Below are 40,756 nucleotides of genomic sequence, written 5' to 3' on the forward strand. Positions count from 1 at the left end.
TGATACTCAGCTACGGGGACGAGATCCTGCTGATAAATTCGAGCGATGGCCGCGTCCTGACGCCTTCCGAACTCGCAGACAGCTTTGTATTCACAACACACCTGTCGTCGGAGCCCATTCCGACACTGCCAACGCCGGTGGACCCCGTGCCAGAACCCAAAGTGGTTTTCGAAGGCTCCGAGGGTCGCGACACGCTCACTGGAAATGCGCTCGACAACATCATTCGAGGGTTTGATGGCGACGACGTCCTTGCCGGTCTGGACGGTCACGACCGTTTGTTCGGCGGCAAACACTCGGACACACTGAAAGGGGGAAACGGTGACGATAAACTGATCGGAAACGCAGGTGCCGACGTGCTGATCGGCGGCAGCGGGGCGGATACGATCAAGGGCGGTGGCGGTGCGGACCTGGTTAAGGGCGGGGGTCAAAGTGACACGCTTTTCGGCCAGAAAGGAAACGATGTTCTACGTGGGCTGACCTGCCCCCAAGAAACTGGGCCATTCAAAAGGAGAGTTTGTTCTCGTAACGTTCGAAGCAACGAGGAGAACAAAGAATGCGTAAATCACGTTTCACGGAAGAACAGATTGTCCGGATTTTGCAGGAATATACGGCCGGGGCGAAGGTCGCGGAGCTGTGTCGCAAGCATGGCATGTCGGATGCGACGCTCTACAAGTGGAAGAGCCGGTATGGGGGCATGCAGGTTTCCGAACTGCGCCGCCTGAAAGATCTGGAAGCCGAGAACGCTGAACTCAAGCGGCTTCTGGCGGATGCCATGCTCGACAATTCGGGTCTGAAAGGGCTGCTGGCAAAAAACTCCTGACGCCTGCACACCGCCGGGATGCCGTGAAGACGCTGATGGCGGATCATCAGTTCACGGAGCGGCGGGCGTGCAGGCTGGTCGGGATTTCGCGGTCGAGCCTGGCCTATCGGGCACGGCCAGACCGCCATGTGCGACTTCGAGAACGCCTGATCACTCTTTCAGGCAAACACAGGAGGTATGGTTATCGCATGCTGCATGCCAAGCTTGTCCGCGAGGACTTCAAGGTGAACGTGAAGGTCGTCGAGCGCCTCTATCGGGAGGAGCGCCTATGGCTGCGCCGGACGAAGCGCAAGAAGATCCCGCGCGAGGCGCGTGAGGGCAGTTGGTGCCCGATCGCTGCCAACCAGCGTTGGTCGCTCGACTTCACCAGCGATGCGTTGGCCAATGGCCGGAAGTTCCGCACCGCCAATCTCAAGGACGATTGCACCCGCGAATGCCCGGTGATCGAGGTGGACTTTTCTCTGCCTGGTGAGCGGGTTGTGGAAATGCTGGAGCGGGTTGCCCGGGAGCGAGGATACCCCGATATCCTGGTCGTTGATAACGGCCCGGAACTTCGTGGTCGGGCCATGGACAGATGGGCCGATGATCACGGCGTGCAGCTGTATTTCATCGACCCGGGGAAACCTACGCAGAATGCTTACATCGAGAGCTTCAACGGGCGGTTCCGCGAGGAATGCCTGAACCAGCACTGGTTCACGAGCATCGGTGAAGCCCGAGAGATTATCGAAGAATGGAGGGCCGATTACAATACGGAACGCCCGCACAGCAGCTTGAAGTATCAGACGCCGGAGGAGTTCGCCGCAGCGCGGCCCTTCGACAAAACGCAATGGGCACCGACGCTTGAGCTACCTGATGGCTCCGCGCCTGCGCCCATTGCTCACGCAGCCGAATGATGGCACACAAAAGGGGAACAGGCTCTTCTCACAAGTGGCCCTGAGAAAAGGGGCAGGTCAGGGCAAGGCGGCGACGATACGATCTCCGGCGGGGCGGGCGACGACCGTCTGTTTGGCAACAAAGGCAACGACATGCTTGACGGGAATAAAGGAGCGGACCGCGTCTTCGGCAACGGCGGCGATGATGTGATCATCCTCGGGACCGGCGATATCGCGACCGGCGGTACGGGCAGCGACACCTTTATTTTCACTAAAGGGCAAGCCGAAATCACTGATTTCAATCCGCGGTTCGATCATCTTGAGCTCGTCGGCTACGATCTCGGCGATCTGTCATTCCACACTACAGACGCAGGCATTTCCATAGATTTCGACGGTCAAAACGAATTGACGCTCGACGGGGTGTCGAGCGTCAACGCATTGATTTCATCAATAGATTTCGTCTGATCAGACGATAGAAATATTGGCCTCGAGTACCGATAGATCGGTCACACCGACAACTTCGAGCGAGTGATCGCCGAGGTCGATCCAAGCGCTTCCGCCATTGATGTAGGCTTGATCCATCACGTCGTCGACGGTCGCACCTTTGATGCCGAGGTTGCGCGCAACCAGTTCGATGCTGTCGTCGCCATCCTTGAAGTCGAGGATTTTATCGTTGCCGGAGCGGAACACGAATGTGTCGTTGCCCGCGCCACCTTTGTAGAAATCGCGGCCTGCCTGACCGTCGAGGCGATCATTGCCACCATTACCAAACAGACGGTCGGTGCCGCTGCCGCCTTCGATTTCGTCACGTCCCTTGCCGCCGCGCAGCTTATCCTTGCCGTCGCCGCCATCGATGAAATCGTTGCCGTTCATACCAGCGATAAGATTTTTTCCGCTATTGCCATAAAGATCCTCGCCAGTGCGACCACCTGTCAGGTTCAGGTCTGCAACACCAAGCAGGTGCGCTTCGTCGATACCGCTGTGAAGGTTGGCGGATGCCGAAAGGTGAACGACCGAATTATCGTAGATATCGGTGACGTAGTCGAGCTTGCCGTTACCGTCGCGCAGATCCATCGTCAGGCGGCCGATCTGGCCATTGCCGTCACCGAAGCGGACATCGACTGCACGGGACGGGTCGACCTCAATGGCATAACCGCCAGCATTCTCCGCGCCTTGACGGGTATCATCAGCGCGCACCCAATATTTCCCCTGACCTTCGCCGATCGAGTAGAAACCGTCTTCATCGAGGTCGAGGTAAAACACGCCAGTCACGAAGTAGGTATCCGCGCTGCTATCGGCGAAGTCCTCAGTCAACATGGCCGCGTCATAGCCGCGAAATTCACCGTCGACATAGGCGAGACCGATTTCAGTGAAATTACCGTTCATCGTACCGACACGGTGCGAAGAGCTAGCCCAGAGCGAGTCGTAAAGTGCGTCGGCCAGAGCAGTTTCGCTCATCGAGCCGGTAAACTGCTGAAGTGCGATATTTTCACCCCAGCGGCCGAGGTTCTCATAGCCAGCATCCTCCATACGGTCACCGGGCGTGTTGCCTCCAGGACCGGAGTGATCGCCATTGAACGTGTCGTTCGTCAGCGACCAGACGGCGTAGTCATAAGCCGCATCGTGAAGCAGGTCGTCGCTTGCCAGCACCTGCTTCGCCTCGCTGCTAATCGTGCCCGCAGCGAGGCCTTCGTTGACCTCAATGCCCAAGCGTTTGGCCTCTGCCTCGGGATCAAGGCGGGCACGGTTGATCAGTTCAAGGATGTACTGTTCGACTGCTGTGAGCATGCTTTTCTCCTCTGGAATGCAGAGATAGATAACAACTCAAGCAATATATTTAAACTGAGGTTCTACTTACCCGACAAAAAGTGATCAGAGTCTACTTGCTATACCGATGGCAGAACCGAGAATTCCCATGATTGTACGTGCGGAATTGACGGGGCTTTCGGTCGCGTAGATCAAATCACCTGGTTGGATGTGGAATTGACCGGCGCTGAACAGACCGTCCGCAGTGGTCAAATCGATAGTAAAAACAACGCGGTTGCGATTCGGGCCGGTTCCGTTGGCGCGGATCGCACTATCGGGATACTCGCGCAGAATCAGAATGCCCTTCGGGTTCGCACGGTCATCGGCAACACCGCCCACGATTGCGAGAGCTTCGAGCGCGTTGAGATCATCGGTCGGGAATTCGTGAAGCGCTTCGCTGCCCGCAGCACCGAGCGACAGGAAGGTGCGCGAATCTTTTTCAACGATAACGCGATCTCCACCGCGCACGATCGTATCGAGCGACGGGTCAGCGTAGAGCTTTTCGAGCGAGATCGTGTAGCGGTTCGAGCCGCGGAACAACTTTACCTGCGGGTTGTTCAGGCCCGGCGGCACGCCGCCGCCCAGCGCGATCAGCGACAGGACAGATACGTTGCGGTCTTGCAGCGGATACGATCCAGGAGCGCTGACGCCGCCAACGAGGTCCGCAGTGTTCGCACGGCCTGGAACGACGTCGATTTGCACCTGCGCTGACGGAATGGAGTAGTTGTATTCTTCTTCGATGCGCGAACGTGCGGTCTGCGGGGACATGCCCGACACCTTCATCTCGCCCACGAACGGCAGGAAAATGCGACCTTCGGAGTTCACGCGCATCCGTTCAAGCGATGCCACCTGTTGCCCCGGACCGGTCAGGAGCGAGTTTTCCTCGGCATCCCAGACGGCGATCGACAGAAGATCACCCGGCTCGATGATGATGGAAGCGGGCTGTTCTACACGGCTGGGCCAGTGATAGGCGCGACCGTTGGACGACGGCCAGCGGGACACAAGCGCTTGGGTCTCGCGCGTGATATCAATGACTTCAAAGGGGTATGCGACGACTTCGCCTGCTTGCTGGTCATCTTTGACGGCGAGAACTTCGCCTTCGAAACCTGCGCCGCGCGGCACATCACAGGCAGCAACGGAAAGACATAGCAGCAGTGCGCTGGAGCGCTTGAGGACAGACGACATGGACCCCCCGGTCATTTCAGGAGCGGGTAACGTCCCGCGGCAGCCTCGTCAAAATACTGAACTTCGCAGGTCGGTCAATGATCCGCTTGCACGCCACAGCATGTCACAGGCGGCCCGAAGGCCGCCCCGTCATGGTATGGTCAGTAGTAGAAATCATCAACGACGATGTGACCTTCGAGGTCGGACAAATCACTCACGCCATTGAAGGTGATGCTGTCGCCAGCGCCGAAATCGAGAACCACATAATCGCCCATGTCGACACCATTAATGTCGATCAGCGAAGCAACGTCATAGTTATAGGCGGTAACGTTGCCATTCAGGTGCAGTATATCGTCACCCTTTTTGCCGAAGTCGCGGATGTAGTCGGCACCATCGCCCAGCGCAAAGAAGAAGTCGTCGGCGCCAGCGCCACCAGCGAGGTAATCGTCACCTTCGCCACCGAAAATCCAGTCTTCCTGAGCGCCGCCGATGATGCGGTCTTTGCCCTCTTCGCCGAACAGATCGTCGTCACCGCCGCCACCGAGGATTTTGTCGTTACCCTCTTCACCAAACAGAACGTCGTTACCGCCGCGCCCCTTCAGTGTGTCTTTACCCTCGCTGGCGCTGAACGAATTCGACTGGTTGTCACCGTTGTACGTGATGCTGGATTTGGCAGTACCAAGGTCATTCATATCGCCCTTGATCTGCAGGATTTTCTTGCCGCCATCCTTTACCATGACACGGATGTCATCGGCGCCATTTGCAGCACCAAGATAGCCAGCGTCGATCGTATCGCTGTTTACGTTGTACGAGTCCAAAAGCTCGAACATCTCAAAGAAATCGAGGTTGTGAGCAGCGCCGAACTTCACCGACGTTGTAAAGTCACCCTGCTTGAGGAAAAACCCGTTATCACTGAGCTGGACGCTGTTCAGCACTTCGCCGTCGTCGACAATCTTGATGCCCTGCACGGAGTAATTTGTACCGAAATCGCCGGCACCACGGCTATCGCCGCCGCGGATAACTTCCCAGTATTCTTGAGCTGTTGCGGGCAGGTCGCCGGTGATGATGACTTGCACATCGCCACTGGATTCAACAATGCGATCAACCGCGCCCTCGAACCCTTCGACGCGCATGATTTCGGTGCCGGTGGTGTTCTTCTTTACCGTGTAGAAGGTGGAGCCTTCGTCATACATATTTGCGGTGTACGAGACGTTGCGAAGCTCGGTGCCCCACCATTTCTGATTGGTGACGAACGAGTACGTGTTGTACTGCAGCTGCCAAGTAAATTGCTCAATGTCTTGAGCATATTGCATCGTAGGTTCGATAGCCTCATCGAACGAAAAGTCCGCAATCGCGGCGTCCACCTTGATCTTCAGCACGGCGCCAATTCCTCTTAAACGTGTCCCGCAGCGGTTCTCCGCAAAAGGCAAACGCTTAACAAGAAGTTAATGCGTAAAGCACAACTAAATACTGAAATTCCCTACCCTTGTTGCCGCAGGGTGACTGATGAACTACACCGCTACGAAACGCCAATAACGGAGCGGAATATGGGCAAGCGTATCGTGATGGTTGGAGCCGGTTTGTCCGGCGCCGTGATTGGCCGGATGCTGGCCGAAGCTGGCCACGAGATTACCGTCATCGATAGCCGCGATCATGTTGGCGGCAACTGCCACACCCAGCGCGATGAAGATACCGGCGTGATGGTTCACGTCTACGGCCCGCATATTTTCCACACCGATGACGAAGAGGTCTGGAACTACGTCAACAGCTTCACGACGTTTATGCCGTACAAGAACCGCGTAAAGTCGACCGTGGACGGACAGGTCTATTCGCTGCCCGTGAACCTGCACACGATTAACCAGTTCTTCGGTCAGGCACTGCGCCCAGACGAGGCGCGCGAGTTCATCAAGGACAAGGCCGAGGACATCGCGGAGCCGCAGAACTTTGAAGAGCAGGCGCTCGCGTTTGTAGGAAGCGACCTCTACAAAGCGTTCTTCAAGGGCTACACCGAAAAGCAGTGGGGCTGTTCACCGACGGAGCTGCCCGCGTCGATCCTCAAGCGCCTGCCGCTGCGCTTTAACTACGACGACAACTACTTCTTCCACAAATTCCAAGGGATGCCGGAGAACGGCTACACCCCGATGATCGCCGCGATCCTCGACCACCCTGGCATCACCGTGAAGCTGGGCGAGATGTTCGATCCAGCAAACGCTGACGAATGGGACCATGTGTTCTGGTCCGGTCCGCTGGACGGTTTCTTTGGTTATGAGCTGGGCCGCCTTGGTTACCGCACGCTGGACTTCAAAGAATTCCGCTACGACGGCGACTATCAGGGCTGCGCTGTGATGAACTACGGCAATGCAGACGTGCCCTACACCCGCATCACCGAACACAAGCACTTCGCCCCGTGGGAAAGCCACGAGGGTTCGGTCCTCTATGAGGAATACAGCCGCGCCTGCGAGCCTGACGACATCCCCTACTACCCGATCCGCATGGTCGACGAAAAAGCGATGCTGTCGGATTACGTGGTCAAGGCGAACGAAACCTCGGGCGTGACCTTCGTCGGTCGCCTCGGCACCTACCGTTACCTCGACATGGACGTCACGATCCGCGAGGCACTCGACACCGGCCGCGCATTCCTTGCAGCCGAAGAAAAGGGCGAAGCGCTCGGCGCGTTTCTGAAGTCCCCCGTCTGATGCGCGTCGGCGCAGTCATCGTCACGTTCAACCGCGCCGCCAAACTGGCGGAGACGTTGACGCACGTCACCAGCGAACCGTTTGACCGCATCTGGGTGATCGACAACGCCTCGACCGATAATACGGCAGAGGTGCTGGCTGCGCAGACCGACCCGCGCCTCGTCGTGATCAGCCTGCCCGACAATACCGGCGGTGCAGGTGGTTTCCATGCGGGGATCGAAGCCGCGCTGAAAGAGAACAACACCGACTGGCTCGCGCTCTTCGACGATGACTCCTGGCCCGAGGCCGGATGCGTGGACAAATTCCGCGAAGTCGCCTCGACCCTGCCCGCCGACATCGGCGCCGTTTCGACCGCTGTGCATTATCCGAACGGCAAAATCTGCGAGATGAACCGTCAGGGATATAACCCCTTCTGGCACCTCAACGTGTTTATCGCAGCACTGACCAAGCGCAGCAACGGGCGCGGTGGGTTCAAGATTCGCAACGCCGAACTGGAGCCCAGCGCCCTCCCCCGCGAGATCGACAACGCGTCCTTTGTGGGGTTCATGCTCCGCACCGAGGCTGCGCGCCGTGATGGCCTGCCCGAGGCTGGTCTGTTCATCTACGGCGACGACGTGCTCTACAGCCTGCACCTGCGGCGGAAGGGCTGGAAAATCCTGCTGCACCCCGCACTGCGGTTTGTACACGACTGCGGCACGATGGGCGAAGGGTTCGTCTACCGGCCGCTCTGGAAAATCTACTACCACTGCCGCAACGGCGTCGCGATTGCGCGCATGGCTGCGGGTCCGGTCGTGTTTCCGATCGCGCTGGCCTACTACACGTTGCTGTGGTGGCGTCGCGGGCGGTCATGCCCCGAAGACATCCGCCCGACTTACTATCATCTGATGTGGGAGGGGGTGAAGGATGGCCTCAAAGGAAAGCGGGGCCGACACGACCCCGCCCACCAGTTAGCTGCCGAAAAGAGCCGCTGATTATTCGCCGTATGGCACCCAGATATTCTTGACCTGAGTAGCGCGGGATAGGAACTCCTTGCCCTGCCCTTGCGCGGACGTCCAATCGCGCGCGCCGCCGTCTTCGGTCCACGTCTGCTTAAGGTTGCCTGCGCTTTCACGCTCGACCATCGCTGCGCCTTCCGCAGTACCGAAGTACCACATGCCGGCTACGTCATCGTGCTGCGCCAGCGTCTTGGCCAGATCATCACGCGGACCGGTGATGATGTTAACCACACCCGCAGGCACGTCCGACGTTTCGAGCACCTGATAGAAGTCGGTCGCGGCCAACGGGTGGTCCTGCGACGGCACGACGATCACGGCGTTCCCCATCGCAATTGCGGGCATGACCAGCGACACCATTGCGGCCAGCGGGCTGCCGTTCGGACAGGCGACGCCCATCACGCCCAGCGGCTCGTGCATCGCGATGCTGACGTTGTTGGTCTTGGTCTGATGGACCATGCCGTCAAATTTGTCAGCCTGCGCGGCGTACCAGAAACACCGACGGATCGCGGTTTCGACCTCGGCCTTTGCAGCGCCGTTGTTTATGCCGAAGCTGACCAAACGCTCGGTGAATTCCTTGGCGCGAGCCGACAGGTTTTCCGCGATATAGTAGAGCACCTGCGCACGGTTATGACCGGTCGCCTTGCCCCATCCGGCAGCCTTGTGCGCAGCCTCGACGGCATTGCGGACATCTTTGCGGCTACCGAGGCCAGCGTGACCGACGGTCTTTTTGCCGCCGTTCACAGCGTAGACGTAACCGCTGTCCGGACGTGCCTGCTTGCCGCCGATGTAGAGCTTTGCGGTACGGTCGATCATGCCGATTTCGGCACCGTCCACAGGAACCGCATTCGGCGCGGCAGGAGCAACCTCGGGCTTTTTCACCTTCAGCTTCGGCTGCTTGAGGTAAGCGGCCATCCCCTCGCGGCCACCCTCGCGGCCAAAGCCGCTTTCACGGTAGCCACCGAAACCTGCGCCCGCGTCAAAGACGTTCGTGCAGTTGATCCAGACGACGCCCGCTTTGACCTGTGCCGCGATATCGAGGCAGAGGTTCACGTTCTCCGACCAGATCGAGGCGGCGAGGCCGTAGCGGCTGTTATTCGCGAGCGCGATGGCGTCCTTCGGCGTACGGAAAGTGGTCAGCGTGACGACGGGGCCGAAGATTTCTTCGTTCCACAGGACCGAGGCGGGCGACACACCGGTCGCCAACGTCGGCGGGTAGAAACAGCCTTCCGGCGCGGTGCCTTGGCAGAGGTCGAGGCCTTCGCTCGCGCCTTTGTTGACCAACTCCGCGATGCGTTCACGCTGGACAGGATGCACGATGGCGCCAATGTCGGTGTTCTTGTCGAGCGGATCGCCAACGCGAATGGTTTCCATCCGTTTGCGGAGCATCTTTTCGAACTTCGCGGCGACAGCCTCGGCGACGAGGATACGCGAACCGGCGCAGCAGACTTGGCCCTGGTTAAACCAGATCGCATCGACAACACCTTCGACAGCCGCATCGAGGTCGGCATCGGCAAAGACGATGAACGGCGACTTGCCACCAAGTTCCAGCGTCAGCGACTTGCCCGAACCGGCGGTCTGCTGGCGGATGATGCGGCCCACGTCGGTCGAGCCGGTAAAGGCGACCTTGTCGATATCCTTGTGGCCGACAACCGCAGCGCCGGTTTCGCCATCGCCGGTGACAATGTTCAAAACGCCCTTCGGCAGGCCGCATTCAGCGGCGATCTCAGCAAAGGCCAGCGCGGTGAGCGGAGTATACTCGGCAGGCTTTAGAACCACGGTGTTACCCGCAGCCAGAGCGGGCGCGACTTTCCACGCGAGCATCAGCAGCGGGAAGTTCCACGGGATCACCTGACCGCAGACACCTACGGCCTCGGCACCGGGGAATTCGTCTTCGGCCAGCTCGGCCCAGCCTGCGTGGTGGTAGAAGTGACGCGCGACCAGCGGGATGTCACCGTCACGGCTTTCGCGGATCGGCTTGCCGTTGTCGATGGACTCCAGCACGGCGAGGAAACGCGAATGCTGCTGGATGTGACGCGCCAGCGCGTAGAGGTACTTGGCGCGCTCATGTCCCGACAGACCGGCCCATTTCGGCTGGGCAGCGCGGGCGGCTTTTACCGCGTCATCGACGTCGCCAGCGGTGCCTTGTGTCGCACGAGCGATGACATCGCCGGTCGCAGGGTTCTGCACGTCGAAGGTCTCTCCGACCTTGGTGAACGCGCCGTTGATGAAGTGACCGAAGCCGTCTTCGTGTTTGGTCAGCCACTCACGGACGATTTTGCTGTCTTCGGGGGCAGTGCCGTAGTCCATGGTGTTCAGGATCTCTTGGATATTGGTCATTGGAGGCTCCGATCAGGACATTGCGTGGCGGGAGGACGATGCGTAGCGTCCGGTGACATGGTGTTCGAGCTGGCGTTCGATATCGCCGAGCATCGACGACGCGCCAAAGCGGAAGAGGTGCGGCTCCAGCCATTCGCGGCCCATTTCCTCTTTCATGAGGACCTGCCAAGCGATGGCTTCTTTCGCGGCCTTGATGCCGCCTGCCGGTTTGAAGCCGATCTGGTAGCCGGTCGCGTCGCCATAGTCGCGCAGCGCACGGACCATCGTCAGGCTGACGGGCAGCGTCGCGTTGACGCCTTCCTTGCCAGTGGAGGTCTTGATGAAATCGGCCCCCGCCTGCATGGCCACCATCGAAGCGGCGTAGACATTGCGGAGCGTTTCCAGCTCGCCCGTCGCAAGGATCGCCTTTAGGTGCGCCTCACCGCAGGCTTCGCGCATTGCGGCGATTTCGTCGTAAAGCTGGTTCCATTCCTGCTTCAGCGCCATTTCGCGGTTGATGACGATGTCGATCTCGCCCGCACCTTCACCGACAGCATACTTGATCTCTTCGAGACGCAGGTTCAGCGGAATGAGGCCAGCGGGGAAACCCGTGGCGACCGAAGCAACCGGAATGCTGGTGCCCTTCAGCGCCTTTACAGCGTGCGGCACCATCGTCGGGTAAACGCAAACCGCGCCAACTGTCAGATCCATCTCCGAAAGGCCGAGGCCGTCCATGATGTAAGGTGCGATCGGCTGGCGGGCCTTGGCGCAAAGGCGCTGGACCTTTCCTTCGGTATCGTCGCCCGACAGCGTGGTGAGGTCTATCATCCGCACGGCATTCACGAGCCACGCCGCCTGATAGACCTTCTTCACCGAACGGCGCGCGCTCAGGGTCGAGGCACGACGCTCCGCCGCGCTACGGTTCACGGCGTGGCCTTCGAACATGGAAAGGTCGAGCGGCATAGCGGGATTGCGGACATGCTCTGCCGCGTGGGTCGCGACCATATCGGTCGAAACCGCGGGTTCCAGAGCGGTGCTCTGCGTATCAACGGTCATGGAAGTGCTCCATTACATAGGTTGCAGTTTCCTCGTCCGTGACGAGGACATTGACGATACCGGCACGCAAAGCGCCCAGTACCACGTTCTGTTTTTCCGCACCGCTCGACACGCCGATGGCACGATCGCGGCTGCGCAGGTCGTCGAAAGTCAGGCCGATTGTCCGAGCATCTAGCCCGTCATCCACGATCTGCCCGTCTGTATTGATGAAACGCCCGAGGACATCGCCCACCGCACCTTCGCGGCAAAGGCGGTCGTGTTCGTCGGGCAGGATGTGACCCGAGGCTAGCAGGGCCGAGGTTTCGACGGCACCGAACGAGAAGCAGACTGTTTGCGCTGTGCGAGACAGCGACAGCACATCCGCCACGATCCGGTCCTGTTCGAGCACATCGCGGGTCACGGCAGAGCCGACGATTGCCGGCACTGGCAGTGGTACGAACTGGCCGTCGCCTTTGCGGGCAAAGGTTTCGGCGACGTTGAGGTGCCAGTCCTGCGGCTTCGGCGCAACGGTGCCGTTGATCTGCACGACCTGAACGCCCTTGGCCCACCCTTGCGGCAGCCAGCGCGCGACCTGAGACATCGTGCGGCCCCAAGACACGCCCACCACTCCCGACAGATTGCAGGACGCAAGGTACTGGCCCGCAGCTTTGGCGACACCTTCGGTCGAGACGACAACGGCGTCGCGTAGACCGCAAACTTCGCGCAGCGCGGCTTCGAGGTCAGGGCGGCGACGGGACGGCGGGTTGATCTCGATCCGGACCACGCCTTGCTCTTTGGCGTCGGCCAGCAGCTTGCGCACCTGCCAGCGGTTCAGACCGGTGTGCGATGCGATCTCGGTCTGGCTGCGGTCTTCGATGAACGCCATGCGCGCAGCGGTGACCATCAGGTGCATCCGCAATTCGTCATCGGCAGGGAGGCGTGCCCCCCGCTCTGAATCGGTTTTTGCTGACTGGTTCTGACGCGGCATCTAAATTCACATTTGTGTCTTTTAATCACAACTGGCGGCATTGAGGTGAGTCTGTCAAGGGAGACGCGGCGTTCGGAGCATTTCTCTCCAACTGGTAAGAAATGAAAGCCTCGCTTTTCGCGCTAATTCCAGCGTCTGCAGGACACAAAAAACCGCGCATCCCCAACGGAATGCGCGGCGTGGAAAGTCTGCCGATATCGAAAGAAGCCTAGGCCGCCGTGCCCCAATAGCGAACGCGACCAGAATCGATGTGAACGAACGTGGAGTAACCCCCGACACCGCCAATCCCAAGTTCCTTGGCCATCGCAATCGTAGGGCCGATCCCGACGCCAGGAAGACTGAAGTCCACCGCCTTCGCCTCGATATGCAGAGAATTTCTGGCCGCCTGCGCGCCACCCGACCGCAATGCATCGTTGGTCGCGCGGCTCCGATAGCCGGAGAGGAACCGGATCTGATCGTTGAACCCGTTGCGCCGTGCGGCCTGCTGGATTTGCAAAAGGCCCAGCACAGTGTCTTCTGAAATCGGCTTCACCTCGTTGCGGCGCCAATCGCGCATGAAGTGGTTCACCTGCCGCAGGGCATTCTGATCAACGCCATTCGCGCTCATTGGACGGACGGCGATGCTTTCTTCGGTGTGCACATTATACATTGTCAGCTGGGGCGTCCCGACGGCGAAGTCGAAACTGGGGCGCACACGGGGGATATCGATCCTAAAGTGGTCGGGCTCGGGCTCCGCATCATAGCGCTCATACATGCTCGCCCCGCTCCCGAGGTCGATCAGTGCGCCATTGCCGCGCGCGAGCAGTCCCGCAGCGCCAGCGTTCGCGCCCCATCCGCCGCAAGTCGCGGCCATCAAACCCGTGATGAATTTGCGTCGATGCACCCATTGCCCTCCTTTTGCGAAGGCGTGATTGCAAGTGTTGGGCCAAATGTAATGGACGGTCTGTTCTTTCCGTTTGTTGCGCGATATGACTGCGGCTGCGCAACAGATGGATAGCCAGATGCCTTATTATCGTTCCCGCCAATCTACACACGGTCGCAACATGGCCGGTGCTCGCGGCCTTTGGCGCGCGACCGGCATGACCGACGGTGACTTCGGCAAGCCGATTATCGCGGTCGTCAACTCGTTTACCCAGTTCGTGCCCGGTCACGTGCACCTGAAAGACCTTGGTCAGATGGTTGCCCGCGAGATCGAAAAGGCCGGCGGTGTCGCAAAAGAATTCAACACCATCGCTGTCGACGACGGCATCGCGATGGGTCATGACGGTATGCTCTATTCGCTCCCGAGCCGCGAGATTATCGCCGACTCGGTCGAGTACATGGTGAATGCCCACTGCGCCGACGCGATGGTCTGCATCTCGAACTGTGACAAGATCACTCCGGGCATGATGATGGCTGCAATGCGCCTCAACATTCCGGTCGTCTTCGTTTCGGGCGGCCCGATGGAAGCGGGCAAGGTCACGATCGACGACCTCGAGCACTCGCTCGACCTCGTGGACGCCATGGTTGCCGCAGCCGACGACAAGTACACCGACGAAGAAGTCGACGCCATTGAGAAGGCCGCCTGCCCGACCTGTGGTTCGTGCTCGGGCATGTTCACCGCGAACTCGATGAACTGTCTGGCCGAAGCGCTCGGCCTCGCGCTCCCGGGCAACGGTTCGATGCTGGCGACCCACGCCGACCGCAAGGAACTGTTCCTCGAAGCGGGCCGCAAGATCGTCGAGATCACGAAAGCGCACTACGAAGGCGAACAGCCGGGTCTGCTGCCGCGCGACATCGCAACATTCGAGGCATTCGAGAACGCCATGTCGCTCGACATCGCGATGGGCGGCTCGACCAATACCGTTCTGCACCTTCTGGCGATCGCTCACGAAGGCAAAGTCGACTTCACCATGGCCGACATGGACCGCCTGTCGCGCAAGGTGCCGTGCCTGTCCAAAGTCGCACCGGCCAAGGCCGACGTGCACATGGAAGACGTCCACCGCGCTGGCGGCATCATGGGCATCCTTGGTGAACTTCACCGCGGCGGCCTGCTGCACGGCGATGTCAGCACCATCCACTCGAACAGCATGTCGGAAGCGATTGCGAAGTGGGACATCATGTCGGCCAACGACGCCGACGTGGACAGCTTCTATCGCGCGGCTCCGGGCGGTGTTCGCACCACTGAGGCTTTCTCAACCCAGAACCGCTATAAGGAACTGGACCGCGACCGCGAAGGCGGCGTGATCCGCTCGGTCGAGCACGCGTTCTCGAAAGACGGCGGCCTCGCTGTTCTCTACGGCAACATCGCTATTGATGGCTGCATCGTGAAAACAGCAGGTGTCGATGACTCGATCCTGAAGTTCACCGGTCCGGCCAAGGTCTTCGAAAGTCAGGACGACGCTGTGAACGGCATTCTGACCAACAAGGTCGAAGCTGGCGAAGTCGTCATCATTCGCTACGAAGGTCCGCGCGGCGGTCCGGGTATGCAGGAAATGCTCTACCCAACCTCATACCTCAAATCGAAGGGCCTCGGTAAATCCTGTGCGCTTCTGACCGACGGTCGCTTCTCGGGCGGCACCTCGGGTCTGTCGATTGGTCACGTCTCGCCGGAAGCCGAAGAAGGCGGTCTGATCGGCCTCGTCGAAACCGGCGACACCATTGAGATCGACATCCCGAACCGCACTATTAACCTTGCCGTTGACGAGGCTACCTTGGCTGCCCGCCGTGAAGCCAAAGGCCCGCTGCCGTGGAAACCCGCTGCACCGCGCAAGCGTGCCGTGTCCACCGCCCTCAAAGCCTACGCGCTACTGGCGTCGTCGGCTGCCAAAGGCGGCGTGCGCATTCTGCCTGAATAATCCGGATCAAATGCGAAAATCTGGCCGCCCTTCGGGGCGGCCTTTTTCGTTTATAAGGCCCTGAAAAACGAAGCCCCTGCGTCGGTCTAGGAACCGAGCAGGGGCTTAGTGGTCAAAAGGTGTCCTCCTCCAAAAACACCGATCGACCGGACTATCAGGAGTTGCAGCGGGCTTGTTCAGCCGCACGCTACGGTGCCTGCGAGTCGTCATGGGAGGAAGCTTCCCCTAGGTCAAAACGAATGTCAAAGACCTGACGCAGAAACTATACGAAAGAATACAACCTATAGGCAAACAGGTAAGAAAATTAAGGAATAAATCAGAGATTTCAAAACCTTGGGTAGTGCGCGGTTTAACGCTTACCCACCAAACCGCCGCGCAATGAAATTGCGTGGGCGATTCGGCCGCGTTCTTGCAACCCTGACGAAACAAACGTCAGGGTTGCAGATTTCTTATACTGCGAGCGGCATCGCTTCGGCGCTGCGCGCATGGAACGGGCAAGCCACCTCGTGTTGAGAACCGATATGCTCCTTGGCCGGAACCTCACGGGCACAGCTTTCCTGCGCCATCGGGCAACGGGTGCGGAAAACACAGCCCGACGGCGGCGACAGCGGCGACGGAAGTTCGCCTTCGATTACCATACGCGGACGCGCTTTTTCGAGCTTGGGATCCGGAACCGGAACTGCCGAAATCAGTGCGCGGGTGTAGGGGTGCGCAGGGTGCGAAACCAGCTCGGCCGATGGTGCTTCTTCCATCATCTTGCCGAGGTACATCACCGCGATACGGTCCGAGATGTGCTTCACCACGCTCAGGTCGTGAGCAATGAAGATCATCGACAGGCCGAGGTCGCGCTGGAGTTCCTTGAGCAGGTTCACCACCTGCGCCTGAACCGACACGTCGAGCGCCGAAACAGGTTCGTCGCAGATCAGCAGACGCGGCTTCACGATCAGCGCGCGGGCAATGCCGATGCGCTGACACTGACCACCCGAAAATTCGTGCGGGTAGCGGTTCACGAGGTTCGGCAGAAGGCCGACGCGCTCCATCATCGCTTGGACGCGCTTGAGCACTTCCTTGCGGGACAGCGAACTGTCGTGTGTGACGAGCGGCTCGGCGATGATGTCACCGACGGTCATGCGCGGGTTCAGAGCGGCCAGCGGGTCTTGGAAGACCATCTGGATTTCGCTGCCAAGCTTACGGCGTTGACCGCCAGCGAGCCCTGCGAGCTCCTGCCCTTCGAACTTCACCGAACCGCCCGAAATCGGCGCAAGGCCGATGATCGCGCGGGCAGCGGTCGACTTACCCGAACCGGACTCGCCAACGAGGCCGAGGCACTCGCCTTCCATGACGTCGAAGCTCATGCCGCCAACGGCGTGCAGCTTGCGCGGCGGCGTCCACGGCCATGCGCCCGGTTTCGGGACGTCGAAGGTGACGCGTAGATCGCTAACGTTCAGAATAGCTTTGGACATTATGCTACCTCCTGAAGGTCTGCGTGGCAGGCACGGCAATGGCCGATCTCTTCGCGCAGTACCGGACGGTCGGTCCAGCAACGCTCTTTGACGATCGAACAACGCGGGCTGAACGGGCATCCGGCGGGAAGGCGCGACATGTCTGGCGGCTCCCCTGCGATGGTCTGAAGGACTTCTTCTTCACGGTCGAAGCGCGGAACGGCCTTGAGCAGTCCCTTGGTGTAGGGGTGCGTCGGGCGTTCGAACAGATCGGAGGTCGTCGCCTGCTCCATGACCTGACCGCCGTACATGACGAGGGTGCGGTCACAGAAACCGGCCACTACGCCGAGGTCGTGCGTGATGAGGATCACACCGGTCCCGAAGTCGCGGCGGATGTCACCGAACAGGTCCATGATCTGCGCCTGAACCGTCACGTCGAGAGCCGTAGTTGGCTCGTCGGCGATGAGCAGCTGCGGACGGCAAAGCAGCGCCATCGCGATCATGATACGCTGACGCATACCGCCCGAAAACTCGTGCGGGTACATCGTCACGCGGGCCTTCGCATCGGGGATGCGAACGGCGTCGAGCATACGCGCGGCCTCGGCCACGGCTTCCTTCTTGGACATGCCTTCGTGCAGGGTCAGCACTTCGGCCATCTGGTCCGAAATCCGCATGTACGGATTGAGCGAGGTCATCGGATCCTGGAAAATCATGGCGATCTCGCGGCTGCGGATCTGGTTGAGCTCGCTCGGACGCATGGTCAGAAGGTTCTTGCCCTTGTAGAGCGCTTCACCTTCGGCCGAACCGTTACGGGCCAGAAGGCCCATTGCGGCGAATGCGGTCTGGCTTTTGCCGGAACCGGACTCGCCTACGATCGCCAGCGTTTCGCCTTCGTTGACCGAGAACGAAACACCGTTGACCGCGTTGACGATACCGTCGCCTGTGCGGAACTTGACCTTGAGGTCATTGACTTGAAGTAGGGTCATGTCAGCGATCCTTCGGGTCGAGAGCGTCACGCAGGCCATCGCCTACAAAGAAGAAGGCGTAGAGCGTAATCAGGAAGAAGAAGAGCGGGAACGCGAGCATCCAGTATGTGCCGTAGTTCAGCTGGCTCGCACCATCCGAAATCAGAGCACCAAGCGACGTCTGGGGTTCCTGCACACCAAGACCGAGGAAGCTGATGAAGCTTTCGGTAATGATGAGTTCGGGGACCAGAAGGGTCGCGTAGACCACGACGATACCGGCGAGGTTCGGAATGATGTGACGCAGAATGATCTTGAGCGGACGAACACCGCTGGCAATCGCTGCTTCCACGAATTCCTTGTTCTTGATGGTCAGCGTCTGGCCACGGGCGATACGCGCCATGTTCAGCCACGACATCAGGCCGATACCGACAAACAGCATTGTCGGCGAACGTCCGAAGATCACCAGAAGAAGGATGATCACGAACATGAACGGGATCGCCAGCAGGATGTCGACGATACGCATCATGATGTTGTCGACACGGCCACCGAAGTAGCCAGAGATCGCGCCGTAAAGCGTACCGACAACGACCGCCACGATACTGCCGACGACGCCGACGAGGATCGAGATACGGGTACCCTGAACGACGCGCACGTAGAGGTCGCGTCCTTCTTTTTCGAGACCGAAGTAGTGCTGGTTCTCCATCGACGGAACGCCGAGTTCCTTGATGTTGCCGCGAAGCATGAAGTCCACGTAGTCGGGCTCATGCGGGCTGAGGATCTGGCCGAAAATCGCGAAGAGGAAGATCATCACGAGAACGACGAGAGAGATGACAGCAGCCCGGTTTGCGGCAAAGCGGCCGACTGCGTCGCGCCAAAGGCTGCGGCCTTTGACTTCAGCACGCTGGGGAAGATCCCCCAGCTGCTCGGGCGAGGTGCGGGATGTTAGCATTCCTGCCTCCTCAATAACGGATTTTCGGGTCGATCCATGCGTAAAGCAGGTCGACGACGAGGTTGAAGACAATCGTCAGCACACCCATCAGGATCGTGATGCCCATCATGACCGAGTAGTCGCGGTTAAAGGCTGCGTTCACGAAGAACTGGCCGATACCGCCGGTCGAGAAGTAGCTATCAACGATAACCGAGCCGGTGATCATCATCACGAAAGCCGGTCCAAGGTACGACAGCACAGGCAGGATCGCCGGCTTGAGTGCGTGACGGAAGATGATGCGCTTCATCGGCAGGCCCTTTGCGCGGGCGGTGCGGATGAAACCTGCGTTAAGCACTTCGAGCATCGATGAACGCGTGATGCGAGCGATGGACGCCATGTAGGACGTCGACAGCGCGATCACGGGCATAACGACAAACTGCCATTCACCACCGTTCCAGCCGCCGCCAGGCAGCCAGCCGAGCCACAGCGTGAAGACCAGCACCAGAACCGGCGCCATGACGAAGTTCGGCAGCGACTGGGCGCCGATCGAAACGCCAACGGCGAAATAGTCGAGGATGCTGTTGTGCTTTACCGCAGCAGCGATACCCAGCGAAACGCCGACGATCACGGCCACGACGAACGACCAGAAGCCGTAGGTCAGCGTGACGGGGAAGCCTTGGGTGATGATGTCCGACACGGTCCGGTCGCGGTATTTGAACGACGGTCCGAAGTCGAAGTGGAACACAATATTTACGATGTAGTCGTAGATCTGCTTCCAGTAGGGCTGATCCAGACCGTAACGGGCCTCGATGTTTTCGAGCACGTTCGGGGGCAGTGGGCGTTCAGCGTTGAACGGGCCACCCGGCGCGGCAAACATCAGGATGTATGAGAGAACGACCAATATGAGAATGGTCGGAATAGCCACCGCTAAACGGCGGATAATGAAGGCGAACATTCGGTCCTCGCGCTTCGCTTAAACTAGGGCGCACCCCCCAACAGGTGGGAGGTGCGCGGTTTCGGTTCTACGTTGAGGAATTACTCTTCCGCTACGCGATAAAGCTGACGCGAGTACCAGGTCTGCTGAACGTTATCCAGCGGCCACCCCTTGATCGTGTCGTCGAGCATGAATGCAGCGGCGTAGTGGTAGATCGGGATAACCGGAGCTTCTTCGTCAACGATTTCTTCGATGCGAGTGTAGTTCTCGGTCGGATCTTCCATGGTCTTGGCTTCTGCGAGCAGCGAGTCGACTTCTTCGTTCATGTAAGCCGCATCGTTGTAGCCCGAGGACGACGCCATCAGGTCGAGGAAGGTCGACGCTTCGTTGTAGTCACCACACCAGCCGGCGCGCGAAACTTCGAAGTCACCGTTGCCGCGTGCTTCGAGGAAGGTCTGCCATTCCATGTTGCCAAGGGTGGTTTCGATGCCGAGCGTCTGCTTCCACATCTGGCTGATGGCGATAGCGATGGTCTTGTGGGCTTCCGAAGTGTTGTAGAGGATCTCTACGGTCAGCGGATTGTCCGAACCATAACCTGCTTCTTCGAGCAGCGCCTTGGCCTTCTCGTTACGCTCTTCCTGAGTCATCGAAGCAGCTTCAACTTCCGGAACTTCGAAGCCAGCGGTTGCACCCGGAGTGAAGGTGTAAGCCGGGATCTGGCCAGCGCCGAGAACGTTCTCGGTGATGATGTCGCGGTCAACTGCGAGGCTCAGAGCCTGACGGACGCGAACGTCCTGTGCCCATTCCGGAGCGTCGTCACGCAGGTTGAAGTTGTAGTAGTAGGTGCAGAGTTCCGGAACCGAAACGGCCTGCTCGGGGTATTCCTGCGACAGCGACGGGTACTGACCGGTCGGGATGGTCTCGGTCTTGTCGATCTCGCCAGCCTGCCAACGAGTCAGAGCCTGGTTTTCGTCGTTGACGACCAGACGGACGACTTCGGTCAGGTGTACGTTTTCTGCGTCCCAGTAGGTGTCCGACTTCACGCGAACCATACGCTCCTGCGGAGTGTACTCGGTCAGAACGTAAGCGCCGTTACCAACGAAGGTTTCCGGGTTCATCCACGATGCGCCGACTTCTTCGACAACGTGCTCGGGAACCGGGAAGGTGGTGGTGTGCGTAACCATTTCCGGGAAGTACGGCAGCGGCTGCGACAGGTGCACAACGAGGGTGTGGTCGTCGGTTGCTTCGACACCGAGAGTGTCTGCTTCAGCTTCGCCAGCGATGATGGACGATGCGTTCTCGACCGACATCAGCTCCATGTACCAAGCGTAGGGCGATGCGGTTTCGGGGTTCGCAACGCGCTTCCATGCGTAGACGAAGTCGCTGGCGGTAACCGGCTCGCCGTCCGACCATACAGCGTCGTCACGGAGGTGGAAGGTGTAGGTCAGCTTGTCGTCCGACACGTCGTACGAGGTCGCAACGCCAGGGATCGGGTTACCTTCGGCGTCCTGGTTCATCAGACCTTCGAAGAGATCGCGAACAACAGCCGAACCTTCGACGTCTTCAACGAGACCCGGGTCGATCGAGGGCGAGTCGTCGATGGTCTGATAGGTGAAGGTCTGGTTGTCGGAAAGCATCATGCCGTCGACCATGTGGTCGTCAGCGAATGCCATGCCAGCAGCGAAAACCAGAGCGGTCGCGGCCGAGGCGTTAAGAACGGTTTTGAGTTTCATAAAGAATGTCTCCCTGTTTCTGCGGTATACCGCATGTTGGGCCCCGCCAATTTTTTAGGCGGAATGGCCGGATACTTTTGACCAAACGGTCCGTTGGCAAGAGCAGAAATGCGATAATGCCGTAGCGTAATGCGACTTTGGTATAGGCATTGTTCAAAAAAGTATCGCCGCGTCTGCCAATGGTTGAATAGTAGCTATTGGTAATCACATTCCAATAGTACGTCACAGAGTTTTCGGGAAATTCCGCCAACCTGACCCACATCAAGTCATGCGGCGCCCGATACGTGCATGTGTCTGCAGCAGCCGCGTCGCAAAACGAGGGGTTCGTGGGCAGAAAATGCATTTGATTAACAAGACGTTCGACGAGATCGAGGTCGGCATGACCGCCGAATTCCGCCGGTTGGTCACTCCCGACGATCTTTACGTATTCGCCAATGTTTCCGGTAATTATAACCCGATGCACCTGCCAAAACTGGACGGTGACGGGGATGGAAATCCGGAAAGTGTTGCCCCCGGAATGTATGTGGCGTCGATGATCTCTGCGGTGCTGGGAACGTCCCTTCCCGGACCCGGAACGGTCTACAAAAAGCAGACTTTGGACTTCATTGACCGCGTTCATGCTGGCGAAGAATTGATCTGTCAGGTCACCGTTACGGACAAGAACGCGGACGGGACTGTGGGTTTTTCCACAGAAATCCGGCGCGCTGAGGACGGCGTGACCGTCCTGAAAGGCACCGCGCTGGTACAAGCTCCGGTTAATCGATTCGACCGTGACGATGTGGATGTCCCCCGTCTGGTCGTTGAACGGCACCGCCATTTCGACGCTCTCGTCGCGCGCGCACGCCCCCTGCCCGACCTGCCCACCGCTGTCGTTTGCCCCGAAGAACCCAAATCGCTTGGCGGCGCACTTCTGGCTTACCGTGAGGGCATCATCATCCCGATCCTGATCGGCGACCCCGAAAAGATCGTTCAAGCCGCCGCTGAACTGGGCCAAAGCCTCGATGGGATCGAGGTTCTCCCTGCTGAACACCACAATGCCGGCGCGGTCGCCTGTCAGCTTGTCCACGAAGGCCGCGCGAGCGCGGTCATGAAGGGGCATCTTCATACCGACGAACTGCTACGCCCGATGCTGGACAAGCAGACGGGCCTACGCATCGGCAAGCGCTTCACCCATGTGTTCGTCATGGATGTGCCCGGAATGCCCGAGCCTGTCATGGTCACAGATGCGGCCATCAACATTGCGCCCGACCTGCAAACAAAGGTCGACATTGTGCAGAACGCCATCGACCTCGCGATTTCCATTGGTCAGGAAACGCCTCGGGTCGGCGTTCTGTCCGCGGTCGAGACTGTGAACCCCGCAATCCCGTCGTCGATCGACGGTGCGCTGCTATCGAAGATGGCAGAGCGCGGACAGATTACGGGCGGCCTCGTCGACGGTCCTCTCGCGATGGACAACGCTGTCGATATCGGCGCTGCTCGGACGAAAGGCCTGAAAGGCGATGTGGCGGGGCACGCCAACATCCTTGTGGTGCCCGACATCGACGCGGGCAACATGCTGGCCAAGCAGCTTGCCTTTATCAGTCACGCCGAGGGGGCCGGCCTCGTCCTCGGTGCGCGCGTTCCGGTCATCCTCAACAGCCGCGCGGACAGTTCGATGTCGCGCCTCGCGTCCTGCGCTGTCGCGGCGCTTCACCATGCACGGATGAACGGCATCAAACCCGAGGTGCTGGTATGAGCGCGATCCTGACGCTGAATGCGGGGTCTTCGTCGCTCAAGTTTTCGGTCTACGAGATGGAGAGCGATACGCCCCTCGTCACAGGCAAGGTGGATAGCATCGGCCCGAACGGCGTGCTGTCGCTTAAAACGACGAGCGGAGCGATCACACCCGCTGATGGCAGCCTAGCCAACCACGCCGACGCCTTGGCGACCGTCCTGAAATCGCTCAAACCTACGCTGGAAAATCGCGAGATTGCCGTTGTCGGGCACCGCGTCGTCCATGGTGGCTTACACCACGACAAACCCGCGCTGATCGACGAGACGCTGATCGAAGAACTGAGCGCGCTCGAACCGTTTGCGCCGTTGCACCAGCCACATAACCTTGCTGGTATACGCGCCGCGCAAGCCGCGTTTCCGGAGGCCGCGCAGGTTGCCTGCTTCGACACCGCTTTCCACCGGCACCATCCCTATGTGAACGACACTTTCGCCTTGCCACGCAGCTACTACGACAAGGGTGTCCGCCGGTACGGATTTCACGGGCTGAGCTACGATTATATCTCGAGCAAGTTGGCAGAAGTTGCCCCGACGCTCTCGGCGGGCCGCGTTGCCATCGCGCATCTTGGAAACGGCGCGTCGATGTGCGCGGTGCACAACGGCAAATCAGTAGCTTCAACCATGGGCTTTTCGGCGCTCGACGGCCTGCCGATGGGCACACGTTGCGGGCAGCTTGATGCGGGCGTTGTCCTTTACCTCATGCAGCAGCAAGGCATGTCTGCCGACGAGATCGAGACGATGCTCTACACCCGCTCCGGCCTTCTCGGCCTATCGGGTATCTCCAACGACATGCGAACGCTTGAGCGCAGCGACGCATCAGAGGCCGCGCAGGCCATCGACTACTTTGTCTTCCGCGCCCAGCGCGAAGTCGGCGCGATGGCGGCAGCGATGGGCGGGATCGATGCGCTCGTATTTTCGGGCGGGATCGGTGAGAACTCGGCGACGATCCGTGCGCGCATCTGCGAACGGATGGCGTGGATGGGGATCGAAATCGACCACACCAGAAACGACAATAACGCTCAGGTCATCTCGTCCGAAATGGCCCGCACGACAGTGATGGTCATACCGACAAACGAAGAATTGGTGATCGCCCGCGCCGCGCGCGCCTTCGCTTAGAAGGTGCTCTGCACTTTGGTGTGGGTATGGGAATGCGGCTCGCCTTCGTTGTGGACGTGTCGCACCTCTGACTCCGTGACAGGCACCAGCCCGATCGACCCGTGCATCACGCCGCGCTCGAGGAACAGCGCGTCCGCATAACTCGCCACGTCGACAACGCGACCTTTCATCACCGCGACCTCCAGCGTCGTCGAATGATCGAGCGGCACCGACAGCGCGGCAACGGTCTGGTCGTGACGGTCCAGACGGCTTTGCGGGACGCGGGCGGCGAGGTTGCGCACGGACAGATCGACAGCGCAGCTCACCACGCCGTAGCACCGCGCATCACTTGGCGCATCGGGACGCTGCGCAAGGCCGCTCCGGATCAGATCGCGGATCGCTTCGGAACGGTTGGCAGCCCCGCTTTGCGCCATATAGGCGTCGAGCTCTTCTGCCAGTTCGTCGTCAAGCGTGATCGTAGTCCGCTGCATTTTCTGCTCCTGAGTTCCTATACCCAGCGATACCCGATCACACTTCGCAAAGAAAGTTCTGCGGTGGGTTGCAGTTAGAAGCGCGTATGATATTTCTTCGGTAATTTCATACGGGGCATTTATGCGACTTCAGGCGATCATCATTTCCGCCATTCTGGCGACACCCGCAGCGGCACACTTTCAGGAAATCATTCCGTCCGATGACGTAATGACCAGTGTGGGCAATGTGACGTTGGACCTGAGCTTTACCCACCCGTTCGAAGGTGGCCCGATGATGCCCATCGAGAAGCCGGTGCAAGTCGGGATGATCCGTGGCGATCAAGTTGCGGACCTGACGGGCCAGCTTGAGGAAGTCGCAAGCGGCCAGTGGTCCGTTACCCAGACACTGAATGAACCGGGCACCGCGCTTTTTTATGTCGTTCCGCAGCCCTACTGGGAACCGGCCGAAGGCAAGTTCATTGTCCATTACGCCAAATCCATCGTCGATGTCGGTCCGACCGGTGAAGGCTGGGATACGGAAGTCGGCCTGCCGGTCGAGATCATGCCGCTGACACGCCCGAGCGGCCTTTGGGCAGGCAACAGCTTTACCGGTGTGGTGTTGCAGGACGGAGAGCCCGCGCCTTTTGCCGAGATCGAAGTCGAGTTCGTGAATGACGGCTCGATTGCCGCTCCGAATGACGCGTTCATCACTCAGGTCCTTAAAGCGGACGCCAACGGCACCTTCACCTACGCCATGCCGTTCGCGGGTTGGTACGGCTTTGCCGCGCTGATCGAAGGGCCGGACTCCATGACCTCGCCTGACGGTGACGACGTCCCCGTCGAACTTGGCGGGCTCATCTGGATCAAGACAACGGAGGCCGCAGAGTAATGGCTCATATCCCCGACGGCGTTCTTTCGGCTCCGGTTCTGATCGGCGGCGCTGTGCTTGCGGCAGGCGGGATTGTCTGGGCGCTGCGTAGCCTCGACGATGCGGCGATCCCAAAGGCGGGCATCATGGCGGCGGTGTTCTTTGCTGGATCGTTGCTGGCGGTTCCGATCGGGCCGAGCACCGTTCATCTGATCTTCGCGGGCCTGATGGGGATCCTGCTCGGGCCGGTGACTTTTGCGGCGGTGCTGGTGGCGCTTTTACTGCAAGCGTCGATGTTCGGCTTCGGCGGCATCACGACGCTTGGCATCAATACGTTCAACATTGCGGCCCCTGCCGTGCTGGCAGGTCTGATCGCGCGTCCGATCCTTGCGCGCACGATTTCCACGACGATGCGCAGCGTGGTTGCTGCGTGTGCGGGCGGCGGAGCCATTGCGGGCACCGCCCTACTGGTGTCGCTGTCCTTCGCGCTGTCAGGGTCCGAATACACGCCCATCGCGTCGGTGATGGCTGTCACTTACATTCCGCTCGGCATCGTTGAGGCGGCGATCACTGCGGCGACGATTGGCTTTCTATCGCGGGTCCAGCCCAGCGCGCTGCCTGCATGAAACGCTTCGCCCTCGCTCTGATCTTGCTCACGCTAGGGACTGCCGCGCAGGCCCACAAGCTCGGCGTATTCGCGACGGCAGAGGGCGACACGATTTCCGGCTACGGGTTCTTTGTCGGCGGCGGTAATCCGGCAAACGTCCCATGGACGGCGACGTCCAATGGCAACGAGATCGCGACCGGCGAGACGGATGACGAGGGACGGTTCTCTTTCAACCGTACGACCGACGCAGCCATTGAGGTCACGATAGACACCGAAGAGGGTCACATCTCCTCCGCTACCATCGAAGCAGCGACAGCTGAAACCGACATCAACGCCCAGATCGAGCGGGCAATCCAGCCGCTTCGCGAGGACATCCTGCGCCTCGAAAACCGTCTGCGGTTCATGGATATCCTGTCAGCGGTGTTCCTCATTATCGGGCTGACGGGTATGGCGCTTTGGGCGCGCGGGCGGAATAAATAGCGCGCCCGCTTGTCCACTGACGCACCATCAGGCACCTTACGGCAAACAATAAGCCGAGGCCCCATGTCGCGTCACATCTATATTCTGAACGGTCCGAACCTGAACCTGCTGGGCAAGCGCCAGCCCGAGATCTACGGGCATGACACTCTCGAAGACGTGGAGCGCAATTGTCGTGCTGTGCTGGCCGAGGGGTTCGATCTGTCGCTGCTCCAGTCGAACTGGGAAGGCCAGATCATCGACTGGATCCACGAGGCGCGCGAAAAAGCCTGCGGCATCGTCATCAACCCGGGTGCATTCACCCATACGTCGGTCGCGATCCTTGATGCACTGAACACGTTCGAAGGTCCGGTGATCGAGGTCCACATCTCCAACGTCCATCAACGCGAGAGCTTCCGCCACCACTCGTACGTGTCGTTGCGCGCAAACGGCGTGATCGCTGGCCTCGGGATCGAAGGCTACGAGGCGGCCACCCGCCGCATCTGCAGCATTGTTGGCGCTTGATCCAAACCACATGGCTACAAACGAAATGAGCCGCACCTTTCGGTGCGGCTCTTCTGTGTTCGGATAAGAAACACAGAGGGAGTAGATTACTCCGACAGAACGAACGGCGCAGTGTATGCGTCGACGTTGTCCGAAGTGATCAGGAGGCAGTCGAACAGCTGCTTTTCTTCTTCAACCAACTTCTCGCCGGTGTTGATGAAGTGGTCAGCCTGACGAACAGCTTCTTCTGCGAAAACAGCAACCGGCTGGAGAACGGTGTAAGCCAGTTCGCCTGCTTTGATCGCGTCAACTGCGTCCGGCGAGCCGTCGAAGCCGCCGACGATAACGCCGTCCATCTTGCCTGCTTCTTTCAGAGCAGCGATCGCACCGAGAGCCATTTCGTCGTTACCGGCGATGACTGCGGTGATGCCGTCGTTAGCTTGGATGAGCGACTGCATCTTGTTGAAGCCCTGGGTACGGTCCCAGTTTGCAACTTCTTCAGCCAGCTTGTTCAGGTCCGGGTACTGCGAGATTACGGTCTCGTAGCCGTTCGAACGAGTTGCAGCGTTGTTGTCCGACGGGTTGCCGAAGAATTCGACGTAATCGCCTTCGCCACCAGTCAGTTCAACCCACTGGATCGCACCCAGAGCAGCGCCCTGAGCGTTGTTCGAAACGAGCTGAGCCTGAGCCAGACCGGATTCGTTGATTTCAGCGTTCACGAGGAAGACGGGGATGCCTGCGTCGACAGCTTTGCGAACTGCACCAACCGAACCGTCAGCGTTTGCCGGATCGAGGATGATGGCAGCAGCGCCGTTGGTGATCGCGGTGTCGACGAGAGTCGACTCGGTGTTGGTGTCACCCTTGTGCGCAGCAACGGTTGCTTCGTAGCCGAGCTCTTCCGCGGTCGCCTTGGCGACTTCGCCTTCGGTGAACCAGTACGGGTTGGCCGGATCGTTGACGATGATCGAAATCAGGCCCTCAGCCGAAGCAGCACCCGCCATAAGCGGCATGACAGCGACAGCGGCGAGAAGTGCGCGTTTGGTGATTTTGGTCATTCTGGTGGTCTCCCATTGGGTTTTAGATGCCGATTTCCGGCGTTTGATCCTCGGGCGGGGTCTCCTCTCCCCGCGCCGTGGAATTCGGTTTCGATCAGCGGCGTTTCGCTCCGCCGTACTGGATCGAGTTGAGGAGCACGGCGAGCACGATGACTGCACCGGTAAACACGGTCTGCCAGTAGGAGGACACGCCGATGATGACGAGGCCGTCCGACAGGAAGCCGATGACGAAGGCACCGAGCATAGTGCCGAGAATTCCGCCGCGGCCGCCGGTAAGCGCCGCACCACCGATCACAACCGCAGCAATCGCCGTCAGTTCGTAGGTGGTACCAGCGGTCGGGCCGGCCGAGGTCAGCTGCGAGCTCAGAACCAGGCCTGCGATGGAGGCGCAGATACCCGAGAGCACGTAGACGGTGATCTTCACGCGAGCTGTCGGAACACCCGAAAGTTCAGCGGCGCGTTCGTTACCACCGGAGGAATAGAGCCAGCGACCGAAGGCGGTGCGGGTCAGAACCAGACCCGTCAGAACCGCGACAATCGCGAGGATGATGACGCCGACGGGGACGTTGGCGATACGGTTGAAGCCCAGCCAGTCGAAGCCGGTGTTACCCAGTTCGGCTCTGCCGCCGAGGTTGTTGTAGGTCAGGCCGTTGGTCATCAAAAGCGCTGCACCGCGTGCCACGTAGAGCGAACCGAGGGTCGCAACGAAGGCAGGCACGTTGAAGCGCGAGATCAGGATGCCGTTGATGAAGCCGACGAACGCACCGAGCGCGAGCGTCAGGATCACGACCGCCCAGACCGGCGGATAAAGGATGACGCCCATCGATTCCAGCTCGACGCCCTGCATCAGCCAACCGGCGAAGACGCCCGACAGACCCAGAACCGAACCGACCGAAAGGTCGATGCCGCCGTTCAGGATCACCAGCAGCATGCCGATGGCCAGCAGACCGAAGATGGCCACGTGGTTCGACATGATGAGGAAGTTGTTGAGCGAGAAATAGTTGTCCGAAAGGAACGAGAAAATCGCAATGATGGCAATCAGGGCAAAGAAAGCACGACCTTCAAGAAGCATCTTGCCGATGCTGACGTTGCTCTTCTTTCCCGGCGCATTTGCAGAGGCAGTGGTATCCGCCATGGTGTGGACTCCTTGCAGTCTATCAGGCGACCAATGACTCGCCCGAGGCGGCCATGATTGCTTCTTTTGTTGTGTCGTGGCTGAATTCGGCCGAAATCTGACCGCGGCGCATCACGATGATACGGTGCGCGATGGACAGGCATTCGGTGACTTCAGAAGTGGTGTAGACGACGGCGAGACCCTGTTTGGCCCGCTCCGCCAGCAGTTTGAAAACTTCGGCCTTCGCACCGATGTCGATACCGCGGCTCGGTTCATCGAGCATAATCACGGTCGGATCAGTGACGAGCATCTTGCCAATAACGACCTTCTGCTGGTTGCCGCCCGACAGCGAGCCAATCGCAGCGTGGGGACCATCGGTTTTGACGGTCACGTCGCGGATCGAGTCTTCGATGATCTGGTCTTCGGCCTTGTGGTTCGTGAAAAGGCCCTTGGTGAAGTTGCCGATGGACGACAGCGACAGGTTCTTGCCCACGGTCATGGTCTGGACGAGGCCGTCGCGCTGACGATCTTCGGGGACCAGAACGAGACCCGCGTTAATGCGCTCTGCGATGCTGAGGCCCGAAATGTCGTGACCATGCAGTTTGACGCTGCCTTCGGTGTTCTTCAGGCGGCCTGCGGCACATTCCATAAGTTCCGTCCGACCGGCCCCCATGAGGCCATAGATACAGACGATCTCGCCCGCTTTGACTTCGAGGTTCATGTGGTCGACCGCGAGGCCGGCACCGGTGTGCGACGGAACGCAGAGGTTTTCGATCGACAGGGCCGGAGCGCCGAATTCGTAACCCTGCGGCGGGGAGCCGAGGTCGAAGTTTTCGCCAACCATGTTGAAGACGATCCACTCGAGGTCGATTTCGCTGCGCGGTGCATAGGCGGTCATGTTGCCGTCGCGCAGAACCACAGCGTGGTCGGTAATGGTGAGCGCCTCTTCGAGGTGGTGCGAGATGTAAACGATCGAAACGCCGCGCGCCTTGAGGTCATGGATGACCTTGAACAGCACTTCGACTTCCGAAGCGGACAGTGCCGAGGTCGGCTCGTCCATGATCAGGATACGTGCATCGACGGACAGCGCGCGCGCGATCTCGACGATCTGCTGCTGACCGAGGCGCAGGTCCTCGACCTTGGCCAGAGGATCGATGTCCTCTTCCAGTTCTTCGAGCAATTTGCGGGTCTGGCGCTCTTCTTCTGCGAAATCGACGCCGAATTTGCCGCGGATTTCACGGCCCATGAAGATGTTGTCACGCACGGTCATGTTCGGTGCGAGCGACAGCTCTTGGTGGATGATGCAGATACCGCGCTCTTGCGCATCCGTAGTCGAGTCCAGCTCGACAGGTTCGCCATCGAGGATGATGGTGCCCGTGGACGGCTTCTGAACGCCCGACAGGATCTTCATCAGCGTGGATTTACCGGCGCCGTTCTCACCGAACAGCGTGGTCACTTGACCGCGGTGGACGTCGAAGTTCACGCCCTTCAGTGCACGAACGGCACCAAAGGACTTGGTCACGTCACGCGCAGCGAGCACAACCTGGCTCTCCGGCTTTGCGTGCGGCGCTTCGTTGTGGATCGGAGCCTGCATTACTGCACCTCGAGAGCGACCGGCGTGATCAGCCAGTTCTTCGGGTTGATGAGAGTGAATGCGCCGGTGACTTCGACGGTCTTGCCGGTCAGGTTCTCGCGGTCGAGATCCGAAAGAGCTTCGGCAGCCATCGCACGGTTAATACCCGAGCCAGCGTCCTGATATTCGATCTGGTTGGTAAACTCACCGAAAACAATATCACCCGGCATATCGCGCAGGTCGGTGCCGTTGATCGCCGGGCCGGTCTGGACACGGATACGGACACCTTCCGGCATACCGTCGACGTTCAGGTCATAGATGCCCGAGCGGCCTTCGCCCAGAGTACCGGTCGCCGTGACGGGCATGATGCCACCAATCGCGGTCTTAGTGCCGTATGCTTCGATCGCAGCGTTTTTGTCTGCAGCCAGCTCGTTGGCCAAGGTCACGGCATCGGGTGCGCGTTCAACAATAAGGTCGCGGATGCGGGGGAACTGTTCGGCACCGTAGCTGTCCGGATTGAAGGCCTGTGCGCGGCCGTCTTCTTCGGAACCGATCTGCACAACTTTGGTATCAATCGCGATTGCGCCGATGACAACAACAGCGACAAGCGGAAGCAGCCAGCTTGTCATCGGCTTCTTCGGTTTGACCTGCTTGCTAGTGTCCATCATGGCCATACTAATGAGCCCCCTTCCATGCCGCGCACCAACAACGGCCCGCAGCGTTATCCACTTGCGCGATAGTCGCGCACTACGTTCGTGGAACAATCCGACCTATGCGGATGAGCCACCTAAAATTTTCGGAGATAACCGCGAACTGGCCGCGACTTATGTCCTCCCCTGAATTTCCGCCAGCACGATCCTCCATCGATTCTGCTAACGAAAACATTGCATTGCAGCCAACCGACTGCTCGCCTTTCATCAAACCATATGTGAAAAAAATTACGTTGTCTGCAAAAAAATTCGGACGACTGGAATTTTTTGTGTTACCAACATTTCCAGAAAGACGCGGATTTTCGGCTTGTGTGAGGACAACCGACGCCGCGCTTGGGCGAATACGGATTACCCGTATCTATAGAATAGGACGCCCGAGCAACCGAGGAGGAGTGGAGGCCGCGAATCATCCTGTGGCCACCACAGAAGGAGGACAAATTGAGCGTGAAACGCGACATCATCGTCGGCATCGACGCTGGTACGTCTGTGATCAAAGCCGTGGCTTTCGATCTTGCAGGGAACCAGATCGCGGCTTCTGCCGTCCGTAACAAATACACAATGGGTGCCGATGGTTCGGCGACCCAATCGCTGGGTCAGACGTGGGACGACTGCGCCACTGCGCTGCGCGGCCTCACCGGCAAAATCGAAGAATTCTCCGAGCGCGTCGCCGCCGTTGCCGTCACCGCCCAAGGCGATGGCACCTGGCTGATCGACGACGCAGGCAAGCCCGTTTGTGACGCTTGGCTTTGGCTCGATGCCCGAGCGGCCCCGACGGTCGAAGCGATTGCCGACGGTCCGACCGAACGCGCCCGCTTCGAGGCGACAGGCACCGGCCTGAACACCTGCCAGCAGGGTTCGCAGCTGGCACATATGGATCGACACCACCCCGAAATTCTGGACCGCACCGCGACGGCATTCCACTGCAAGGACTGGCTTTTCTTCAACCTGACCGGTGTTCGGGCGACTGACCCATCGGAGGCCAGCTTCACATTTGGCGATTTCCGCAACCGCGAATACAGCGACACCGTGATCGAGGCTCTTGGCCTGTCCCACCGCCGCGATCTACTGCCGCAAATCGTCGACGGCGCACAGCAGACGTTCCCGCTGTCAGCCAGCGCGGCAGAGGAAACCGGTCTGCCTGAAGGCACGCCCGTTTCGCTGGGTTACGTCGATATGGTGATGACCGCTCTCGGCGCTGGTGTGCATACCGCTGGCACCGCCGGCGCTGCCTGTTCGACCATCGGCTCCACCGGCGTTCATATGCGCTCGGTCGACTCGAGTGACGTTCACTTGAACGCCGAGGGCACGGGATACGTCATCTGTCTGCCGATCCCTGATCGCGTCACGCAGGTGCAGACCAACATGGCCGCGACGCTTAACCTCGATTGGGCGCTGGCAATGGCCGAAGATCTGATCGCGGAAATGGGCGAGCGCCCTTCGCATTCGGACCTCGTGGCCCGCATCGACAACTGGATGGCGAAATCCCAAGCTGGGCGTCTGGTTTACCATCCCTACATTTCCGAAGCTGGCGAACGCGGCCCGTTTGTGGACGCCGACGCTCGTGCGAGCTTCATTGGCCTGAACGCTGGTCATCGCTTCCCCGACATCGTTCGCGCGGTGATCGAGAGCCTCGGCATGGCGGCGCGTGATTGCTACAGCGCGATGGGCGAGATGCCGACCGAGCTTCGCCTCACCGGCGGCGCGGCACGTTCCGCATCGCTGCGGGCCGTGTTGGCAGCTGCTCTCAACACCCCCGTCCGCGTATCGTTCCGCGAAGAAGCGGGCGCCGCTGGTTGCGCCATGATGGCTGCTGTTGCGATCGGCGCCTACTCGTCGATGGAAGACTGCATCGCGGAATGGACTACGCCGCTGCTGGGCGAAGCCGAGCAGCCCGACCAGTCGCTGGTCGAAACATACAACACTCTTTTTGAAACCTATCGCCAGTCGCGCGAAGCGCTCGAACCGGTCTGGCACCGGCTCGCTGCTCAGCGTGACGCAAAGGCTTAATCCTCCAAAGCGTGGCCATCCGGCCCGTGTCGAAAGGCAATAAAATGACCGTTATTCAGGAAGTAGATCTTTTTGTCATCGGCGGCGGCATCAACGGTGCCGGTTTTGCGCGCGACGCTGCAGGTCGCGGACTGAAAGTCGCCATGTGTGAAAAGGACGACCTCGCCGAAGGTACGTCGTCGCGCTCGGGCAAGCTCGTCCACGGTGGCCTTCGCTACCTCGAATATTACGAATTCCGTCTTGTCCGCGAAGCGCTGATCGAACGCGAAGTGCTACTGAACGCCGCGCCGCACATTATTTGGCCGCTGCGGTTCGTGCTGCCGCATTCGCCACAGGACCGTCCGGCATGGCTCGTTCGTCTCGGCCTGTTCATGTACGATCACCTCGGCGGCCGTAAGAAACTGCCGGGCACCCGCACGCTGAACCTTCGCCGCGATCCCGAAGGCGCGCCGATCATGGATCAGTACAAGCGCGGCTTTGAATATTCGGATTGCTGGGTGGATGACGCTCGCCTCGTGACGCTGAATGCTCTGGACGCAGCGCAGCGCGGCGCAACGATCCTTACCCGCTCGCCCGCAGTCACCGCACGCCGCGAAGACGGCAAGTGGCACGTCACCACGCAAAACACCGTGACCGGCGAGAAGCGTGAATTCATCGCCAAGGTTCTGGTCAACGCTGCCGGTCCGTGGGTGACCGACGTTCTCACTCGCGTTGCTGGTGCCAATTCCAGCCGTAACGTCCGCCTCGTCAAAGGCTCGCACATCATCGTCAAGAAGTTCTGGGAAGGCCCGCACAGCTACCTTGTCCAGAACCACGACAAGCGCGTGATCTTCATCAACGCCTACGAAGGCGACAAGGCTCTGATCGGCACGACTGACATCGCTTACGAAGGCCGCGCTGAAGACGTGACCTGTGAAGATCGCGAAATCGAATACCTGCTGGATTGCGTGAACCGCTACTTCAAGGAAAAGCTCCGCAAGGAAGACGTGCTGGAGACCTTCTCGGGCGTGCGTCCGCTATTCGATGACGGCAAGGGCAACCCCTCTGCCGTGACCCGCGACTACGTGTTCGACCTCGACGAGACTGGCGGCGCACCGCTGCTGAACATCTTCGGCGGCAAGATCACCACGTTCCGCGAACTGGCCGAGCGCGGTATGCACCGCATCGCCAAGTTCTTCCCGAATATGAAGGGCGACTGGACTGCTGACGCCGTCCTTCCTGGCGGCGACATGGAAAACGCCGACTACGATCTGTTCCGCGAGACTATCAAAGCGAAATACCCGTGGATGCCGCGCGAACTGCGCGAATACTACGGTCGCCGCTACGGTACGCTGGTCGACAAGATCGTCGGTAGCGCCACGTCGCTCGATGGCTTGGGCCGTCACTTCGGTGGCTTCCTCTATGAGGCCGAAGCCCGTTACCTCGTGGCCAATGAATGGGCCATGACCGCCGAGGATATCCTCTGGCGCCGCACCAAACATCGACTGAACCTCTCGGATGCCCAGCAGGCTGCGTTCGAGGAGTGGTTCGTCTCCAACTCTGCCGAGGCCGCATAAATGGCACTTTCCCTCTCTCTCAATACCAATCCGTTGGTAAACCGTTTTGCGGACCCGGCAGACCTTATCGAGACCACGGCGCGCGACCTGCGCATCCGTGATCTTCAGCTGACACACGAGTTCATCAATCCCAGCTGGCAGGCTCCGGTGATCCGCCGCCTGACCCGCGAGATGGACCTTGCCTGTCAGCGCACCGGCGTGCGTTGTACGTCCGGCATGACCGGCCCTTACGGCCGTCTGAACCACTTCGGCCACCCCGATCCCGATGTGCGCCAGTACTACGTCGACTGGTTCAAGACCTTCGCCGACATCATCGGTGATCTCGGCGGCAAATCGGTCGGCACTCAATTCGCGATCTTCACCTACAAGGACTACGACGATCCCGCCCGCCGCGAAGAGCTGATCAACATCGCCATCGATTGCTGGGCCGAAGTTGCCGAGCACGCGAAAGGCGCTGGCCTCGACTATGTCTACTGGGAGCCGATGTCGGTAGGCCGCGAATTCGGTGAAACGATTGCCGAGTGCATGAAGCTTCAGGACCGTCTGACCGCAGCGGATATGGCGATCCCGATGTGGATGATGGCCGATATCGACCACGGTGACGTCACCTCGTCCAACCCCGACGATACCGATCCCTATGCGTGGGCTCGCGCTGTGCCGAAGGTCAGCCCGATCATCCACATCAAACAGTCGATGATGGACAAATCCGGCCACCGTCCGTTCACCGCAGAGTTCAACGCCAAAGGCGCTATCCAGCCCGAGCCGCTGCTGAAGGCATTTGCCGAAGGCGGTGCCGTCGATAACGAAATCTGCCTTGAGCTGTCCTTCAAGGAACGCGAGCCGAACGACCGTCAGGTCATTCCCGCCATCGCGGAAAGCATTGCATTCTGGGCCCCGCACATCGACACAGGTGCAGACGACCTCAAGATCTGACGGACACATATGGACATCCCAGCTTTCGCCTTCGCTACTGCTAACGAAATCGTCTTCGGGCGGGGCAAGGCGCGGCAAGCTCCTCCACGGATCGCCTCATTGGGGCGGTCCGTTTTTGTTGTGACGGGTGGAAATACGGCGCGGAGCGAATGGCTTCTTGATGCGCTGGTGGCTGAGGGCTGCGAGCTCCGGACATTTGCCGTGTCGAAAGAACCGGATGTCGACACCATCCTGCACGGTGTCGAGGCCGCCAAAGGATGCAATGTCGTTGTCGCCATCGGCGGCGGCGCCGTGATCGACGCAGGCAAAGCGATTGCCGCAATCGTGCCCGCAAGTCGCGATCTGATGGACCATCTCGAAGTCGTCGGGAAAGGTCTGCCGCTCGACAACCCGCCCCTGCCCTTTGTCGCGATGCCGACGACGTCGGGAACGGGCGCCGAAGTTACAAAAAACGCGGTCATCGACGTGCCCGAGCATAAGCGCAAAGTCAGTCTGCGCGACAATCGCATGCTTGCGGACATTGCCATCATTGACCCCGCACTGACGGACGATTGTCCCAAGGCGGTCACTCTGGCCTCCGGCCTTGATGCTATCACGCAGGTTATCGAGCCCTACATCTGCACGCGCGCGAACCCGATGACCGATGCGCTGTGCCGCGATGCGATTCCGCGCGGGCTGAAGGCAATCCAATTACTGATGGAACGCGAAGACACCGCTGCACGCGAAGACATGGCATTGGTCAGTCTATTCGGCGGATTGGCTTTGGCGAATGCTGGCCTCGGCGTTGTCCATGGTCTCGCGGGTCCATTGGGCGGACTGACGGGCGCGCCGCACGGTGCGATCTGCGGCGCTCTGCTGCCGCATGGGTTGGCCATGAACCTTAGCGCCGATCCGCAGAACTCGCGTATTGCCGAAGTCATCCGCTGGATTGCGGACGCGTTCGGCTCGACCGAAGATAACGCGCTCGCCGCACTCACCAATTGGTCACGGGAAAACGGCCTCAAGGGACTCGACGATATGGGCATCTCGCAGGACGTGCGTGAGGCGGCAGCAAAAGCTGCCGAAACATCGTCGTCAATGAAGGCCAATCCCGTACGACTTACGTATGAGCAATTGATAGCCCTTATGGAAAATGCGCGCTAAAGCAGTCTGACTAAGCGAACCGGAGGATACACAGTGATGGCCAAAGAACGTCAGATCTCGGACAACGAGCACAGCCTCGCGATCCGTGCCGCTTGGCTGCACTATGTCGGTGGCCTCACGCAGGCTGCAGTTGCCAAACGCCTCGGTGTGGCGTCGGTCAAAGCCCACCGCCTGATCTCCAAGGCCGTTGCCGAAGGCGCTGTCAAAGTGTCGATCGACGGCGACATCGTGGAGTGCATCGAGCTCGAAGAACAGCTCTGCAAAAAGTACAACCTCCAGAGCTGTGACATCGCGCCGGACCTCGGTGAAGACGGAATGCCGATCCGCGCCCTGTCGCTCGCCGGCGCGTCGCGCCTGCGCCGCTGGCTTGAAGCGGGCAAGCACGACATGATCGGTATCGGCCATGGACGGACGCTTGCCGCCGCAGTGCGCGCCATGCCGAATTTCGAAACCAAGGAATTGCGTTTCGTATCGCTGCTCGGCGGCCTGACGCGCAATTTCTCAGCCAACCCTCACGACGTCATGCATCTGCTGGCCGAGAAAACTGGCGCGCGTGCCTACGTCATGCCGGTACCGTTCTTTGCCAATACGGCGCACGACCGTCAGGTTCTGCTTTCGCAGAATGGCGTGCGCGAGGTGTTCGAGCTGGCTGAGAATTCATCGCTCAAGATTGTTGGCGTCGGTACGGTCGATACAGACACCCAGTTGGTCAATTCCGGCATGATCGAACAGGACGAAATTACCCAGATCGCAAATGCCGGAGCGGCGGGCGAACTTCTCGGCCACTTCTTTGCCGAAGACGGGTCTGTACTGGAAACGACCCTGACCTCTCGTACGCTCGCAGTGTCGATGGAGAAGGGCAAAACCGACCGCATTGTCGCGCTGGCCGGCGGCCCTTCGAAGGTCAAAGCGATCAGGGCTGTCCTGCGCTCCGGCCGCCTGTCCGGCCTCATCACCGACGAGCAGACCGCGCGGGCGCTGCTGTAAGCCTAACCTATCCAAATGATTTTCGGCCCGATTGGCGTTGCGTGATTGTAAGACGCTCGACTACGCTCCCCCTGTAACGAGGAGGACCGCTTACAATGACCGACCAACCTTTGGGCCTGCAAACTCTCGCTGTTCACGCAGGCGCTGAACCCGACCCCGCCACCGGCGCACGTCAGGTTCCGATTTATCAATCTACATCATACGTTTTCAAGGATGCCGATCACGCCGCGCGTTTGTTCAACCTCGAAGAGGTCGGCTACATCTATTCCCGACTGACGAACCCGACTGTGAATGCTCTCGCCGCTAGGGTTGCCGCCCTCGAAGGCGGCGCAGGAGCGGTCTGCTGTTCATCTGGCCATGCGGCGCAGATCATGGCGCTCTTCCCGCTGATGGGACCTGGCTGCAACGTTGTGTCCTCGTCGCGCCTCTATGGCGGTACGATCACGCAATTCAGCCAGACGATCCGCCGCTTCGGATGGGAGGCAAAGTTTGTCGACACAGACGACCTTCATGCCGTCAAAGCCGCGATCGACGAGAATACGCGCGCCATTTTCTGTGAAACCATCGCCAACCCTGGTGGCTACATCACCGACCTCGATGCAATGGCAAAAATTGCTGACGAGGCTGGCGTCCCACTGATCGTAGACAACACGACGGCCACTCCTTTCCTGTGCCGCCCGATCGAACACGGCGCGACGCTGGTCGTCCATTCGGCGACCAAGTACCTGACCGGCAATGGCACGGTCACCGGCGGCGTGGTCGTTGACTCCGGTAAATTCGACTGGTCCGCGTCGGACAAATTCCCGTCCCTCTCGCAGCCCGAACCTGCTTATCACGGCTTGAACTTCCATGGCGCTCTTGGAGCCATGGCCTTCACGTTTCACTCCATCGCTGTCGGCCTTCGCGATCTTGGCATGACGATGAACCCGCAGGGCGCACACTACACATTGATGGGCATCGAGACGCTCGGCCTGCGAATGGAGCGCCACGTCCAGAACGCAAAAGCAGTCGCCGAATGGCTCGAGAATGATCCTCGCGTGGAAGGTGTCACTTACGCTGGTCTGGCGAGCTCTCCCTCTTACGAGCGCGGCCAACGGATCGTCCCGAATGGCGCGGGTGCGCTGTTCACGGTCGCGGTCAAAGGCGGATACGATGCCTGCGTAAAGCTGGTGGACAGTTTGAAGCTGTTGAGCCACGTCGCAAATCTCGGCGACACACGTAGCCTCATCATCCACCCTGCCTCGACCACGCACCGCCAGCTGGAAGAAGAACAGCAAATCAAAGCTGGAGCTGGTCCGAACGTCGTGCGGATATCGATCGGGATCGAGGATGTTCAGGACATCATCGCGGATCTTGATCAGGGTTTGAGTGCTGCGACGGCCTGATTAACGTGCCTTTTGGGCCATCGGAATGGTGGCCCAAGGGGGAGAGTGGCGTCACACGCAAAGAGCCCCGCGGATTTCGGGGCGTTCTGTCGTATATCAAATGATTAGATTTGGTTGCGGGGGTAGGATTTGAACCTACGACCTTCAGGTTATGAGCCTGACGAGCTACCGGGCTGCTCCACCCCGCGTTGGGTGTGTAAACACTTATCCCTTTTTTAGCGAAGCTGCTTATGGGGATATTAGATTGATATGTTTAGAGAGAATTTGGTTCTTACTAGGTCTGGCGGTGACTTACTCTCCCACGTCTTAAGACGCAGTACCATCAGCGCAACGGCACTTAACGGCCGGGTTCGGAAAGGGACCGGGTGTTTTGCTCGTGCTATAGCCACCAGACCGAGAAAGAACCAAGATTTCCAAGTGAGGTACGTTTTTAGTATGTTTCTGAAGCGTTGCTGTTTCTGGAACAGATCAAGCCTATCGGACGATTAGTACCGGTCAACTGAATGCATTGCTGCACTTACATCTCCGGCCTATTGACGTGGTGGTCTACCACGGTCCTCAGGGATACCTTGTTTTGAGGGGGGCTTCCCGCTTAGATGCCTTCAGCGGTTATCCTGTCCGATCATAGCTACCCAGCACTGCCGTTGGCACGACAACTGGTCCACCAGTGGATCGTTCACCCCGGTCCTCTCGTACTAGGGGCAACTCCTCTCAAGTATCCTACACCCACGGAAGATAGGGACCGAACTGTCTCACGACGTTCTAAACCCAGCTCACGTACCTCTTTAAATGGCGAACAGCCATACCCTTGGGACCTGCTCCAGCCCCAGGATGAGATGAGCCGACATCGAGGTGCCAAACGATGCCGTCGATATGGACTCTTGGGCATCATCAGCCTGTTATCCCCAGCGTACCTTTTATCCGTTGAGCGATGGCCCTTCCACTCGGGACCACCGGATCACTATGGCCGACTTTCGTCTCTGCTCGACTTG

General features: G+C 59.6%; 33 protein-coding genes, 1 tRNA gene, 2 rRNA genes and 2 pseudogenes (2 of these 38 only partly in view). 18 read left to right on the plus strand and 20 right to left on the minus strand.

Annotated features, from left to right (window positions below; all coding sequences use genetic code 11):
- From IF204_RS20095 to IF204_RS20225, 3 genes and pseudogenes are all read left to right on the plus strand, one after another.
- Positions 1–455: pseudogene (locus tag IF204_RS20095) on the plus strand (calcium-binding protein); its annotated part reaches 232 nt to the left of the window's first position; the annotation flags it as partial.
- A 98-nt stretch (positions 456–553) separates the two neighbouring features.
- Positions 554–1,713 (plus strand): IS3 family transposase gene (locus IF204_RS20100; RefSeq protein ID WP_194093722.1). Its coding sequence is split into 2 segments (ribosomal slippage): positions 554–806 and positions 806–1,713, totalling 1,161 coding nucleotides; the frame shifts between segments, so codons are not numbered across the junction.
- 72 nt (positions 1,714–1,785) lie between these two features.
- A pseudogene (locus tag IF204_RS20225) lies at positions 1,786–2,157 on the plus strand (calcium-binding protein); the annotation flags it as partial.
- Here IF204_RS20225 and IF204_RS11740 read toward each other — a convergent pair.
- The 3 genes from IF204_RS11740 to IF204_RS11750 all read right to left on the minus strand — a co-directional run bounded on the left by IF204_RS11740 (position 2,158) and on the right by IF204_RS11750 (position 6,041).
- Entirely contained in the window at positions 2,158–3,480 is a 1,323-nt protein-coding gene (locus tag IF204_RS11740; protein WP_194097197.1) for a CAP domain-containing protein, read from the minus strand.
- Positions 3,481–3,564: 84 nt separating this feature from the next.
- A complete protein-coding gene (locus IF204_RS11745; RefSeq protein ID WP_194097198.1) occupies positions 3,565–4,683 on the minus strand; it encodes a polysaccharide biosynthesis/export family protein in 1,119 nt (372 codons plus the stop codon).
- Positions 4,684–4,823: 140 nt separating this feature from the next.
- Complete coding sequence (locus IF204_RS11750; RefSeq protein ID WP_194097200.1) at positions 4,824–6,041, minus strand: calcium-binding protein; 1,218 nt, start codon at positions 6,039–6,041, stop codon at positions 4,824–4,826.
- A 168-nt stretch (positions 6,042–6,209) separates the two neighbouring features.
- Between IF204_RS11750 and glf the strand changes: the two genes are divergently transcribed.
- The gene (gene glf, locus IF204_RS11755; RefSeq protein ID WP_194097203.1) at positions 6,210–7,358 is read left to right on the plus strand and encodes a UDP-galactopyranose mutase; all 1,149 of its coding nucleotides are present in this window, start codon (positions 6,210–6,212) and stop codon (positions 7,356–7,358) included.
- Positions 7,358–8,329, plus strand: a complete 972-nt coding sequence (locus IF204_RS11760; protein ID WP_194097205.1) for a glycosyltransferase — start codon at positions 7,358–7,360, stop codon at positions 8,327–8,329. The genes glf and IF204_RS11760 overlap by 1 nt, the downstream gene beginning before the upstream one ends.
- Here IF204_RS11760 and IF204_RS11765 read toward each other — a convergent pair whose 3' ends face one another.
- The 4 genes from IF204_RS11765 to IF204_RS11780 all read right to left on the minus strand — a co-directional run bounded on the left by IF204_RS11765 (position 8,330) and on the right by IF204_RS11780 (position 13,575).
- Positions 8,330–10,690 carry an aldehyde dehydrogenase family protein gene (locus IF204_RS11765; protein WP_194097207.1) on the minus strand — a complete coding sequence of 787 codons (2,361 nt, stop codon included), beginning with the start codon at positions 10,688–10,690 and terminating at the stop codon, positions 8,330–8,332.
- Between the two features lie 12 nt (positions 10,691–10,702).
- Positions 10,703–11,674, minus strand: coding sequence for a deoxyribose-phosphate aldolase (gene deoC, locus IF204_RS11770; RefSeq protein ID WP_194098215.1), 972 nt, complete (start codon positions 11,672–11,674; stop codon positions 10,703–10,705).
- Between the two features lie 40 nt (positions 11,675–11,714).
- On the minus strand, positions 11,715–12,692 hold the full coding sequence (locus IF204_RS11775; protein WP_194097209.1) for a sugar-binding transcriptional regulator: 978 nt from the start codon (positions 12,690–12,692) through the stop codon (positions 11,715–11,717).
- Between the two features lie 208 nt (positions 12,693–12,900).
- Complete coding sequence (locus tag IF204_RS11780; RefSeq protein ID WP_194097211.1) at positions 12,901–13,575, minus strand: YcbK family protein; 675 nt, start codon at positions 13,573–13,575, stop codon at positions 12,901–12,903.
- A gap of 118 nt (positions 13,576–13,693) precedes the next feature.
- Here IF204_RS11780 and ilvD point away from each other — a divergent pair, with 118 nt between their 5' ends.
- On the plus strand, positions 13,694–15,529 hold the full coding sequence (ilvD, locus tag IF204_RS11785; RefSeq protein ID WP_194097213.1) for a dihydroxy-acid dehydratase: 1,836 nt from the start codon (positions 13,694–13,696) through the stop codon (positions 15,527–15,529).
- A 449-nt stretch (positions 15,530–15,978) separates the two neighbouring features.
- On the opposite strand, the gene IF204_RS11790 is transcribed toward ilvD, so the two are convergent.
- The 5 genes from IF204_RS11790 to IF204_RS11810 form a co-directional block, all read right to left on the minus strand.
- The gene (locus IF204_RS11790) at positions 15,979–16,992 is read right to left on the minus strand and encodes an oligopeptide/dipeptide ABC transporter ATP-binding protein (RefSeq protein ID WP_194097215.1); all 1,014 of its coding nucleotides are present in this window, start codon (positions 16,990–16,992) and stop codon (positions 15,979–15,981) included.
- Positions 16,992–17,957 (minus strand): oligopeptide/dipeptide ABC transporter ATP-binding protein, encoded by a 966-nt coding sequence (locus IF204_RS11795; protein ID WP_194097217.1) that lies wholly within the window; start codon positions 17,955–17,957, stop codon positions 16,992–16,994. The genes IF204_RS11790 and IF204_RS11795 overlap by 1 nt, the downstream gene beginning before the upstream one ends.
- A 1-nt stretch (position 17,958) precedes the next feature.
- The gene (locus tag IF204_RS11800) at positions 17,959–18,885 is read right to left on the minus strand and encodes an ABC transporter permease subunit (RefSeq protein ID WP_194097219.1); all 927 of its coding nucleotides are present in this window, start codon (positions 18,883–18,885) and stop codon (positions 17,959–17,961) included.
- A gap of 10 nt (positions 18,886–18,895) precedes the next feature.
- The gene (oppB, locus tag IF204_RS11805; protein ID WP_194097221.1) at positions 18,896–19,819 is read right to left on the minus strand and encodes an oligopeptide ABC transporter permease OppB; all 924 of its coding nucleotides are present in this window, start codon (positions 19,817–19,819) and stop codon (positions 18,896–18,898) included.
- Positions 19,820–19,899: 80 nt separating this feature from the next.
- Positions 19,900–21,531 (minus strand): peptide ABC transporter substrate-binding protein, encoded by a 1,632-nt coding sequence (locus tag IF204_RS11810; RefSeq protein ID WP_194097223.1) that lies wholly within the window; start codon positions 21,529–21,531, stop codon positions 19,900–19,902.
- Positions 21,532–21,868: 337 nt separating this feature from the next.
- On the opposite strand from IF204_RS11810, the gene IF204_RS11815 reads away from it, so the two are divergent.
- Positions 21,869–23,266: a bifunctional enoyl-CoA hydratase/phosphate acetyltransferase gene (locus IF204_RS11815; RefSeq protein WP_194097225.1), complete on the plus strand. Its 1,398-nt coding sequence runs from the start codon at positions 21,869–21,871 to the stop codon at positions 23,264–23,266.
- Entirely contained in the window at positions 23,263–24,417 is a 1,155-nt protein-coding gene (locus IF204_RS11820) for an acetate/propionate family kinase (RefSeq protein WP_194097228.1), read from the plus strand. The genes IF204_RS11815 and IF204_RS11820 overlap by 4 nt, the downstream gene beginning before the upstream one ends.
- On the opposite strand, the gene nikR is transcribed toward IF204_RS11820, so the two are convergent.
- The gene (nikR, locus tag IF204_RS11825; protein WP_194097230.1) at positions 24,414–24,887 is read right to left on the minus strand and encodes a nickel-responsive transcriptional regulator NikR; all 474 of its coding nucleotides are present in this window, start codon (positions 24,885–24,887) and stop codon (positions 24,414–24,416) included. The genes IF204_RS11820 and nikR overlap by 4 nt on opposite strands.
- Before the next feature lie 121 nt (positions 24,888–25,008).
- Between nikR and IF204_RS11830 the strand changes: the two genes are divergently transcribed.
- The 4 genes from IF204_RS11830 to aroQ all read left to right on the plus strand — a co-directional run bounded on the left by IF204_RS11830 (position 25,009) and on the right by aroQ (position 27,322).
- The gene (locus IF204_RS11830) at positions 25,009–25,755 is read left to right on the plus strand and encodes a DUF4198 domain-containing protein (protein WP_194097232.1); all 747 of its coding nucleotides are present in this window, start codon (positions 25,009–25,011) and stop codon (positions 25,753–25,755) included.
- On the plus strand, positions 25,755–26,360 hold the full coding sequence (gene cbiM, locus IF204_RS11835) for a cobalt transporter CbiM (protein WP_194097234.1): 606 nt from the start codon (positions 25,755–25,757) through the stop codon (positions 26,358–26,360). Before IF204_RS11830 ends, cbiM begins: the two co-directional genes overlap by 1 nt.
- Positions 26,357–26,821 (plus strand): cobalamin biosynthesis protein CbiL, encoded by a 465-nt coding sequence (locus IF204_RS11840; protein ID WP_194097236.1) that lies wholly within the window; start codon positions 26,357–26,359, stop codon positions 26,819–26,821. The genes cbiM and IF204_RS11840 overlap by 4 nt, the downstream gene beginning before the upstream one ends.
- A gap of 63 nt (positions 26,822–26,884) precedes the next feature.
- A complete protein-coding gene (gene aroQ / locus IF204_RS11845) occupies positions 26,885–27,322 on the plus strand; it encodes a type II 3-dehydroquinate dehydratase (RefSeq protein ID WP_194097238.1) in 438 nt (145 codons plus the stop codon).
- 86 nt (positions 27,323–27,408) lie between these two features.
- On the opposite strand, the gene IF204_RS11850 is transcribed toward aroQ, so the two are convergent.
- The 4 genes from IF204_RS11850 to IF204_RS11865 all read right to left on the minus strand — a co-directional run bounded on the left by IF204_RS11850 (position 27,409) and on the right by IF204_RS11865 (position 31,717).
- Complete coding sequence (locus tag IF204_RS11850) at positions 27,409–28,356, minus strand: D-ribose ABC transporter substrate-binding protein (RefSeq protein WP_194097240.1); 948 nt, start codon at positions 28,354–28,356, stop codon at positions 27,409–27,411.
- A 94-nt stretch (positions 28,357–28,450) separates the two neighbouring features.
- Entirely contained in the window at positions 28,451–29,491 is a 1,041-nt protein-coding gene (locus IF204_RS11855) for an ABC transporter permease (RefSeq protein ID WP_194097242.1), read from the minus strand.
- A gap of 22 nt (positions 29,492–29,513) precedes the next feature.
- Positions 29,514–31,064, minus strand: coding sequence for a sugar ABC transporter ATP-binding protein (locus tag IF204_RS11860; protein WP_194097243.1), 1,551 nt, complete (start codon positions 31,062–31,064; stop codon positions 29,514–29,516).
- Positions 31,064–31,717: a DUF2291 family protein gene (locus IF204_RS11865; RefSeq protein ID WP_228069171.1), complete on the minus strand. Its 654-nt coding sequence runs from the start codon at positions 31,715–31,717 to the stop codon at positions 31,064–31,066. The genes IF204_RS11860 and IF204_RS11865 overlap by 1 nt, the downstream gene beginning before the upstream one ends.
- 480 nt (positions 31,718–32,197) lie before the next feature.
- Here IF204_RS11865 and IF204_RS11870 point away from each other — a divergent pair, with 480 nt between their 5' ends.
- From IF204_RS11870 to IF204_RS11895, 6 genes are all read left to right on the plus strand, one after another.
- Entirely contained in the window at positions 32,198–33,760 is a 1,563-nt protein-coding gene (locus IF204_RS11870) for an FGGY-family carbohydrate kinase (RefSeq protein ID WP_322743303.1), read from the plus strand.
- 44 nt (positions 33,761–33,804) lie between these two features.
- Positions 33,805–35,316: a glycerol-3-phosphate dehydrogenase gene (locus IF204_RS11875; protein ID WP_194097245.1), complete on the plus strand. Its 1,512-nt coding sequence runs from the start codon at positions 33,805–33,807 to the stop codon at positions 35,314–35,316.
- Complete coding sequence (locus IF204_RS11880) at positions 35,317–36,249, plus strand: sugar phosphate isomerase/epimerase family protein (protein WP_194097246.1); 933 nt, start codon at positions 35,317–35,319, stop codon at positions 36,247–36,249.
- A 15-nt stretch (positions 36,250–36,264) separates the two neighbouring features.
- On the plus strand, positions 36,265–37,392 hold the full coding sequence (locus tag IF204_RS11885) for an iron-containing alcohol dehydrogenase (protein WP_407658943.1): 1,128 nt from the start codon (positions 36,265–36,267) through the stop codon (positions 37,390–37,392).
- A gap of 36 nt (positions 37,393–37,428) precedes the next feature.
- Entirely contained in the window at positions 37,429–38,379 is a 951-nt protein-coding gene (locus IF204_RS11890; RefSeq protein WP_228069173.1) for a sugar-binding transcriptional regulator, read from the plus strand.
- Positions 38,380–38,474: 95 nt separating this feature from the next.
- On the plus strand, positions 38,475–39,764 hold the full coding sequence (locus tag IF204_RS11895) for an O-acetylhomoserine aminocarboxypropyltransferase/cysteine synthase family protein (protein ID WP_194097248.1): 1,290 nt from the start codon (positions 38,475–38,477) through the stop codon (positions 39,762–39,764).
- Between the two features lie 111 nt (positions 39,765–39,875).
- On the opposite strand, the gene IF204_RS11900 is transcribed toward IF204_RS11895, so the two are convergent.
- The 3 genes from IF204_RS11900 to IF204_RS11910 all read right to left on the minus strand — a co-directional run.
- A tRNA-Met gene (locus IF204_RS11900) sits at positions 39,876–39,952 on the minus strand.
- Between the two features lie 90 nt (positions 39,953–40,042).
- Positions 40,043–40,157: ribosomal RNA gene (gene rrf / locus IF204_RS11905) — 5S ribosomal RNA — on the minus strand.
- A gap of 71 nt (positions 40,158–40,228) precedes the next feature.
- A 23S ribosomal RNA gene (locus IF204_RS11910) occupies positions 40,229–40,756 on the minus strand (it continues 2,298 nt past the right edge of the window).

The sequence above is a fragment of the Marivivens aquimaris genome, from assembly GCF_015220045.1.
Taxonomy (GTDB): Bacteria; Pseudomonadota; Alphaproteobacteria; order Rhodobacterales; family Rhodobacteraceae; genus Marivivens; species Marivivens aquimaris.

Excerpts from the sequence above, each read along its gene's own strand:
- deoC (WP_194098215.1), bottom strand. The coding sequence starts at position 11,674 with ATGGTCGCGACCCACGCGGCAGAGCATGTCCGCAATCCCGCTATGCCG.
- IF204_RS11865 (WP_228069171.1), bottom strand. The coding sequence starts at position 31,717 with ATGGCCATGATGGACACTAGCAAGCAGGTCAAACCGAAGAAGCCGATG.
- IF204_RS11890 (WP_228069173.1), top strand. The coding sequence starts at position 37,429 with ATGGCCAAAGAACGTCAGATCTCGGACAACGAGCACAGCCTCGCGATC.
- IF204_RS11855 (WP_194097242.1), bottom strand. The coding sequence starts at position 29,491 with ATGGCGGATACCACTGCCTCTGCAAATGCGCCGGGAAAGAAGAGCAAC.
- IF204_RS11860 (WP_194097243.1), bottom strand. The coding sequence starts at position 31,064 with ATGCAGGCTCCGATCCACAACGAAGCGCCGCACGCAAAGCCGGAGAGC.
- nikR (WP_194097230.1), bottom strand. The coding sequence starts at position 24,887 with ATGCAGCGGACTACGATCACGCTTGACGACGAACTGGCAGAAGAGCTC.
- IF204_RS11795 (WP_194097217.1), bottom strand. The coding sequence starts at position 17,957 with ATGACCCTACTTCAAGTCAATGACCTCAAGGTCAAGTTCCGCACAGGC.
- IF204_RS11810 (WP_194097223.1), bottom strand. The coding sequence starts at position 21,531 with ATGAAACTCAAAACCGTTCTTAACGCCTCGGCCGCGACCGCTCTGGTT.
- IF204_RS11875 (WP_194097245.1), top strand. The coding sequence starts at position 33,805 with ATGACCGTTATTCAGGAAGTAGATCTTTTTGTCATCGGCGGCGGCATC.
- IF204_RS11790 (WP_194097215.1), bottom strand. The coding sequence starts at position 16,992 with ATGTCCAAAGCTATTCTGAACGTTAGCGATCTACGCGTCACCTTCGAC.
- IF204_RS11880 (WP_194097246.1), top strand. The coding sequence starts at position 35,317 with ATGGCACTTTCCCTCTCTCTCAATACCAATCCGTTGGTAAACCGTTTT.
- IF204_RS11760 (WP_194097205.1), top strand. The coding sequence starts at position 7,358 with ATGCGCGTCGGCGCAGTCATCGTCACGTTCAACCGCGCCGCCAAACTG.
- oppB (WP_194097221.1), bottom strand. The coding sequence starts at position 19,819 with ATGTTCGCCTTCATTATCCGCCGTTTAGCGGTGGCTATTCCGACCATT.
- IF204_RS11745 (WP_194097198.1), bottom strand. The coding sequence starts at position 4,683 with ATGTCGTCTGTCCTCAAGCGCTCCAGCGCACTGCTGCTATGTCTTTCC.
- aroQ (WP_194097238.1), top strand. The coding sequence starts at position 26,885 with ATGTCGCGTCACATCTATATTCTGAACGGTCCGAACCTGAACCTGCTG.
- IF204_RS11815 (WP_194097225.1), top strand. The coding sequence starts at position 21,869 with ATGCATTTGATTAACAAGACGTTCGACGAGATCGAGGTCGGCATGACC.
- IF204_RS11840 (WP_194097236.1), top strand. The coding sequence starts at position 26,357 with ATGAAACGCTTCGCCCTCGCTCTGATCTTGCTCACGCTAGGGACTGCC.
- glf (WP_194097203.1), top strand. The coding sequence starts at position 6,210 with ATGGGCAAGCGTATCGTGATGGTTGGAGCCGGTTTGTCCGGCGCCGTG.
- IF204_RS11850 (WP_194097240.1), bottom strand. The coding sequence starts at position 28,356 with ATGACCAAAATCACCAAACGCGCACTTCTCGCCGCTGTCGCTGTCATG.
- IF204_RS11765 (WP_194097207.1), bottom strand. The coding sequence starts at position 10,690 with ATGACCAATATCCAAGAGATCCTGAACACCATGGACTACGGCACTGCC.
- cbiM (WP_194097234.1), top strand. The coding sequence starts at position 25,755 with ATGGCTCATATCCCCGACGGCGTTCTTTCGGCTCCGGTTCTGATCGGC.
- IF204_RS11800 (WP_194097219.1), bottom strand. The coding sequence starts at position 18,885 with ATGCTAACATCCCGCACCTCGCCCGAGCAGCTGGGGGATCTTCCCCAG.
- ilvD (WP_194097213.1), top strand. The coding sequence starts at position 13,694 with ATGCCTTATTATCGTTCCCGCCAATCTACACACGGTCGCAACATGGCC.
- IF204_RS11820 (WP_194097228.1), top strand. The coding sequence starts at position 23,263 with ATGAGCGCGATCCTGACGCTGAATGCGGGGTCTTCGTCGCTCAAGTTT.
- IF204_RS11830 (WP_194097232.1), top strand. The coding sequence starts at position 25,009 with ATGCGACTTCAGGCGATCATCATTTCCGCCATTCTGGCGACACCCGCA.
- IF204_RS11740 (WP_194097197.1), bottom strand. The coding sequence starts at position 3,480 with ATGCTCACAGCAGTCGAACAGTACATCCTTGAACTGATCAACCGTGCC.
- IF204_RS11895 (WP_194097248.1), top strand. The coding sequence starts at position 38,475 with ATGACCGACCAACCTTTGGGCCTGCAAACTCTCGCTGTTCACGCAGGC.
- IF204_RS11775 (WP_194097209.1), bottom strand. The coding sequence starts at position 12,692 with ATGCCGCGTCAGAACCAGTCAGCAAAAACCGATTCAGAGCGGGGGGCA.